General features: G+C 52.9%; 49 protein-coding genes and 2 riboswitches (1 of these 51 running past the window's edge). Of the genes, 37 read left to right on the top strand and 12 right to left on the bottom strand.

From position 1 onward, the window contains the following. Both IEW52_RS11460 and IEW52_RS11455 read left to right on the top strand, forming a co-directional pair. Positions 1 to 352 carry the final stretch of a metal ABC transporter permease gene (locus tag IEW52_RS11460; RefSeq protein ID WP_188630214.1) on the top strand. Its footprint begins 506 nt before the window's first position, so 352 of the gene's 858 nt are visible here — the last part of the coding sequence; its start codon lies beyond the left edge, outside the window; the stop codon is at positions 350 to 352. Further along, positions 349 to 1,182 carry a metal ABC transporter permease gene (locus IEW52_RS11455; RefSeq protein WP_188630213.1) on the top strand — a complete coding sequence of 278 codons (834 nt, stop codon included), beginning with the start codon at positions 349 to 351 and terminating at the stop codon, positions 1,180 to 1,182. Before IEW52_RS11460 ends, IEW52_RS11455 begins: the two co-directional genes overlap by 4 nt. 313 nt (positions 1,183 to 1,495) lie before the next feature. Here IEW52_RS11455 and IEW52_RS11450 read toward each other — a convergent pair whose 3' ends face one another. Next, on the bottom strand, positions 1,496 to 2,455 hold the full coding sequence (locus IEW52_RS11450) for a TDT family transporter (RefSeq protein ID WP_188630212.1): 960 nt from the start codon (positions 2,453 to 2,455) through the stop codon (positions 1,496 to 1,498). A gap of 92 nt (positions 2,456 to 2,547) precedes the next feature. Here IEW52_RS11450 and IEW52_RS11445 point away from each other — a divergent pair, with 92 nt between their 5' ends. Continuing rightward, the gene (locus tag IEW52_RS11445; RefSeq protein ID WP_188630211.1) at positions 2,548 to 3,447 is read left to right on the top strand and encodes a LysR substrate-binding domain-containing protein; all 900 of its coding nucleotides are present in this window, start codon (positions 2,548 to 2,550) and stop codon (positions 3,445 to 3,447) included. A gap of 557 nt (positions 3,448 to 4,004) precedes the next feature. Here IEW52_RS11445 and sstT read toward each other — a convergent pair. Beyond that, positions 4,005 to 5,225 (bottom strand): serine/threonine transporter SstT, encoded by a 1,221-nt coding sequence (gene sstT / locus IEW52_RS11440; protein WP_188630210.1) that lies wholly within the window; start codon positions 5,223 to 5,225, stop codon positions 4,005 to 4,007. 342 nt (positions 5,226 to 5,567) lie between these two features. Between sstT and IEW52_RS11435 the strand changes: the two genes are divergently transcribed. The 5 genes from IEW52_RS11435 (at position 5,568) to IEW52_RS11415 (ending at position 13,806) form a co-directional block, all read left to right on the top strand. Continuing rightward, a complete protein-coding gene (locus tag IEW52_RS11435; protein WP_188630209.1) occupies positions 5,568 to 9,743 on the top strand; it encodes a hypothetical protein in 4,176 nt (1,391 codons plus the stop codon). 106 nt (positions 9,744 to 9,849) lie between these two features. Continuing rightward, positions 9,850 to 10,767, top strand: a complete 918-nt coding sequence (gene osmF, locus IEW52_RS11430; protein ID WP_188630208.1) for a glycine betaine ABC transporter substrate-binding protein OsmF — start codon at positions 9,850 to 9,852, stop codon at positions 10,765 to 10,767. Positions 10,768 to 10,961: 194 nt separating this feature from the next. Next, positions 10,962 to 12,113, top strand: a complete 1,152-nt coding sequence (locus tag IEW52_RS11425) for an ABC transporter permease (RefSeq protein ID WP_188630207.1) — start codon at positions 10,962 to 10,964, stop codon at positions 12,111 to 12,113. Then, positions 12,110 to 13,069, top strand: a complete 960-nt coding sequence (locus IEW52_RS11420) for an ABC transporter ATP-binding protein (protein WP_188630206.1) — start codon at positions 12,110 to 12,112, stop codon at positions 13,067 to 13,069. Before IEW52_RS11425 ends, IEW52_RS11420 begins: the two co-directional genes overlap by 4 nt. Then, positions 13,066 to 13,806 (top strand): ABC transporter permease, encoded by a 741-nt coding sequence (locus IEW52_RS11415; protein ID WP_229667914.1) that lies wholly within the window; start codon positions 13,066 to 13,068, stop codon positions 13,804 to 13,806. Before IEW52_RS11420 ends, IEW52_RS11415 begins: the two co-directional genes overlap by 4 nt. Before the next feature lie 207 nt (positions 13,807 to 14,013). Here IEW52_RS11415 and IEW52_RS11410 read toward each other — a convergent pair whose 3' ends face one another. The 3 genes from IEW52_RS11410 to IEW52_RS11400 form a co-directional block, all read right to left on the bottom strand. Next, a complete protein-coding gene (locus tag IEW52_RS11410) occupies positions 14,014 to 14,703 on the bottom strand; it encodes a type 1 glutamine amidotransferase domain-containing protein (RefSeq protein WP_188630205.1) in 690 nt (229 codons plus the stop codon). A gap of 168 nt (positions 14,704 to 14,871) precedes the next feature. Further along, complete coding sequence (locus IEW52_RS11405) at positions 14,872 to 16,182, bottom strand: LLM class flavin-dependent oxidoreductase (RefSeq protein ID WP_229667913.1); 1,311 nt, start codon at positions 16,180 to 16,182, stop codon at positions 14,872 to 14,874. Continuing rightward, positions 16,182 to 16,955, bottom strand: a complete 774-nt coding sequence (locus IEW52_RS11400; protein ID WP_188630204.1) for a 3-oxoacyl-ACP reductase — start codon at positions 16,953 to 16,955, stop codon at positions 16,182 to 16,184. The genes IEW52_RS11405 and IEW52_RS11400 overlap by 1 nt, the downstream gene beginning before the upstream one ends. Before the next feature lie 52 nt (positions 16,956 to 17,007). Further along, positions 17,008 to 17,110, bottom strand: a riboswitch (TPP riboswitch). 252 nt (positions 17,111 to 17,362) lie between these two features. Here IEW52_RS11400 and pyrC point away from each other — a divergent pair. The 4 genes from pyrC to IEW52_RS11380 all read left to right on the top strand — a co-directional run bounded on the left by pyrC (position 17,363) and on the right by IEW52_RS11380 (position 21,353). Beyond that, positions 17,363 to 18,406, top strand: coding sequence for a dihydroorotase (pyrC, locus tag IEW52_RS11395; RefSeq protein WP_188630203.1), 1,044 nt, complete (start codon positions 17,363 to 17,365; stop codon positions 18,404 to 18,406). Positions 18,407 to 18,712: 306 nt separating this feature from the next. Continuing rightward, positions 18,713 to 18,840: riboswitch (TPP riboswitch) on the top strand. Between the two features lie 98 nt (positions 18,841 to 18,938). Next, positions 18,939 to 20,372: a sodium:solute symporter family transporter gene (locus IEW52_RS11390; protein ID WP_188630202.1), complete on the top strand. Its 1,434-nt coding sequence runs from the start codon at positions 18,939 to 18,941 to the stop codon at positions 20,370 to 20,372. Positions 20,373 to 20,581: 209 nt separating this feature from the next. Continuing rightward, positions 20,582 to 20,863 (top strand): RNA recognition motif domain-containing protein, encoded by a 282-nt coding sequence (locus tag IEW52_RS11385; RefSeq protein ID WP_188630201.1) that lies wholly within the window; start codon positions 20,582 to 20,584, stop codon positions 20,861 to 20,863. After that, positions 20,856 to 21,353, top strand: a complete 498-nt coding sequence (locus tag IEW52_RS11380; RefSeq protein ID WP_188630200.1) for a YehS family protein — start codon at positions 20,856 to 20,858, stop codon at positions 21,351 to 21,353. Before IEW52_RS11385 ends, IEW52_RS11380 begins: the two co-directional genes overlap by 8 nt. A gap of 41 nt (positions 21,354 to 21,394) precedes the next feature. Here IEW52_RS11380 and IEW52_RS11375 read toward each other — a convergent pair whose 3' ends face one another. Continuing rightward, positions 21,395 to 22,291, bottom strand: coding sequence for a LysR family transcriptional regulator (locus IEW52_RS11375; protein WP_188630199.1), 897 nt, complete (start codon positions 22,289 to 22,291; stop codon positions 21,395 to 21,397). A gap of 170 nt (positions 22,292 to 22,461) precedes the next feature. Here IEW52_RS11375 and IEW52_RS11370 point away from each other — a divergent pair, with 170 nt between their 5' ends. Continuing rightward, positions 22,462 to 23,502 (top strand): YeiH family protein, encoded by a 1,041-nt coding sequence (locus IEW52_RS11370; RefSeq protein WP_188630198.1) that lies wholly within the window; start codon positions 22,462 to 22,464, stop codon positions 23,500 to 23,502. Positions 23,503 to 23,583: 81 nt separating this feature from the next. Here the strand turns inward: IEW52_RS11370 and IEW52_RS11365 are convergent, their stop codons facing one another. Together IEW52_RS11365 and IEW52_RS11360 are read right to left on the bottom strand one after the other, a co-directional pair. After that, positions 23,584 to 24,621, bottom strand: coding sequence for a Gfo/Idh/MocA family oxidoreductase (locus tag IEW52_RS11365; RefSeq protein WP_188630197.1), 1,038 nt, complete (start codon positions 24,619 to 24,621; stop codon positions 23,584 to 23,586). Positions 24,622 to 24,632: 11 nt separating this feature from the next. Next, positions 24,633 to 25,538 carry a LysR family transcriptional regulator gene (locus IEW52_RS11360; RefSeq protein ID WP_188630196.1) on the bottom strand — a complete coding sequence of 302 codons (906 nt, stop codon included), beginning with the start codon at positions 25,536 to 25,538 and terminating at the stop codon, positions 24,633 to 24,635. Positions 25,539 to 25,692: 154 nt separating this feature from the next. Here IEW52_RS11360 and IEW52_RS11355 point away from each other — a divergent pair, with 154 nt between their 5' ends. The 5 genes from IEW52_RS11355 (at position 25,693) to IEW52_RS11335 (ending at position 33,216) form a co-directional block, all read left to right on the top strand. After that, entirely contained in the window at positions 25,693 to 27,393 is a 1,701-nt protein-coding gene (locus IEW52_RS11355; RefSeq protein WP_188630195.1) for an L-lactate permease, read from the top strand. 106 nt (positions 27,394 to 27,499) lie between these two features. After that, complete coding sequence (locus IEW52_RS11350) at positions 27,500 to 28,273, top strand: (Fe-S)-binding protein (protein ID WP_188630194.1); 774 nt, start codon at positions 27,500 to 27,502, stop codon at positions 28,271 to 28,273. Further along, on the top strand, positions 28,263 to 29,681 hold the full coding sequence (locus IEW52_RS11345) for a LutB/LldF family L-lactate oxidation iron-sulfur protein (RefSeq protein ID WP_188630193.1): 1,419 nt from the start codon (positions 28,263 to 28,265) through the stop codon (positions 29,679 to 29,681). The genes IEW52_RS11350 and IEW52_RS11345 overlap by 11 nt, the downstream gene beginning before the upstream one ends. After that, positions 29,681 to 30,334: a LutC/YkgG family protein gene (locus IEW52_RS11340; RefSeq protein WP_188630192.1), complete on the top strand. Its 654-nt coding sequence runs from the start codon at positions 29,681 to 29,683 to the stop codon at positions 30,332 to 30,334. The genes IEW52_RS11345 and IEW52_RS11340 overlap by 1 nt, the downstream gene beginning before the upstream one ends. A gap of 80 nt (positions 30,335 to 30,414) precedes the next feature. Continuing rightward, positions 30,415 to 33,216: an FAD-binding and (Fe-S)-binding domain-containing protein gene (locus tag IEW52_RS11335; protein WP_188630191.1), complete on the top strand. Its 2,802-nt coding sequence runs from the start codon at positions 30,415 to 30,417 to the stop codon at positions 33,214 to 33,216. Positions 33,217 to 33,260: 44 nt separating this feature from the next. Here IEW52_RS11335 and IEW52_RS11330 read toward each other — a convergent pair whose 3' ends face one another. After that, a complete protein-coding gene (locus IEW52_RS11330; protein ID WP_188630190.1) occupies positions 33,261 to 35,060 on the bottom strand; it encodes an MOSC domain-containing protein in 1,800 nt (599 codons plus the stop codon). A 108-nt stretch (positions 35,061 to 35,168) separates the two neighbouring features. Here IEW52_RS11330 and IEW52_RS11325 point away from each other — a divergent pair, with 108 nt between their 5' ends. After that, positions 35,169 to 35,525, top strand: coding sequence for a RidA family protein (locus tag IEW52_RS11325; RefSeq protein ID WP_188630189.1), 357 nt, complete (start codon positions 35,169 to 35,171; stop codon positions 35,523 to 35,525). A 133-nt stretch (positions 35,526 to 35,658) separates the two neighbouring features. Here the strand turns inward: IEW52_RS11325 and gdhA are convergent, their stop codons facing one another. Continuing rightward, on the bottom strand, positions 35,659 to 37,011 hold the full coding sequence (gdhA, locus tag IEW52_RS11320) for an NADP-specific glutamate dehydrogenase (protein WP_188630188.1): 1,353 nt from the start codon (positions 37,009 to 37,011) through the stop codon (positions 35,659 to 35,661). Positions 37,012 to 37,287: 276 nt separating this feature from the next. Between gdhA and mioC the strand changes: the two genes are divergently transcribed. The 17 genes from mioC to glmS all read left to right on the top strand — a co-directional run bounded on the left by mioC (position 37,288) and on the right by glmS (position 53,907). Then, on the top strand, positions 37,288 to 37,734 hold the full coding sequence (mioC, locus tag IEW52_RS11315; RefSeq protein ID WP_188630187.1) for an FMN-binding protein MioC: 447 nt from the start codon (positions 37,288 to 37,290) through the stop codon (positions 37,732 to 37,734). 489 nt (positions 37,735 to 38,223) lie between these two features. Then, on the top strand, positions 38,224 to 40,113 hold the full coding sequence (gene mnmG, locus IEW52_RS11310; protein ID WP_188630186.1) for a tRNA uridine-5-carboxymethylaminomethyl(34) synthesis enzyme MnmG: 1,890 nt from the start codon (positions 38,224 to 38,226) through the stop codon (positions 40,111 to 40,113). A gap of 9 nt (positions 40,114 to 40,122) precedes the next feature. Beyond that, entirely contained in the window at positions 40,123 to 40,755 is a 633-nt protein-coding gene (rsmG, locus tag IEW52_RS11305; protein ID WP_188630185.1) for a 16S rRNA (guanine(527)-N(7))-methyltransferase RsmG, read from the top strand. Positions 40,756 to 40,779: 24 nt separating this feature from the next. Continuing rightward, positions 40,780 to 41,583, top strand: coding sequence for a ParA family protein (locus IEW52_RS11300; RefSeq protein WP_188630184.1), 804 nt, complete (start codon positions 40,780 to 40,782; stop codon positions 41,581 to 41,583). After that, positions 41,580 to 42,485 (top strand): ParB/RepB/Spo0J family partition protein, encoded by a 906-nt coding sequence (locus tag IEW52_RS11295; RefSeq protein WP_188630183.1) that lies wholly within the window; start codon positions 41,580 to 41,582, stop codon positions 42,483 to 42,485. Before IEW52_RS11300 ends, IEW52_RS11295 begins: the two co-directional genes overlap by 4 nt. Positions 42,486 to 42,686: 201 nt before the next feature. After that, complete coding sequence (locus IEW52_RS11290) at positions 42,687 to 43,070, top strand: ATP synthase subunit I (RefSeq protein ID WP_229667917.1); 384 nt, start codon at positions 42,687 to 42,689, stop codon at positions 43,068 to 43,070. An 8-nt stretch (positions 43,071 to 43,078) separates the two neighbouring features. Beyond that, entirely contained in the window at positions 43,079 to 43,858 is a 780-nt protein-coding gene (atpB, locus tag IEW52_RS11285) for a F0F1 ATP synthase subunit A (RefSeq protein ID WP_188630181.1), read from the top strand. A gap of 64 nt (positions 43,859 to 43,922) precedes the next feature. Continuing rightward, positions 43,923 to 44,150 carry a F0F1 ATP synthase subunit C gene (gene atpE, locus IEW52_RS11280; RefSeq protein ID WP_086964335.1) on the top strand — a complete coding sequence of 76 codons (228 nt, stop codon included), beginning with the start codon at positions 43,923 to 43,925 and terminating at the stop codon, positions 44,148 to 44,150. Between the two features lie 49 nt (positions 44,151 to 44,199). Further along, entirely contained in the window at positions 44,200 to 44,670 is a 471-nt protein-coding gene (atpF, locus tag IEW52_RS11275; protein ID WP_188630180.1) for a F0F1 ATP synthase subunit B, read from the top strand. A 13-nt stretch (positions 44,671 to 44,683) separates the two neighbouring features. Beyond that, positions 44,684 to 45,214, top strand: coding sequence for a F0F1 ATP synthase subunit delta (gene atpH / locus IEW52_RS11270; RefSeq protein WP_188630179.1), 531 nt, complete (start codon positions 44,684 to 44,686; stop codon positions 45,212 to 45,214). Between the two features lie 14 nt (positions 45,215 to 45,228). Beyond that, positions 45,229 to 46,770 (top strand): F0F1 ATP synthase subunit alpha, encoded by a 1,542-nt coding sequence (atpA, locus tag IEW52_RS11265; protein ID WP_188630178.1) that lies wholly within the window; start codon positions 45,229 to 45,231, stop codon positions 46,768 to 46,770. A gap of 42 nt (positions 46,771 to 46,812) precedes the next feature. After that, the gene (atpG, locus tag IEW52_RS11260; RefSeq protein WP_188630177.1) at positions 46,813 to 47,673 is read left to right on the top strand and encodes a F0F1 ATP synthase subunit gamma; all 861 of its coding nucleotides are present in this window, start codon (positions 46,813 to 46,815) and stop codon (positions 47,671 to 47,673) included. A gap of 33 nt (positions 47,674 to 47,706) precedes the next feature. Further along, positions 47,707 to 49,095, top strand: coding sequence for a F0F1 ATP synthase subunit beta (gene atpD, locus IEW52_RS11255; RefSeq protein ID WP_188630176.1), 1,389 nt, complete (start codon positions 47,707 to 47,709; stop codon positions 49,093 to 49,095). A gap of 18 nt (positions 49,096 to 49,113) precedes the next feature. Continuing rightward, positions 49,114 to 49,530 carry a F0F1 ATP synthase subunit epsilon gene (locus IEW52_RS11250; protein WP_188630175.1) on the top strand — a complete coding sequence of 139 codons (417 nt, stop codon included), beginning with the start codon at positions 49,114 to 49,116 and terminating at the stop codon, positions 49,528 to 49,530. Between the two features lie 156 nt (positions 49,531 to 49,686). Then, the gene (glmU, locus tag IEW52_RS11245; RefSeq protein ID WP_188630174.1) at positions 49,687 to 51,051 is read left to right on the top strand and encodes a bifunctional UDP-N-acetylglucosamine diphosphorylase/glucosamine-1-phosphate N-acetyltransferase GlmU; all 1,365 of its coding nucleotides are present in this window, start codon (positions 49,687 to 49,689) and stop codon (positions 51,049 to 51,051) included. 242 nt (positions 51,052 to 51,293) lie between these two features. Further along, positions 51,294 to 52,064 carry a DeoR/GlpR family DNA-binding transcription regulator gene (locus tag IEW52_RS11240; protein ID WP_188630173.1) on the top strand — a complete coding sequence of 257 codons (771 nt, stop codon included), beginning with the start codon at positions 51,294 to 51,296 and terminating at the stop codon, positions 52,062 to 52,064. 10 nt (positions 52,065 to 52,074) lie between these two features. Continuing rightward, positions 52,075 to 53,907: a glutamine--fructose-6-phosphate transaminase (isomerizing) gene (gene glmS, locus IEW52_RS11235; RefSeq protein WP_188630172.1), complete on the top strand. Its 1,833-nt coding sequence runs from the start codon at positions 52,075 to 52,077 to the stop codon at positions 53,905 to 53,907. A 15-nt stretch (positions 53,908 to 53,922) separates the two neighbouring features. On the opposite strand, the gene IEW52_RS11230 is transcribed toward glmS, so the two are convergent. Both IEW52_RS11230 and IEW52_RS11225 read right to left on the bottom strand, forming a co-directional pair. Further along, positions 53,923 to 54,861: a LuxQ periplasmic sensor domain-containing protein gene (locus tag IEW52_RS11230; RefSeq protein ID WP_188630171.1), complete on the bottom strand. Its 939-nt coding sequence runs from the start codon at positions 54,859 to 54,861 to the stop codon at positions 53,923 to 53,925. After that, positions 54,839 to 55,942 (bottom strand): substrate-binding domain-containing protein, encoded by a 1,104-nt coding sequence (locus IEW52_RS11225; RefSeq protein WP_188630170.1) that lies wholly within the window; start codon positions 55,940 to 55,942, stop codon positions 54,839 to 54,841. Before IEW52_RS11225 ends, IEW52_RS11230 begins: the two co-directional genes overlap by 23 nt. A 251-nt stretch (positions 55,943 to 56,193) precedes the next feature. Between IEW52_RS11225 and paeA the strand changes: the two genes are divergently transcribed. After that, positions 56,194 to 57,510, top strand: a complete 1,317-nt coding sequence (gene paeA, locus IEW52_RS11220) for a polyamine export protein PaeA (RefSeq protein ID WP_188630169.1) — start codon at positions 56,194 to 56,196, stop codon at positions 57,508 to 57,510. Positions 57,511 to 57,671 lie beyond the last annotated feature (161 nt).

Below are 57,671 nucleotides of genomic sequence, written 5' to 3'. Positions count from 1 at the left end.
CATCAGCCCCATCAAGATCAAGCTGCTGTTTTTCACCCTGCTGGCCGCCTCCACCGTGGCCGCGCTGCAAACCGTGGGCGCGTTTCTGGTGATTTGCATGGTAGTCACCCCGGGCGCGACCGCCTATTTATTGACCGACCGTTTTCCCCGGTTGTTGATCATGGCCGTCACCATAGGCGCCCTCACCAGCTTCGTCGGTGCCTATGCCAGCTACTTTCTCGATGGTGCCACCGGCGGCATTATCGTGGTGCTGCAAACCCTGCTGTTTTTGCTGGCTTTTTTTCTGGCTCCTAAACACGGTTATTTTGCCGCACGCAAACGCGCGGCCCAGGCACTGGAGGTCAGCTCATGATAGAGACCTTGCTGGCGCCCTTTCAGTTCGAGTTTATGGTGAACGCACTGCTGATTTCGGTACTGATTGCCGTACCCACCGCCCTGTTATCCTGCTTTCTGGTACTCAAAGGCTGGGCCCTGATGGGCGATGCCATGAGCCATGCGGTATTTCCCGGGGTGGTCATCGCCTATATCGTCGGTGCCCCCTTTACTCTGGGAGCCTTTATCGCCGGCATGCTGTGCGCGCTATCGATTGGTTTTTTAAAGAATAACAGCCGCATCAAGCAGGATACCGTTATGGGTATCGTGTTTTCGGGCATGTTCGGTCTGGGGCTGCTGCTGTATGTCAAAATTCATTCCGATGTGCATCTGGATCATATTCTGTTTGGCGACATGCTGGGCGTGGGCTGGCCGGATATTGCAGAAACCGGCGTTATTGCGCTGCTCACCCTGCTGGTGCTGGGCAGTAAGTGGCGGGATTTTTTACTGCACGCCTTCGACCCCGCTCACGCTCAGGCCATCGGCCTAAGGGTGAATCTGCTGCACTACAGTTTGCTGTGTTTGATTGCGCTGACCATAGTGGCGGCCTTGAAATCGGTGGGCTTGATTCTGGCTATTTCATTGCTGATTGCCCCCGGCGCCATCGCCTTCCTGCTCACCAATAAATTCAGCACCATGTTGATATTATCGATGGTGATTGCCGTGATTGGTGCCTTTTTTGGCGTATATGGGTCGTTTTTTATCGACAGCGCGCCGGCGCCCACCATAGTGCTGCTGCTCACCCTGTTCTTTATCGCCGCCTTTATCCGCGCCACCCGCAAGCAAGCCAATGTTGGAAGTGAAGAGTGAAGAGGCCAACATGAGATCAAAACACTAAAACCTAGAGCTATTTTTGCCACGGAATCCACGGAAAAAGAAAAGTAAGATCGGTGATTTGGGAGTGTTCTTTGTAGCCTGACGCTCTAGCTGTCAGTCTCGCTTGGCGAGATTTAAAAATTACTCTGCTGGCACAACCTCAATAGCGAAACTCCGGCTACAAGAGAGTCGGAGTTTCGCCCTTACTATTGGTATAAACATCCTGTTCAGATCTTATCTCTATTTTTCCGTGTTCTTCCGTGGCGAAAAGATCTTGAAGCTTGCGGCGCTTGGCGCTGCTAAGTCATTAAGCCAGTTCAGCCAAGGCTTTGCGCAGTGGGTTAAAGTGTTGCGCGAAGCGCAGTGCCACATAGCTGACCACCAGAGTGGCGATCACCAGCTCGCCTTCGGCCAACCAACGTAACTGGGCAACAGAGGCCATATCCAGGCCCTGCGTTTCAGCCAGGGTAGCAACCTTGAACAAGGCAGTGGCACCGATCACCAGCGGAAAGGTAAAAGCAGCGTAGCCCGGGCTGAAGGGTAAACGTAACAACTTGATAAACGCCAGGTAAATAAGGGCCGTCATCAGCACGGCGATGCCCAGCAATACGGCGACTAACACGGGTGCCGGCTCGGCGGTTACGGTCAGGTAACCGGCTAACGACAGGCTGGCCGGTGCCGCCATAATGGCGATGGTCGGCTTGGCCGCATCAGGTACCTCGGCACAGAAAATAAGCCGATACAGCATCATGGGTAACATCACCGCGTAACAAGCAATACCAAACCACAGCAACACCTGGGCCAAGGGAGCGAATGCGCCGCCCGGGCTGGCCACGTCGGCCACTATGATACCAATGGGCGGAACAAACCAGCTGGGCACCATATGATGCAATTGAAAATCTTTCAGGCGATGCCAGGCGAACATCACCAAGAATACCAGGTGCAGTGCCACGGCAAACAACCACAGGCCAGTGCCCAAATTGCCAGCTACCGCCTTGGACACCACCATGGTGGCCATGGCAAAGGTCGGTACCACACTGCCCACCACAGGGTGCGCCAGATCTTTTACCAGCAATCCAGGATGCAGTACAAACTTGCCGGTTAATATCAGCAGCAATGCGGCAGCCACAATGGCGCCCAGCAGTTGCGCCCCACCGGCAAACAGCCCCACATTTTCCCAGGCCCAGCCCAGGCTGGCGATGCCCAGTGCCAGCCCGGCCATGGGAGTGGGTACATTGGCAAAGCGATGTCGAGAAATATTCAGCATGGTGGGCCTCCTTGGTAACTGGCTCCCATCATAAAAAAACCTTAATATTCATGATATCTAAATGATTTAAACAAAGTGTTCAGGATTTCTAAATGATAAGTCTGAAACAGTTACAGGTGTTCAGCAGCATTGCACGGCACGGCAACTTAGGGCTGGCGGCAGAGGAGCTGTTTTTAAGCAAAGGGGCCCTGTCTCAAGCGCTGGCCGAGCTGGAGCGCCAGCTCGGCCAGCCGGTATTCGACCGCGTACACCCTCGTTTAAAGCTCAACGATCAGGGCCGCCAATTACAGCCACTGGCCGAAGAGATCTTGAGTCGCATCACGGATATCGAGCATCTGTTTGATGAGCAAGGCGCCCCCAGCGGCACCTTGCGCCTGGGGGCCAGCCAAACCATCGGTAATTACCTGCTGCCCAAACTACTGGCACAACAACCCGAATTACAGGCCAAGGTGTGTATCACCAACACCCATAATCTGTGTGACATGCTGCTGCGTTTTGAGCTGGATATGGCATTGATTGAAGGGGAAAACTTTCACCCAGCGTTAATCACCCAGGATTGGTTAGCCGATGAAATGCTGGTTGTTGCCCACCCCGATCACCCTCTGGCCGATAAAAAAACGCTCAGCCTGGTGCAATTGGCACACCACGACTGGGTATTGCGTGAGCCGCAATCGGGGAATCGCGAACAGTTTGATCGCGAGCTTGCCCCCCAGATAGGAGCCTTGGGTCAACGGCTAGAGCTCAACACCCTGGAGTCGGTCATGCTGGCGGTGGAACAAGGATTGGGGCTGGCATTTGTGTCGAGGCGTGCCGTGAACGACCGGCTGCTCTCGGGCCGCCTGGTTATCATCAATGTAAATACTCACTTATCCCGCATCCTCAAATTGGTGTGGCATAAGCAAAAATATCACTCCGCCTTGCTACGCCGCTTTATCGCACTTTGTCAGCAACAAGAGGAAGACAAAGGCCCCTTCGGGAAGTCGAAAGCTTGAAGCTGTAAGCCCTGTCACTTAGTCACAAGTCGCTAGCAAGTAAATAGTGCACAGAGCCAGCTCGGTAGCCTCCTCCTACACGCTTCAAGCACTTCCATGTGACGCTCAGCACATGACTTCCCTGGCATGTGATGGTCGGCTGAGGCTATCCCAGCAACCTCTTCTTAACCTCTGAGCTGTCGGCCGGTAATATTGACAGACCACTGTGCTGCCAATAGGAAGGCAGAGGGTGTCTGCTCCGTCGACCCTCCGCGCCAGGGAAGGCGCGGCGGAGCCCCCATGGATGGGTTTACGGCGAGTCGAACGGAGTAGTACGCTCTGCCTGATTACACCATTAAGTGCAATAAAAACTTGTGACTGAGTGACAGGCTGTAAGACTTTCAGTTAAAGACATGAAGCCAGGCGCTATCTTTACCATTAAAAATATTTTTCAGGTTTGATCACTATTGTTCCGTGTTCTTCCGTGAATTCCGTTGCAGAAGCCCAGCTCTTTAAAGAAAAAAGCCCCGAACCTAAAGGCTCGGGGCTGTTATTTTCTGACAGCTGAAAGCTTACCGCTATCGTTTGTTTTGCTCGGCCTGACAGGCGGCAGCGGTGAACAGCACATCCGTCGAGCTGTTCAGGCCGGTTTCTGCCGAGTCTTGCAGCACGCCGATAATAAAGCCCACTGCCACTACCTGCATCGCCACTTCATTGGAAATACCGAACAGGCTGCACGCCAGCGGGATCAGCAACAAGGAGCCTCCCGCCACGCCAGAAGCACCACAGGCAGACACGGCGGCAATGATGCTTAACAGCAAGGCGGTAGCCATGTCCACTTCAATGCCCAGAGTATGCACGGCAGCCAGGGTGAGCACGGTAATGGTAATGGCCGCGCCGCCCATGTTGATGGTGGCGCCCAGCGGAATGGAGACCGAATAGGTGTCTTCATGCAGATCAAGACGCTTGCACAAGTCCATGTTAACCGGAATGTTGGCCGCCGAGCTGCGGGTAAAGAAGGCGGTCACGCCACTTTCACGCAGGCACTTGAATACCAGCGGATAGGGGTTGCGACGGATCTTGAAATAGACGATCAGCGGGTTCATCACCAGCGCAATCACCAGCATGGAACCGATCAATACCGCCAGCAAACGGGCATACCCCCACAAGGCATCAAAACCGGTGGCGGCTATGGTGCTGGCCACTAGGCCAAAAATACCGATAGGGGCCAGTCGGATCACGACTTTTACGATACTGGAAACACCATCGGCGATGTCTTTGAACAGATGCTTGCTGGAGTCGGCACCGTGGCGCATCGCCAGGCCCAAACCAATGGCCCAGGCCAATACCCCGATAAAGTTACCGGTCATCAAGGCATGAACGGGGTTATCGACCACCTGAAACAACAAGGTTTGCAATACTTCGCCAATACCTTCGGGTGGAGTAGCTTCAGAGCCGTTGGTGGCCAGTACCAGTTCGGTAGGAAAGGCAAAACTCATCACCACCGCCGTTAGCGCCGCCACAAAGGTACCCACCAGATACAGGGTCAATACCGGCTTGATACTGGTTTGGCTGCCTTTACGGTGATTGGCAATCGACGAGGCCACCAGTACAAACACCAGTACCGGAGCCACCGCCTTGAGCGCGCTCACAAACAGGTTACCCAAAAGACCAACGGAGTTGGCAGCCTCTGGCGCAACAACGGCCAGCAGGGTACCGGCAATAATACCAATCAAAATCTGCGTGACTAAGCTTACGCGGTTAGTCAGGCGCAATAACAGGGGTTGTGTGGGGTTCATAGTCATCCTTTGATGGGAGAAAATCCATCTCATACACTGAAGTTGATGCGACTTTATAGCAGAACCCACTATAAAAAAACCAAAAATGCAGCATTTTGCAACAAACGCTACACCCAAGCCCTTTTTTATGCTGCTTTTGTTATATGAAAAACGTGAACGCTCAGGTTTAGCAATAAAAAGCAGACAATACAGCAAATACAGTCATAAGCTTTAAGCGATCAGCTAAACATCACACCATCTTTCATAAAAACCTGCTTCTAACCTGGTCACGAGTTGTGTTTTGCCGTTGACCTTGACTGACAGCTTAAAGCTGACGGCTTACCGCTATGTTTTCAGGCCTTCATGCTAGGCTTACACCTCAATACCCGTTATCGACCCAGCAAAGAAGGGAATCTTATGCGCCGTGCCACCCTCGTATTACTGATGATGCTTACTCTGGTGCCTTTCTCTGCTCGCGCCATCAGCCCAGAGCAGGTACCGGCACCATTACAGCCCTGGATTGACTGGGTACTGGAGGGAGAAGAACAGCGCCAATGCCCCTTCATCTACAACCAGGCCACTGGCTATCAATGTGCCTGGCCAACAACACTGACGCTGGATTTAACCGATAATGGCGGCCGTTTTAGCCAGCAATGGCAGCTATATGCAGATAGCTGGGTACAACTGCCCGGCAACCAACAACACTGGCCACAGCAGGTCACCGTGAATGGTGAAGCAAAACCGGTTTCGGTGGATAACGGCCGCCCGCGCCTCAAGCTGCCCGCCGGCCAACATGTGATTACCGGCCAATGGCAATGGGCCAAATTGCCTAACAATCTGATGCTCAACCCCGCCACCGGCTTGTTAGCACTTACCATCAACAACAAACCCATAACATCGGTAGCGCTGGATGAAAAAGGCCGTCTCTGGCTCGGCCAAAACGATGACGACAAACCGGCTGGCGCACTGCAAGGCGATGCCCTGTCGCTACAGGTGTATCGCAAGATAACGGACGATATTCCCCTGCAAGTGACCACCCTGCTTAACCTGGAGGTGGCCGGTGAACAACGCGAGCTGTTGCTGGGCCCGCTATTGCTCGATCAGCAACTTCCACTGCAATTGGATAGCCCACTCCCCGCCAGACTGGAACCCGATGGCCGACTGAGAGTACAGGTTCGCCCCGGCCGCTGGAGCATCAGCCTGATTAGCCGCCATCCTGCCAATATCAACAGCCTTACCCTGCCCGAGGCCGTCGAGCCCTGGCCAAAACAAGAAGTCTGGGTGTTTCAGGCAGCCCCTTCGCTGCGCCTGGTGGAGGTAGAAAAGCTGACCGCCATCGATCCGCAACAAACCAACTTGCCCGCAGACTGGCAGCGGTTACCGGCTTATCAAGTCGCTCAGGGCGAGAGTATGGGGCTGCGTGAAATTCGCCGCGGCAATCAAGAAGAGCAGTCCGACCAGCTTACCCTGCGCCGCCAGCTCTGGCTGGACTTTGATGGCGGCGGTTACAGCGTGCAGGACACCCTGACCGGCCGCATCAATCAGGGCTGGCGGCTGGAACCCCGTCCCGATCTACAGTTGGGTCGGGTAGCCATTGATGGCCAAGACCAGTTTATTACTCGCATGCCAGAGTCGGAGCAAGTGGGGGTGGAAGTGCGTCGCGGGCAGCTGAATGTAACCGCCGACAGCCGCTATCAAGGCACCATTTCAACTCTGCCCGCCGTGGGCTGGGATCTGGACCTGCAGTCTTTGCATACCCGATTAAACCTGCCGCCCGGCTGGAGCTTACTGTCCGCCTCAGGCATGGACACTGCGCCCAATACCTGGTTGCAGCGCTGGACCTTGCTGGACTTGTTTCTGGTGTTAATCGCCGCCGTAGCCGCTTACCGCCTGTGGGGGTGGCAGTGGGGCTTGATTACCCTGCTGACGCTGGCGCTGATCTGGCATCAGGCGGCAGGATTTGGCCCACCGCGCTGGGTGTGGTTACATCTATTGGCCGCCACCGCACTGCTTAGGGTGTTGCCCCTGGGTCGATTAAAAAAAGCGGTGATCGGTTATCGTAACCTCGGCCTGCTGGTACTACTACTGATTGCCATTCCTTTTATGGTGGATCAACTGCGCACGGCCATGTATCCGCAGTTAGCACACACTACGCCTAATCATCCTTTTCCCATGATGAATGAGGCGCCCATGGACACGATAAGCAGCGAGCAGATGGAACCAGGGGCGCCGCTGGCAAAACAGCAAGACCAGGCAGGCATACGACTCTCGTCGGCCCCCGATAAGGCGTCGCCGCTCACGCAAATCGATCCCGATGCCAAAGTACAAACCGGCCCCGGTCTGCCTGATTGGCAATGGCATAGTACGGAACTGAGCTGGAATGGCCCGGTACAGCGGGATCAGCAAATACAGTTAGTCTTGCTGTCGCCCATGATGAACCTGCTGTTAAACCTGCTGCGCGTATTACTGCTCAGCCTGCTGATATTACGCATGGCAGGCCTGAGCATCAGTCGCCGCCGGGGCCTATATCAGCAACATCGCCTGTGGGCGCTGTTGCTACCTATGACCTTGCTGATGCCGATACTGATGGCCGTGAGTGCGCCAGCACAGGCAGCCATGCCTGATGATCAGCGGTTAACCCAACTTAAAACCCGGCTGCTGGCGCCCCCCGACTGCCTGCCGCACTGCGCGCAAATCGCCAACATGCAGATCGAGATCGATACACAACAGCTGGTGGCCGAGCTGGAAGTTCATACCCAGCAGGATGTTGCCGTGCCCTTGCCCGCCAATGCCCAACACTGGCTACCCAGTCAGATACAGCTGGATGGCAGCGCCAGCACCGCCCTGCTGCGCCATCAAGACGGTACCTTGTATATGCGCCTGCCCGCCGGCATTCACAAGGTGCTCCTGATGGGCCCGGTGCCCGAACAAGGCAATATACAGCTGCCGCTATCGCTGCGCCCTCATAGAGTAACAGCACAAACCCTGGGCTGGACGCTGCACGGGGTAGATGAAAATGGTGTGCCCAGTGCGCAACTGCAGTTAAACCGAGATCAGGCAGCTGGCTCAGCCGCCCCATCCCACCGGCTTGAGCCAGGGCCAACACCGGGCTTTGTGCAGATAGAGCGGCGGTTACGGCTGGACCTGGACTGGACGGTAACAACCCGGGTGCGCCGTCAGTCGCCACTGGGGCAGCCCATCAGGTTGGCAATCCCCCTGCTCAAGGGTGAGTCGGTACTCACGGACGGTCTTCGCGTACAAGATGGCAAGGCGATCGTTAATCTGACGGCCAATCAGCATGAGGCAAGTTGGCAGTCGCGACTGGAAAAATCAGCCCAGCTGACCCTGACCGCCCCAGAGACCGAGCGTTGGACGGAAAGCTGGCAGTTGGATGCCAGCACCATCTGGCACATAGCAACCAAAGACCTGCCGGTGATCCATCATCAAGATGCCGGCGGCAACTGGTTACCGCAATGGCGCCCCTGGCCCGGGGAGTCATTAACTCTGCACATCAGCCGCCCCGCAGGGGTTACCGGGCAAACCCTGACCATAGACAGCACCAGGCTGACCATGGCGCCCGGTCACAGAGCAACCGATGCCAGCCTGATACTGCAAATGCGCAGCAGCCAGGGCGGTCAGCACCAGCTGCAAATGCCAGATAACATCAGCCTGCAGTCGGTATTGATTAACGGTAACAGCCAGCCGATTGACCTGCAGCCGGACAACCGCCTGACCATTCCGCTCACTCCAGGCGCGCACACCCTGAACATCAGCTGGCGCCATCACCAGGGTATTCAGCCGCTGCTGGTCACGCCGGTTATCGGCCTGAACAGCGCCAGCGTCAATAACGAGATCGAACTCACGCTGGGCGAGGATCGCTGGGTGTTATTCACCATGGGGCCCGATATGGGTCCGGCGGTATTATTCTGGAGCTTGCTGGCCATGGTGGTGCTGTTGGCGTTTGGCTTAAGTCGCGTGCCCGTTACCCCACTGCGTTTCCATCATTGGTTGCTGTTAGGCATAGGACTGACGCAAATTCCGCTATGGATGGCCTTTATCGTGGTGGCCTGGTTGCTGGCATTGGGCTGGCGCGGCCGCTGGCAGCATGAGACGGCGGGAAACTGGTTCAACCTGGCACAAATCGGCCTGGTCATACTGACCTTGCTGGCGCTGAGTTATCTGTTCTTTGCCATACAGCAGGGCTTGCTGGGGCTGCCCAATATGCAGATCGGTGGCAACCAGTCTTATGCCAATACCCTGCGCTGGTATCAGGACAGAAGTACCGCCGACCTGCCCCAGGCACGGGTGTTATCGACTCCCTTGTGGGTATATCGTGGGCTGATGCTCGGCTGGGCATTGTGGCTGGCCTTTGCTTTGCTCGGCTGGCTGCGCTGGGGCTGGGAATGCTTCTCGCAGCAGGGCTTCTGGCGACCGTTTAATCTGCGCCTCCTTGGTAACAAAGAGAAAGGTCATCATAAAAAACATCCCCCTGCTAACGAGGGTGATAACGAGACATCAGCCAAAAACCGAGCCAAATGAGCATCAAGCGTGGTTAGCGGTTTACCGGGAGATGAGCTTTGCATAGAGTACCCTTATGCATTTTCGGGCGTTTTCGGAACCTATTCTTGAGACAAGGACAAACAACATGAAAAAGTCACTGGCTGCGGCCATGTTTACCCTTTCCCTGGTCGCGGCTCAGCCCGCCCTGGCCGCCGCTCCCATAGTGGTGTCTTCCAAGATAGATACCGAAGGCGGCCTGCTGGGTAATGTTATTTATCTGGCGCTGGAGAATGCGGGGCTCAAGGTAGAGAACCGCTCTCAGCTGGGCGGCACTCCCATCGTACGCAAAGGCATTATCTCGGGCGAAATCGATATCTACCCGGAATACACGGGCAACGCCGCCTTCTTCCACAACCAGGAAGCAAACCCGGCATGGCGAAATTTTCAGCAAGGTTACGATCTCGCCAAGCAGCTGGATGACGACCAGCACAAGCTGGTCTGGCTGACACCGGCCAACGCCAACAACACCTGGGCCATAGCGCTGCGCCAGGACATTGCCGAGAGTAACCAGTTACACACCATGTCCGATTTCGGTCGCTACGTGAGCCAGGGCGGTGAGATAAAGCTGGCCGCTTCGGCCGAGTTTGTATCCAGCCCGGCGGTCTTGCCCGCCTTTCAGCAGACCTATGATTTCACCCTGAGCGATAAGCAGCTGCTGGTACTGGCCGGGGGCAACACGGCGGCCACCATCAAGGCGGCGGCGCTGCAGACCGACAACACCAATGCGGCCATGGTATACGGCACCGACGGTGCCATCGCCTCGGTCGGCCTGGTAGTGATGGAAGACGACAAGGGCGTGCAACCGGTTTATGCCCCGGCCCCCATAGTGCGCGAGCAAATCCTGGAAGCCCATCCGGAGATCGCCACCATTCTGGAACCCATTTTTCAGTCGCTGGACGTGAAAACCCTGCAACAGCTGAACAGTCGCATCGCCATCGGTGGCGAAAGTGCCCAGGCCGTCGCCAGAAGTTACCTGTCCGAGAAAGGATTTTTGCAGGACTGACTGTTTTCGGCGTAATACCGGACGGCTGAAGGAAGGATAAGGAGCTCCCTAAGCCAACCCTCGATGGCATGGATGCCATCGCCGAGCTTACAGGTAGGTAGGTAGTTGCTGCGTGTTGGCGTGGGAGACCTTATCCTGACTTACACCTAAGCCCCCAGCGAGGGGAATTACACTGGCATGTTTCAGGAGTATTTTTGACGTTTTCCAATCTCGACAAGGTCGGCTGCACACTTGGGATCGCTCTGCTGCTGTCGTTGTTTACCCTGCCCCTGGTCAGCCTGCAACCCAACCGCATCATGCCCGGCCAAAGCATGGACCTGCTGCATGCAGCCAGCCTTGATTCGCTGATACCGCTGCTGGTGATGTTAGCGCTTACCAGCCTGCTATCACTTTTCAAATATGCCATCCCGCTGCGATTATTGATGCTTCTGACCACCCTGTTCCTGCTGATGTATACGGTCGGCGTCAGCGCCTCACAATTACTGGCCGAGGCCAGCCCCCTGGCTCGCGTATCACTTAATGGCGGTTTCTGGCTGGCAATATTCTGGCTGGCGCTGTTGATCACAGATGCCGCCATCAAGCTGGCATTAAGCCCTCTGTATCGACTGGCGCTGGTTACTCTGATGGTGGCGGCCGTGATGGCATTGCTGGCCAGTGGTCAATGGGATTCACTGTCACTGCTGCGCGAATATCACAACCAGAGCGACTTCTGGCGTCAGGCGATTCGTCATCTGCAACTGTCGCTGGGCAGCATCATACCCGCAGTATTGGTCGGCATTCCGCTGGGGGTGCGCTGCCACCGCTCGGCCAGGCTGAAAGCCATGGTTTTTCCGGTGCTCAATATCTTGCAGACCATTCCCAGTCTGGCCATGTTCGGCCTGCTGATGATCCCCCTGAGCCTGCTGGCCACCGGCTACCCATTGCTGGCCGAGCTCGGCATTCGCGGCATAGGTGCCGCACCGGCGGTAATCGCGCTGTTCTTCTACTCATTGCTGCCCATAGTCAGCAATACCGCCCTCGGCTTCGATCAGATTGATGCCAGTGTGCGAGATGCCGCTACAGGTATGGGCATGAGCCACCGCCAACTATTATGGCAACTGGAGTTTCCACTGGCGTTGCCGGTGATCCTGACCGGCCTGCGGGTAGTGGTGACCATGAATATCGGTCTGGTGGCGGTGGCGGCCCTGGTGGGGGGCGGCGGTTTTGGTACCTATATCTTTCAGGGGTTGGGCCAGACCGCTACCGATCTGGTGATTCTGGGCGCGGTGCCGACGCTGGTCCTGGCCTTTTTATTCGCCATTGTTATCGACACCCTGATAGCCCTGCAGCGAGGCGATAAAGCATGATTGAAGTAACAGCACTCAGTAAACACTTTGGTACACATATTGCCGTCAATAACCTCTCGTTCAAGGTAGATAGCGGCCAGTTTTGTGTGCTGGTGGGCACATCAGGTTGTGGCAAGTCTACCACGCTGCGCATGATCAACCGGCTGATTGAACCCAGCCAGGGGCAGATCAGGATCAAGGGTCAGGATGTCACCACACTGGCGCCGGAGCAGCTGCGCCGGCGTATCGGCTACGTGATTCAAGGGGTGGGTCTGTTTCCTCATCGCACTATCCACCAGAACATAGCCACAGTACCCAGGCTGCTGGGCTGGAAAAAAACGGACATAGATGCGCGAGTGACCGAGCTGCTGACGCTGTTCAAGCTGGACGCCGCCACTTTTGCCGGCAAATATCCTCATCAACTGTCGGGTGGCGAACAGCAACGGGTAGGCGTGGCTCGCGCACTGGCCGCCAAACCCGAACTACTGCTGATGGACGAGCCCTTCGGCGCCCTGGATCCGCTGACCCGGGAACTGCTGCAGGACGAGTTACTGAAGATCCAGCAACTATTGGGGATCACCATCATCATGGTGACCCACGATCTGGAAGAAGCCATCAAACTGGCCGATGTGATTGCGGTAATGGACAAAGGAAAATTGCTGCAACTGGATACTCCAGAAACTCTGCTACGCCACCCTAACGCCGGCTTCGTGCAGGATTTGGTGGGTGGCAGCGAGCGACCGCTGCGCTTACTCAGCACCAAACAGGTCGGCCAAATCATGACTAAATTGGCAACCCTGCCAGCAGCCCAGCCTGTTGCTCAGTTGCCGACCATAGCCGCCAGTGCCAGCTTGCGTGACGCCATGGCTTTACTGATCTGGGAACAAGCGGAGCAGTTGCAGGTGGTGGATGACACCGGCAAACCCATAGGTCAGCTCGGCTTGCATGAGCTGCTGCAACAGGGGGCACGAGCATGAAGCTGCCTGCTGCCCGCAGCTGGCTGAGCCTGGGCCTTCCTGTGCTGCTGTTGCTGATCATGACCGTTAACATTGAATGGCTGGAGCCGCTGTTTCGCCAATTGGTCGATGAGCGCACACCCGCCATCTATGCTCGCGACAGCGTCTTTAATCTGTTGTTCTGGCATTTGACGGCGGTCTTGCTCGCCATTGCCGCCGCCACCCTGATGGCCCTGCTCGCGGGCATTTGGGTTACCCGCGCCTCCGGTCGGGAATTTCTCCCCCTGGCTCGCGCCATCGCCAACCTGGGCCAGACTTTTCCGCCGGTGGCGGTATTGGCACTGGCAGTACCGGCATTGGGTTTTGGACTGACGCCGACGCTGGTGGCGCTGTTTCTCTATGGCATGTTGCCCATCTACGAAAATACCGTGACCGGTTTGCAGCAGGTACCCGACCGGGTACGTGAAGCCGCTCGCGGCATGGGCATGAATGCGCGCCAGCAATTATGGTCGGTAGAGCTGCCGCTGGCCTTGCCTTTGATAGTGGCCGGCATTCGCATTTCACTGGTGATCAGCATAGGGACCGCCACCATAGGATCGACGGTGGCGGCGAAAGGCTTTGGCGAGGTGATCATTGCCGGTTTGCTCACCGACAATATGGCCTACGTGCTGCAAGGGGGCATCATGGTGGCGCTAATGGCCATCGTCATTGATGCGCTGTTGCAGAGACTGGAACGACGACTGTCGCCGCCACAATAAATAGTAAATAAAACCTATTTTTGCCACGGAATCCACGGAAGAAAACGGAAAATTATATTTGTAAGATCCTGACTAAATCAGTAACTAGAGGTAGCCATATTTTACTATTAATAATCATACACTTGCGATCTTACCTTTCGCTCTTATCTTAGTTTAATTTTTCCGTGCGTTCCGTGTTCTTCCGTGGCAAAGAAGTCTTTAAACCTGTTAATGAAGCGATCGCTGCAGCAGCGCCAGCAAGGCCTCGGCGGTGGCGGCGGATGACGCCGGATTTTGCCCCGTGATGAACAAGCCGTCGGTTTCAACATGAACCTGCCAGTCATCCGCCTTGCGATAGTCACCGCCATTGGCCTTGAGCATGTCTTCGACCAGAAACGGCACTATATTAGTCAATTGTACGGCTGCTTCTTCGCTGTTACTAAAACCGGTGACCCGTTTACCGCTCACCAAGGGCTGGCCATCCGACGTTTTAGCATGGCGCAGCACGCCCGGTGCATGGCATACGGCGGCCACCGGTTTATTGGTCGCGATCATGTCTTCAATCAAACGGATGGAATCCGAGTCTTCGGCCAGATCCCACAGTGGTCCGTGCCCACCGGGATAAAACACCGCATCAAATTCAAGGGCTGAAAAGTTTTTCAGCTCGTGGGTATTGGCAAACTGGGTCTGGGCATCCGTATCGCCCGAGAACCGCTCGGTGGCCGGAGTAAGCGCATCAGGATCGACGCTATTGGGATCTATCGGCGGTTTGCCGCCCTGAGGGCTCGCCAGCGTGATAGTGGCACCGGCGTCTTTCAGTACGTAATACGGCGCGGCAAACTCCTCTAGCCACAGGCCGGTTTTTTTGCCGCTATCGCCCAGTTGATCGTGAGAAGTCATGACCATCAAGATATGCATTTTAGCTCCTAGGTTTAAACAATCACGCTTATCAGCCTAGCTTGTTTTTTAGAAAAAAAACAAGCGGTCCACTTTACGCCATAAGCCAAAGAAAAAAGGGACACACGACGTTTCGTGGTGTCCCTTTAGGCAGATTATGAGTCGCTTATCGCTATCCGCAGTCTGGTGTTACTTCGGCTTGGCCAGTCCCAGGTGACCGCGCAGGGTATCGCTCTGATATTCGGTGCGAAACAGGCCGCGCTTTTGCAGCTCGGGCACCACCTGATCGACGAAGTCTTCTATGCCGGCGGGCAACGAAGGGGGCATCAGGTTAAAGCCATCGGCACCTTCGTTACGAAACCACAGTTCCATCTTGTCGGCGATCTGTTCCGGCGTGCCTACCATGGTGCAGTGACCCCCGCCGGCCGCCAGTCGGCCCAGCAACTGGCGCACCGTGGGCTGCTCGGTTTCTATGATCCGTAAAATGGTGCTGTAGCGGCCCTTGGGGCCGGTAAAGGCCTCCAGCGACGGCAAGCCAGGCACGGGCGCATCCAGCTCCCAGTTCATGCAATCCTGTTCGGTATAAAGACCCAGCTGGCGCAATGATGCCTCAACCGGCAATAACTCATCCAGCTCGCGTTGCTTGGCCTTCGCCTCGGCTTCGGTCGCCGCCACATAGGTGACCAGACCCGGCATGATAGGGACGTCAACACCACGACCGGCGGCAGCCACACGGCGCTTGATATCACGATAATAATCCTGGGCGGCGGGCAAGTCGTAAGCTACCGCATAAATGGCTTCGGCGCGGCGTGCAGCCAGCTCACGGCCCTGCTCCGAAGCGCCAGCCTGAAACAACACCGGATGTCCCTGGGGTGGGCGCGGTACATTCAATGGCCCATCAACCAGGAAAAACTCGCCTTTGTGATGAATGGGCTGCACTTTTTCCGGATCGGCATAATGGCCGAAACGATCGAAGCTCAGCGCATCGGACTGCCAGGAATCCCATAGTTTAAGCACCGCATCCACAAATTCGTCGGCTCGACGATAGCGATCTGCATGCACCGGCATAGATTCGTAGTTGTGATTACGTGCCTCCACATCAAACATGGAGGTCACCACGTTCCAGCCCATGCGCCCACCGGAGATATGATCCAGGGAGGCCATCATTCTGGCCGCATGAAAGGGCGTGTAAAAGGTGCTGGAAACGGTACTGATCAGCCCGATGCTGTCTGTGGCGCGACTCATGGCAGCCATGGCGGTCAGCGGCTCCAGGAACCACCAGCTGCCATCGGAGACATTGCCTGCCGACTGACCATCGGCAAAAAATACCGCATCCAGCTTGCCGCGTTCGGCGGTTTGCGCCAGCTGCTCGTAATAGCGAATGTCGCCTAGTCGCTCAACCGAGGAATCGGGATGGCGCCAGGCGCCCTTGTGATGACCACAGCCAAATAAAAATAAATTAAGGTGCATCATGCGTTGCTTGTCGTTGGTAGAAGCCATTAGTTTTTCACCAAACCGCCGTCCACCACCAGATTCTGACCGGTAACAGAACGAGACCAGGGGGAGGCAAAGAACAAGGTGGCATCGGCAAACTCGGCCGGCGTGGTCACACGGCGCAGTGGCGTAGCGGCGGCAATATAATCGAACACCGCTTCGGGAGTGGCCGCCGAGGCATCAGTGGTACGCAGCAGGCCGCCGGACACCATGTTCACCGTGATTTGATCAGGGCCCAGATCTTGCGACAGAGTACGGGTCAGCGATAACAAGGCCGCCTTGGCAGCGGTGTAATCGTGATACGGCACCACCGGATTCTGAAACAGATTGGTACCGATATTGACGATACGGCCAAAACCGGCTTCGCGCATGCCGGGCAACGCAGCCTGAGTGGTATTAAGGGCACCTTTCACTACGCCTTCAAACTGCTGCTGCACATTGCTCCAGCTCAGCTGTTCGGCACTTTCCCGGGCATCGCCATTAAAGGAAAAGGCTGGCAGCGCATTGTTAATAACAGTGGTGATCGGGTGACCAAAATGGGCCTTGGCCTTGGCAAACAAGGCTTGTACGGCGGCGGCATCGGTCACGTCCGCTTGCAGCGCCAGTGCCTGTTCAGGGTAATCCGCCGCCAGCTGGTTGGCCGCTTCGGCGCTGTTCAGATAGTTGATGACCACCCTGGCGCCTTCGCGCAGAAAAGCCCGTACCAGATGCTCGCCCAGACCGCGGCCACCACCGGTAACCAGTACCAATTGTTCGTTGAGATGAATGGAAGTGTGCATTGCTACCTCTAAAAAGTCAGAGGCGAAGGCATGGATGGGCAATCATTGCCGCGAGCCGCAAGGCTGACATCCCTTCGCCAGTATGAACTGGATCAGGTTCGACGGGTGTTATCTCAGCCAAGCAGCTTTGCTGCCAGACACCCCGTGTCACGACCCAGACCATAACATACCCTATCCCCTTCGGGGAGCTGTCAGCTGAAAGCTGTCAGCCAGAAGATAAATCAAAACATAAGTAATACAGAACCTGACTAAAGCGAGATACCGGATTAAGTCCGGTAAGACTGCAAAAACGGTGTTTATTCTTTAGCTGAAAGCTGACGGCTGATCGCTTAAAGCTCCAGAGGGTTTGGTTAAAACCGCCTGGCAGTGGATAATGCAGGTCTGGACGTAATGGAGAACCCGCCGAGATGACCTCACAACAGACCACCCTGACCATCACCCGCCCCGACGACTGGCACTTGCACCTGCGCGATGGCGACCAGCTTAAAGACACGGTTCGCGATGCCAGCCGTTATCTGGGCCGTGCCCTGGTCATGCCCAACTTGCTGCCGCCGGCCACCACCACAGAGCTGGCGCTGGCCTATTACGACCGTATTACGGCCGTACGCCCCCAGGGCAGCCAATTTGAACCGCTGATGAGCCTGTATTTAACCGACAAGACGGACCCGGAAGAGATCCGTCGTGCCAAGGCCAGTGGCAAAATCGTGGCCTGCAAGCTGTATCCAGCCGGTGCCACCACCAACTCGGACTCGGGCGTTACCGACGTCAAGAAAATCTATCCGGTACTGGACGTGATGCAGGAAACGGGTGTTCTGTTGCTGGTTCATGGCGAAGTCACCGACGCCAGCATTGATATTTTCGACCGCGAAAAGGTGTTTCTCGAGACCATACTGCCCGATGTAGTGCGTGATTTCCCCAAGCTGAAAATCGTGCTCGAGCACATCACCACAGAACATGCAGTCAACTTCGTCGAACAGGCCGGCGACAACGTCGCGGCGACCATCACCGCTCACCACCTGCTGTTCAACCGTAACCACATGCTGGTAGGCGGTATACGCCCACACTTCTATTGCCTGCCCATTCTCAAGCGCAACACTCATCAGCAAGCGCTGGTGCGTGCCGCCATCAGTGGCAACAAAAAGTTTTTTATGGGGACCGATTCGGCGCCGCATTTTCAGCACCGTAAAGAAGCCGCCTGTGGCTGTGCCGGTGCCTATACCTCGCACGCCGCCGTGGAGCTGTATGCCGAAGCCTTTGAAGAAGCCGGTGCGCTGGACAAGCTGGAAGCCTTTACCAGCCACCATGGCCCGGACTTCTACGGCCAGCCGCGCAATGCCGATACCATCACTCTGGTAAAAGAATCCTGGACGGTACCCGACACCCTGGAGTTGGCAGGTGACAAACTGGTACCCATTCGCGCCGGAGAAACCATCAGCTGGATGGTGAAGTAATTATTGTGAAGGGTGAAGTGTAAGGAGTGAAGCGGACAAGCAACCCCTAGCGCCGAGCGAAAGAACAAGCCCCGAGCCAAAACTTGGGGCTTTTTTATAGCTTTGGTTTCTATCATTAAGAGTCATTTCAGATCACTATTTTTCCGTTGATTCCGTGTTCTTTCGTGGCAAAAGTAGGTTTTGGTGTGATGTGTTAAGCCGTCGTGCCTGCGGCACTGGTTTATCTCGTCCTCCTCACTATTTACTCTCCACCCTTCACCGCACCGCCAGAAGTTTGACAAGCATCCGGATTCTTCTTACTCTCTTCGCAATTCCTGGGGGAGCCTGGGGTGTTGTTCTAACACCCGAATTGGCTGAGATTCCGCAATTTGCTGCGGTAACCCTTCGAACCTGATCCGGATAATGCCGGCGAAGGGAAGGAAATGACTTACCCTCACTCTCCCTCCTGTATGGCCCGCTGTTACCCGGCATTCTGTAGCCAATGACTGGCTATTATCACTATGCTTGCCTGTGATAGGCAAAGGGAGAACCCATGCTAAGTACTACCGATGCCATTCTCTGGCTCTGTTTATTTGCCGCCGTTTTTGCCATACCCGGGCTGATTTACGCCCGCCGCCAGCAAGATCACCTCGAAGACTTCATTGTGGCTCGCAACAGTCAAAATGGGACCGCCACCATGCTGACGCTGCTGGCCACCACCCTGGGTACCTGGATTCTGTTTGGCCCGGCCGAAGCCGCTACCTGGGGCGGTATTGGCGCCGTTACCGGCTATGCTCTGGGTGCCCTGGTGCCCCGCTTTATGATGATTCCACTGGGCAAGCGCCTGCGTGAGCTGATCCCGCAAGGCCATACCCTGACCGAATTTGTACTGCATCGTTACGGTAAAACCATGTACCTGTTCGTGATGGTAATCATGATGTTTTACATGTTTATTTCGCTCACCGCCGGGCTGACGGCTATCGCCAAAATGGTTGAACTGCTGGCGCCGGTCCCCTTATGGGTAACGGCCACCATAGTAATGGTAGCCACCCTGCTCTACACCCTGTATGGCGGGCTTAAGGTCACCATTTTTACCGACCGGGTACAGATGCTGGTGATCTTGCCGTTTCTGGCATTGCTGATCATGTTTGGCTGGCAAGCCGTAGGCGGACTGGCCCCCACCATCGCCGGACTGAAAGAAAAAGCGCCCCAGTTGCTTAACCCCTTTGATATGGCCGGCTTTAAATCCGGCCTGACCTTTTTTATTGCCGTGGTACTGACCGGCCTTTTCTATCAGGGGACCTGGCAGCGCATTTTTGCCGCTCAGGACAACAAGGCGATTCGCAACGGCTTTATCGTCAGCGGCCTGTTCAGCTTTGTCGCCATTTTTATCATGGGCCTGTTTGGTTTGGCCTTTGTCGGGCTGGCCTTGCCGGGTGACGGCTCTGTGGCCTTATTCAACGTCTTGCTGTCGAATATTCCGCTGTGGTTTGCCATAGGCTTGCTGCCCTTTGGTCTGGCGCTGATCATGAGCAGCGCCGATTCCACCATCAGCGGAATTTCCAGCATGATGGTGGTAGATTTACGTCGCCTGTTGCCCGAGTTAAGCGCCAACAGACTGCTGGGGCTGTCACGCTGGTTGATTGTGTTGCTGTCCATTCCCGTATTGATAGTGGCCTCACAGGGCTTCAGTGTTCTCTATCTGTTCCTGCTGGCCGATCTGTTGTGCTGTGCCGCCGCCTTTCCGGTGTTCTTCGGCTTTTACAATGCGCGCTACCAAAGCTATAACGCCGTGATCAGTACCTTCTCGGGACTGGTAGCCGGACTCTGGTTGTTCCCGGCTCCGGGTGCAGAGATCAACTACCTGCTGGAGTCCTTCCTGCTGGCCACGCTGGTACCGGTTGTGATCTCGGCTCTGCTACTACTCGTCCCCCATCGCCAACCGTTCGACTTCTCGGTGCTGGCCCAGCGAGTTCGCAGTTTGTAACGCTTATCAACCCTGTAGCCGACCCTCTGTGGTCGGCTTTTTTATCCATTCCCTCTCCCCGCTCTCGCCCACAAGCAGGCAGACGTCAGCCACACAAACTGCTACACTCGCGACCCCCTTGAGTTAAGCAGCGTCTATGCTGTTAACACCAAGTCCATTCTTATTATTTATCACTTTGTATTACGCAGCGGCGTCATATTGGAGACACCATGAAAATCATGATCAGGGGCCTGTCCCGTCTAACTACCGAAGAACAAGTACTGGCGCTGCTGGCTCCTTATGGCTTAGTACATTATTTCCATCTGGTGATGGATCCCAACACCAAGAACTCCAAGGGTTTTGGTTTTGCCTTTATGCCTAATCCGGCACAAGCCAAGGCGGCCATCAAAAGCCTGAACGGTATCGAGGTGGACGGTCAAAAAATTCGGGTGAAAAAAGCGGAAGAAAAACCAGAAGATAATCAAAAAACGGAGCAAAGCAGCAATGACTAATAACGATATTTTGCGCCGTATCCGCTATGCCCTGGATATAAAAGACCAAGAAGCGATCACCCTGTTTGGTTTGGGTGAGATCAGCATCGACGAGCCTCAGCTGCTGGCCTTGCTGGCAAAAGAAGAAGATGCCAACTATCACAGCTGCAGCAATGAGCAAATTCTGGGCTTTTTGGACGGCCTGATCCTGAAAAATCGCGGCCCGCGCGAAGGTGGCCCGGCTCCCAAGCCGGAACAGGCCGAACCGATGAATAATCAGATATTCAAGAAGCTGCGTGTGGCTCTGCAGTTAAAGGAAGAAGACATTCTTGGTCTGCTGTCGCTGGCAGGATTTGAAGTCAGAAAGCCCGAGCTGACCTCACTGTTTCGCAAGCCCGGTCACAAGCATTATCAACCCTGTGGCGATCAGTTCTTGCGTAACTTTTTGCAAGGCCTGGCACTGCAGCGTCGCCACGGCGGCGAAAATACGCCAGCTGAAACTGAGTCATAATCGCCAGTTGGTCGGCGGCGCCTGCCGCCGACCGAATACCGTCAGCTAGCCATGGTGTTACGGATCCGTTGCCAGTTAAGTCCGACCTGCTCCGAGCTGAAACAAGGCCGACAGCAAAGTTCGATATCCAGTCCTACCCATACCGATAACGGCAACTCCACCAGTTTTCCCTCGGCCAGCTCTTCTCTGACCAGACTCGCCGGTAAAATGCTCGCCCCCTCTCCTTGTAACGCCAATGCTTTCAACCCTTCGCCCAGCGCATTTTCACACACCGGCAAACACGGTTGCTCACTCAAGGCGGGCAAATATTTTCGTTGAATAAGCGCCCCCAGAAAAGACGTTGGCGGGTAGAGTAACAAGCGCAGCGGAATCTCGGCAGACAACGAATGCAACGGAAGACCAGCAGCATCAACCCCGGTGACCAGCACCAAGCGGTCTTGCCCCACCACCAGGCGCTCTACATCCGGACGATCAAGCTCCGAACTTTTGTCGTCACTGGAGAAACACAACAAAAAATCCGCCGCGCCAGACATGAGCTGCTCGATGGCATCATGGTAATGGCAGGTATTCAAACGGATAAAACTGTCTTCTAACTGGGGCCGTAGCGAATGGATCCAGGCGGGAAAAAAGGTGACCGCCAACGAAGGTTGCGCCACAAAATTGAGGCTGCGGTGTTCATTCAGGCTCTGGCGTAACTGCCCACGAATACCGTAAATATGGGATAATAACAGCCGGGCCTGCTCCAGAAAGTTTTCTCCGGCTTCGGTCAGCACCATAGGGTAGCGATCTCGGCATACCAGCGGCACGCCCAGCCAGTTTTCCAGTGAACGAATACGCCGACTAAAGGCAGGCTGCGTTACAAAGCGAGTTTCCGCAGCCTTGGAAAAATTTCCCTGCTCGGCCAGAGCAACGAAATCATGTAACCATTCGCTTTTCATTTTTCGCTCGTTAACTGAATGATGCAGCATTGTATGCATAAAAGTAACAGCACAGCTATAAAAAGGCATTAGATACACCCAGGCCTAGCTCTTACTATGAAAATATACCAAGGTCGCCATTGTTCGGATGACCCGCCTGGCGTCGTGATTAATCAACAAGGACAACTCTCATGCCTGCAGACACCGATAGCCCTGTGATGGGCATGTTGCAAAAAATTGAACATACCAGAAAACGCTATTTTCCAGGCATTTGTGTAGCCGTGACCATCGGCATCGCTGCCAGCTTCCTGTCGCAACAATATGGCGCCCCCGCCATGCTGATGGCGTTACTGCTTGGCCTGGCATTCAACTTTCTCAGCCAGGAGTCCGTTTGCCTGCCCGGGTTGGAATTTTCCGCCAAGACGGTGTTACGCATCGGGGTCGCCATGCTGGGGCTGCGTATCACCTTCAGCGACGTGCTTACCCTGGGTTGGTCACCGCTACTGATGGTATGTTCCTCTGTGGTACTGACCATAGGCTTTGGCGTGGTCATGGCCCGCATGCTGGGGTTTTCTTCTTCATTCGGCACCCTTACCGGTGGCTCGGTGGCTATTTGCGGGGCCTCCGCCGCCATGGCCATCAGCAGCGTGCTGGATCAAAGTGAACAGACCAAGCGCAATACGCTATTCACCGTGATCAGCGTTACCACCCTCAGTACGCTGGCCATGATTTTCTACCCCATGATCAGTACCAGTCTGGCGCTATCACCTCAGGAGGCCGGACTGTTTATCGGCGCCACCATTCACGACGTCGCCCAGGTTGTGGGAGCCGGTTACAGCATGTCGAACGAAGTGGGCGATTTGAGTACCTTTGTTAAACTGCTGCGCGTGGCCATGCTGGTCCCCATCGTGATGACCATAGGTATTTTGATCCAGCGGGCGGCGCGGCAACGTGGTGAAAACAGCAGTGGTAAAGGGGTGGCGATTCCCGGTTTTCTGCTCGGTTTTGTGGCGCTGTTTATCCTCAACAGTCTGGGGTGGATTCCCACCGCCGTCAGCCAGCCGCTGGCAGGCAGTTCCTCCTGGCTGCTGCTCACCGCCATCGCCGCACTGGGTGTGCGTACGCAGCTCAAGGACATTCTCTCGGTCGGCTGGAAGCCGGTACTGCTGGTGGTGCTGGAAACCCTGTTTATCGCCGGATTGATCATCGCCTATATTCTGCTTAGCAGATAACACACAGCCTGCATCACCCACCATGCAAAACGGCGACCTAAAGGTCGCCGTTTTTATGTAAACTGTTGGTTAGGCCAGCTATTAGATGTCTCTGAAGGTAGTGGCACTCAATGACATTGTTTTGCCTTCCAGCGAGCTTTGTTCTGCCAGATTAATGATATTGAGCCCATCCAGGGCGTCTTGCATGGTCACCGGCAAGGGACCTTCTCCACGAATAGCCTGTGCCGTGGCCTGATAGAAATAACGGTAACCACCAATTTCCGATTCGATAACCTGGGGTTCGTCATCGGAATAAAACACCCCGTAATCGGCTTCTGCTTCTTTCGCCAGATACGGTGAATCCGGCACTATGCCGTTTTGCAGACGTTCTTCCTGAGGATCGAAGCCACGTTTGATATAACAGCCCCGCTCTCCCTGCAGCTTGAAACGTAGCGTAGGGCCCGGATGATATGGGCTGGAATGCAACAAGACTTCTTTATCGCTGTAATGCAGCTGCACATGAAAATAATCGGTTACCTCGGATCCCGGTCGCATCGACAAGCAACGCGCCGTCACCGACTGCGGCTTGCCGAACAAGACCAGGGTCTGGTCAACCAGGTGTCCGCCAAGATCAAACCAGACACCCGCGCCCACCCCCGGCTGCTCGGCTCTGACTCGAGGACGAAAGCGATCGAAATGGGACTCAAATCCATGAATCGGCCCCAGGGTGTCATCGGCCAGCAATTTGCGCAAGGTAACGAAATCACTATCCCAGCGGCGGTTATGAAACGGAATCAAACACAGCTTGTTGCTGTCTGCCAGGCGCATCAGCTCGGCCCCCTGGTGCAACTGGGTCACGGTGGGGTTTTCCATCACTACATGCAGCCCCAGATTCAGCGCCTTGCGCCCCAATTCATAGTGCACTTCATTGGGTGCGGTAATCACCACCAGTTGCGCGCCAGATTCCGCCAGCATTTGATCTACATCGGTATATACCGTTACGTCTGGCCAATCCTGTGCCGCCCGCTCAGGTTTGGAGGTGTTGATGGCGACCAGCTCAAAATCCGACAGGCTATCAATAAACGGCAAATGAAAAATACTGGCTGACTGGCCGTAGCCAATAATGGCGGTTTTAATCATGGTTAACCTCGTTAAAAGTAATGCTTTATATCCATATAGCGAGATCGGATATGCTCGATCAGTAGCTTTATTTTACGTGGTGGCTGACGGCTATAAGGGTAAACAGCATAAATACCCAACACCTTGCCAACCTGATGAGGTAACAGCTCTACTAAACTGCCTGCCTGAAGATCCGGATACACCAAACAACGTGGCACATAGGCTACTCCATGGCCCGCTAGAGCAGCCTTGCGTAAAGCTGCGGCGTTATCGGTGGAAAAATTACCGCTAACTCGTAACGGATAAATTTTACCATGCTGAGTAAATAGCCAATCCCGGGCTCCACTTTCCTGATAGCTGTATATAAGACAGTTATGTTGTAATAAATCCTCTGGAGTCTGTGGCTTACCATGACGGCTAATATAATTAGGCGCAGCACATATGGTCCAACGCGAATCGAGCAGACGACGAGCAATCAGATTAGAGTCCTCTAGATGCCCCGTACGGATCACCAGATCATATCCTTCTTTAATCTGATCTACGAAACGATTATCCAATGACATATCGACCGAGATAATCGGGTGTAGCTCACAAAACTCAGCTATCGCCTCAGCCAAGATTAACTCACCAGAAATAGTGGGTACTGATATCCGAATATGCCCCTGAAGAGATTGACTAAAGCCGCTAACTGCTTCAAATGCATCCTTTGATGCCTGTGCGACCAACTGAGCCTGTTGATACAACACTCGACCAGCCTCACTGAGCGTCAAACGCCGTGTAGTACGGTAAATAAGCGTAGTACCAAGCACTTTTTCCAATCGTGCAATGCGCTTGCTCACCACAGAATTAGTCAGCCCGTTGACTTCAGCCGCCTTGCTGAAGGATCCAAGTTCAATAACTTGGGCAAATAGCACCAGATCATCTGTTTTTGGCATCATTCATCCAGTTTTGGAAACAGTGTATATCTTTAAGTCTATATATCCATAAAAAAAAACAGAATAGGTTACATACCGTTAACACATTGTACGTCTCTACTCTAGGACGCAGCACGTTGCTTGATCACCGCTAACATCTTATCAAGGAAAGGACTCTATGCTTAATAATTCTCTGTTGGCACTACTGGCATTCTCGCCTATTGTGCTCGCCGCGGTTCTGCTGGTTGGTCTGCAATGGCCAGCCAAACGAGCCATGCCGCTGGCATTTATCTTAACTGTACTGGTTGCCCTGTTTGCTTGGGATATGACGGCGACACGAGTAATCGCCTCCAGCTTACAAGGATTAGTGGTATCCGTTTCTTTATTGTGGATTATATTTGGCGCTATCTTACTCCTCAATACGTTAAAACATACCGGTGCCATCACCAGCATCCGTAATGGCTTCACCGCCATCTCGCCGGATCGGCGTATTCAAGCCATTATTGTGGCTTGGTGCTTTGGTTGCTTCATCGAAGGTGCTTCAGGATTCGGTACTCCCGCAGCCGTTGCAGCACCATTAATGGTTGCTTTAGGATTTCCTGCCTTGGCCGCGGTCTTGATGGGCATGATGATTCAAAGTACACCAGTCTCCTTTGGTGCCGTGGGCACGCCTATTGTCGTTGGTGTGACCTCAGGTGTGGACAGTAATGCGATTGGTACTACCTTGGCCGCTTCAGGTTCGAGCTGGGAAGCCTATCTGCAAACCGTGACGAGCTATGTATCAGTCACTCATGCCATCATCGGCATCCTGATGCCCTTGTTCATGTCCATGATGCTTACCCGATTCTTCGGCCAGAAGAAGAGCTGGCTGGAAGGTCTGGATATTCTGCCATTCGCTATTTTTGCCGGCCTGGCGTTTACCATCCCTTATGCCATTACCGGTATTGTGCTTGGTCCTGAGTTTCCCTCTTTAATCGGTGGTTTGGTCTCACTGGCTATTGTGGTACCCGCAGCACGTAAAGGCTTTTTGGTACCCAAGAGTGTCTTCGACTTTCCAGAAGAAAAAAACTGGCCTAAGGAATGGTTAGGATCTCTGGTTATTAGCAAAGAAGATCTGAAGAAAAAACCTATCGGCCTGGCCTTGGCTTGGTTCCCCTATTTGCTATTACCAATATTGTTGGTGCTGAGTCGTACCAGTGACAGCTTCAAAGGTTTACTCACCAGCTGGAGCATGGCGTTTAGCGATATTCTTGGTGAGGCCGGTGTGAGCGCCAGCATTCAGCCTTTATACCTGCCGGGTGGCATTCTGATCATGGTTTCTCTGGTGGCGGTACTAACACAGACCCGTTCACTCAAAGACATGGTACCCGCAATAACCGAGTCATCCCGCACCCTGATTGGTGCCGGTTTCGTACTCATGTTTACCGTGCCCATGGTCCGTATCTTTATCAACTCCGGCGTTAACGAAGCTGATATTGTCAGTATGCCGGTGATGACCGCCAGGGTTGCAGCAGACTTGGTCGGTGACTTTTTCCCTGCGATCAGTGGCGTCATTGGTGCTTTGGGGGCCTTCATTGCCGGCTCAAACACAGTATCCAATATGATGTTCTCTCAGTTTCAGTTTGAGGTTGCCCAAACGCTCAGCGTATCCACTGCCATGATGGTCGCATTGCAAGCAGTCGGTGCTGCCGCCGGTAACATGATTGCCATTCATAACGTGGTTGCCGCTTCTGCCACCGTTGGTTTACTCGGTCGCGAAGGTATGACCTTACGCAAGACGGCATTACCTACCCTCTATTATCTGGTATTCACTGCCATCATCGGCATGCTTGCCATTTATTGGCTGGGTATATCGGATCCCTTGCTGGAGCTATCTTGAGTCATATCCTCTATCGGTAAGTAAATAGTACAAAAGCGAGGAGCCAATACACAGGCCCTCGCTTTTAACCAACTAATTAAGTCGCATTATTGAAAGGAATGACCCTATGTCGTCAGCTATTCGCATTTATCCCGCTAAGCCCAAAAAGGTATATGTCTATGCCACCTGCTTGATAGACATGTTCTCGCCCCAAAGTGGATTGGATGCCATGAAGCTGCTGGAGCGGGCTGGCGTTGAGATTGTTTATGTCCCCGAACAAACTTGCTGCGGTCAGCCAGCCTACTCTTCCGGTTATGAAGATGACGCCAAAACCATCGCTCTAAGCCAGATGGCCCTCTTTCCTGAATCTTGGCCTGTTGTTGTACTGTCCGGTTCTTGTGGTGGCATGATGCACCATCACTACCGTCGGCTATTTGCTGGTAGTGAGCATGAACAATCGGTCAACCAATTTTGTGATCGAGTATTTGAATTGACCGAATTTCTGGTGCAGGTATGTCGCATAAAACTAGATGACCAAGGTCCTGCTACTTCGGTCGTGTTGCATACCTCATGTGCCGCCCGCCGTGAAATGAAGGTACACATCACCGGTCGTCAACTGCTGGGCCAGCTGAGCCAAGTAGAACTCCGCGAGCAGCCCTACGAAAGTGAGTGCTGTGGTTTTGGCGGCACCTTTTCGGTCAGGCACCCTGCGATTAGCGAAGCCATGGTACAAGACAAGACTCAACACCTGTCCGAGACCAAAGCCGATCAATTAATTAGTGCTGACTGGGGCTGTTTACTCAATATCAATGGTGCACTGGAATATCAGGGAAAAAGCCTGCAAGGCACACATTTAGCAACGTTCCTGTTGAACCGGTTGGAGAGTTCAGATGCACAATAAACCGCAACTATTTCATCCACAAGCTGAGGCTGCTCTCGCCGATCCTGAGCTGCGAGCCAACTTCCGTGGCGCCATGGATTATCTACGAGATAAACGCCAAAGCGCCTTCGCCGATCCACATGAAGAAAGCACGATTCGTGATCGAGCCGAGGCTATTCGCCAGCGCTGCCTGAGTAAGTTACCGTCTTTACTGGAACAGCTAGAAGCCAAGTGTATCGCCAACGGCATTCAGGTGCACTGGGCTGAAAATGCCGAGCAAGCCAACGCCCTCTTTGCCGATATTATTCAATCCCATGGCGGTACGCTGGCGGTCAAGGGCAAGTCGATGGTGAGCGAAGAGATAGAGCTGAACCACGCCATGGCGAAGGAAGGCATCGACTGCCTGGAAAGCGACATGGGAGAATATATAGTCCAGTTAGGTAACGAAACGCCATCGCACATCATCATGCCCGCCATTCACAAAAACAAAAAGCAGGTGGCGGACCTGTTTGCCGAGCACGTGCCCGGCTTCAAGCACACTCTGGACGTAGACTCGTTAATTCAAACCGGACGCAATGTATTGCGTGAGAAGTTTCGTAGCGCTCACATCGGAATATCTGGAGTTAACTTCGCGGTCGCCGAAACCGGCACCTTGTGCTTGGTAGAAAACGAAGGAAATGGCCGCATGTGCACCACTGTGCCCGACGTGCATATCGCCATTACCGGTATCGAAAAAGTGGTTGAATTTCTGGCCGATGTACCACCTTTGTTCAGCGCGCTCACCCGCTCCGCGACCGGTCAGACTATTACGACCTATTTCAACATGATCAGCGGACCACGTAAGAACGGTGAACTGGACGGCCCCAAAGAGGTGCATCTGGTGCTGCTGGACAATGGTCGCAGCCAGGCTTTCGTCGACGAAGAAATACGCAAGACATTACAGTGCATTCGTTGCGGTGCCTGTATGAACCATTGCCCGGTTTATACTCGGGTTGGCGGCCATGCTTACGGTACGGTTTATCCGGGCCCCATTGGCAAGATTATTTCGCCTCACATGATGGGATTGGAAGCCACCCAGGATCTTCCCACAGCCTCTAGTCTTTGCGGTGCCTGCGGCGAGGTATGCCCAGTACGGATTCCCATTCCTGAAATGTTACTGCGACTACGTCGGGAAGCCAAACAAGACCCTCGCCCGGGGGTGCCGGCACTACGTGGTCAAGGTGCAGCCAAAACCAATCTGGAAGCCTTTGCCTGGCGCAGTTTTGGCATAGTGGCCAGTCATCCGGCCTTATACCGAATGACAAGCTGGTTTGCCACCCGCCTGCGGGGTCTGATACCCAGCAAGCTTGGACCATGGACTCGTTGTCGTACCGCCCCACAGCCCGCAGCCAATACCTTGCGCGAGCTGATGGCCAAGAGGAACAAATAATGACGACCGCTCGTAACGCTATTCTCAATCGTCTGCGTCAGGCAGAAGTTCAACCGCTGCCCGTCAATGACCCGGATTATCCTGTCTGGGATGAAACCGACCAAGATACTATGCTCGCCAGACTGGTCGACTTGCTGCAACAAAATCATGCCGAGGTATACACACTGAGACATGCCGAGTTGATTACCACACTACAAGCTCAGATCAACAAGCGGGGACTAAAGCGAATTACTACCGGTACCGGCGGAGACTTCCATTCCGAGATTACTCAAGCCTTGGCCGGCCATGCCGAACAACTGCTTTTCGATACACCGCTGGAACAATGGAAAGATGAGCTATTCAACCAGGTAGACGCCGGCATCACCGGATGCCATGGCGCGATTGCTGCCACTGGCACCTTGGTGCTTTGGCCCAACGTGGCAGAGCCTCGAACCCTGTCCTTGGTGCCTCCTTGTCATATTGCTATCCTCAAGGCTTCGACACTGCATACTAATTTGCCGGCCATGATGAAGGAACAAGGCTGGGCTAATGGTATGCCCACTAATCTGCTGCTGATTTCAGGCCCTTCCAAGACGGCCGACATCCAACAAACCTTAGCCTATGGCGCCCACGGCCCCAGGCAGCTACTGGTTCTAATTCTGGAGGATATCTAATGACAGCAACCCCGTTCTATTATCAGGTGACTGTTCCCCTGCCCCTCAATCACCTTCAGCACTAGCATAAAGGATCTTTAATGGCTTCCCAGTATCACCGGCTGATTGCTGAACTACAGCAGTTTTTACCGGATAACCGTATCATCACCGATTCAGCTCTTTGTCTTGCTTACGGCACCGATGCCAGTTTTTATCGTTTGGTACCTAAAATGGTATTGCGACTGGCCAATACCGCTGAAGTGATACGGGTACTGCAATTATGTAGCCAGCACGCGATACACTGCACCTTTCGTGCTGCAGGCACCAGCTTATCGGGGCAAGCCATTTCGGATTCGGTGTTGATCACTCTGACCGATGATTGGCGCCAGCATGACATCAGTGAACAAGGTAAAAAAATATGCCTGCAACCGGGTGTTCTTGGAGCCGATGCCAACAAATACCTGGCACCCTTTGGCCGCAAGATAGGCCCGGATCCGGCTTCCATCAATAGCTGCAAAATCGGCGGTATTGCCGCAAATAATGCCTCTGGCATGTGCTGCGGTACGGCGCAAAATTCTTATCGAACCCTGGCAGGCATGAGTGTGGTGCTGGCCGATGGTACCCTGCTGGACACGCAGGATGCACAAAGCCGCACTCGTTTCGCCGAGCAACAGCCGCAATTACTGGCTGGTTTGCGGCAGCTGCATCAAGAAGTGACAACGAATCCGAGTCTGGCTGACTTGATTCAGCATAAGTATCGACTGAAAAACACCACGGGTTACAGCCTGAACGCCCTGCTCGATTTTGCCGATCCCTTCGATATGCTCGCTCACCTGATGATTGGCTCGGAAGGCACCCTGGGGTTTATTAATGACATCACCTATCACACGGTACCCGATCATCAGTTCAAGGCGTCTTGCCTGCTGGTGTATTCCGATATAGAAACCACCTGTCTGGCGGTAACCGAACTGGCCAACACCCCGGTTGCCGCCGTGGAGCTGATGGATGGCCGAGCCTTGCGTTCCATCGCCAACAACGCCGGTATGCCAGATTTTATCAAGACTCTGGATGATGAGGCCGCCGCCCTGCTGATTGAAGTTCACGGAGAAAGTGCAGCCCAGTTACAGCATAGCTGTGAGCAAGCCATGGCGGCCATCACCGCATTTGTTCCACTAAACCAGGTACCCTTTACTCAAGATCCAACAGTCTGCGCCACCTTGTGGGCCATGAGAAAAGGCATGTTCCCCGCGGTGGGTGCGGTGCGAGAAACCGGCACCACAGTGGTGATTGAAGATATAGCGTTTCACGTGGAACATCTCGCCGCAGCGGTGCGTAAACTGACCAGCTTGTTCGAGCGCTTTGGTTATCATGAAGCCATTATCTTTGGCCATGCCCTGGCGGGTAACCTGCACTTCGTCTTTACCCAGGGGTTCGACAATCAGGAAGAGCGAGATCGATACGGCCACTTTATGGATGCGGTCACCCAGTTGGTCGCGGTGGAGTATCAAGGGTCATTAAAAGCAGAACACGGTACCGGACGTAATATGGCACCCTATGTTGAGCTGGAATGGGGGCACGAAGGGTATCGGCTAATTCAGCGCATCAAGGCGCTGTTTGATCCCAATGGCATTCTCAACCCCGGTGTGATCGTTAACGCCGACCCTAAGGCTCACCTTAACAACCTGAAACCATTACCGGCCGCCGATCCATTAGTGGATAAGTGCATAGAATGTGGCTTTTGTGAGGCAGTCTGTCCATCAAAAAACTTAAGCCTGACGCCGCGTCAACGTATAGTACTATATCGAGAGCTGCAGCGACGACAGGCCAACAACGAAGTCATAGACGACAACCTACAGCAGGTATTTGACTATCAGGGTATCGATACCTGTGCCGCAACCGGCCTGTGTGAGCAGCGTTGTCCGGTAGGCATTAACACCGGTGATCTGATACGTAAACTGCGCAGTGCGCGATATCAGAGGTTTCAATCTATCGCCAGATGGAGTGCCGGACATTTCGCAGGTACTACCCAGGCCGTCGCCATCGGGCTAAATACCGCCGGCATGGCTCGCAAGCTGCTGGGTAGCCAGACCATGACCCACCTTAATCAGGGATTGCGCAAACTAAGCAAAAACACGGTCCCGCTGTGGCTGCCCACGACTCCAATCGCCAACCGGCATCGGCCACAAGGTGTGGATCAAGGTCGCTCCAAAGTCGTGTATTTTCCCTCTTGCGCCAGCCGTACCCTGGGACAATCACCGAATGCCCAAGACCCCCGCTCACTGACCAAAGTCACCCTGGCGGTGCTGGAAAAGGCCGGCTTCGATGTCATAGTGCCTCGGGATTTAAATAGCCTCTGTTGTGGTATGCCCTATCAAAGCAAAGGCATGCCTGATCTCGCCGATGATAAATCTCGGGAGCTGGAAACCCATTTATGGCAAGCCTCGGAGCAAGGCCGTTGGCCGGTGCTAATGGATACCAGCCCCTGTGCCAAGCTCAGCCAGGACAACTTCACCCGCCTGCTAACCGTTTATGAGCCGGTCGCTTTTATCCTGGACCATGCATTGGCACGGCTGCAACTCACGCCGGTACCTGACACCGTCATGCTGCACATTACCTGCAGTAGCCAACGCATGGGGCTGGCAGACAAAATGCTGCAGCTGGCGCAACGCTGTGCCAGCAAAGTGGTGGTGCCGGAGCACATCGGCTGCTGTGGCTTTGCCGGTGACAAAGGCTTTACCCTGCCCGAGCTTAACGCTTCGGCACTGGCTACCCTCAAACAGCAAGTACCGAATGGTTGTACTCGAGGCATAAGCAATAGCCGCACCTGCGAGCTGGGGCTCAGCCATCACAGTGGCATCAATTACGAGTCCATTCTCTACTTGGTAGATGAAGCGAGTCAGTAATGTGTGAAAGGGGTAAGGGTATCGTCCCCTTTCCGCTTTACTCATTACGACAAGACCACATCCGACAGCGGTACGCAGCAGCAGGTCAATACCATGCCCGCTTCGCGCTCTGATGCCGACAAGGCCGGTGCGTCAGGTTGATCCACTTCACCTGCAATCAGCTGCTGTTTACAGCTACCACAAATTCCGGCTCGGCAAGACCAGGGCAAAGAGATCCCCTGATTTTCGCCTTGAGTCAGCAGATCTTGTTGGTTATTACCCGTAAAGGATTTTTCGCCTATGCGTATGGTCACGGCTTGTGTTTCACGTGAAACAGTGACGCTTTGCGGACTGGCAAAATACTCTTGCTGCAGGCGGGACGCAGGTAAACCCAGCGCCAATAGCCAACTACGCGTTTGCTGCATAAAACCGGCGGGGCCACAGAGATAGGTTTGTCGTTCCTGCAACGCTGTAATGCCAGCCAGGTGGCCCAGAGTCAGACGCCCGCCCTCGCCTGTTGTGGGCTGGGTCAATACAAACTCCAGTCGCATACCAGTATGGCGATCAGCCAATTGTTGCAACTCTTCAACGGCGGGTATGTCAGCCTCGGTACGACAGACATGAATAAACACCACATCCTTCAGCTGCTGATGATCAGCCAAGGCTCGGATCATCGACAGCATGGGTGTAATGCCCGAGCCAGCCGACAGTAAAAGATAGCGTTCGGCAGCTTGCAGCACAAACTCCCCTGCGGGGGCATGAGCCAGCAGCGTCTTGCCGGGCAGCAGATGTTCGGCCAACCAGGAGGATATCAGGCCGTCAGGCTGGCGTTTCACACTGATGCCATAACGACCCGGTCGAGTCGGGCTGGAACTCAGGGTGTAATAACGCAGATAGCGCTTGCCTGCTATATCCAGCGCAATCGGCAAATGTTGCCCCGCTTTGTAATCGGCCAGTGATTTACCGTCAGTTGGCTCCAGCCAATAAGTGGTCATATCGGGTGTGAGCAACTCACGCGCTACACATTTCAAAGAGCGCCGTTTTGGGGCTGTGTCCGCATAAATGGGGGCCGAGGCGTATTCCAATACCTCCACCTCATCACCTTTCTTGATGATACCTTCATTGAGTGCAATCAGGTTTTGTCCAAAATACACCTCGCCGTCTTCTCCGCGCCGATAGCGCAGCAAGGTTGCCAGTGGTTCTTTTATGGCATTAAAACCTTCAGTCCCCGGCTCTATGGTGGTCATCACACATCGGCTGCAGGGTTTGGCCACTAAAAATTCAACCTCACCAATACGAATATGTCGCCAACCATCTTCTTCAAAGGCTCTGTTGCCCGCCACCACGATATTGGGGCGAAATTGAGACATCAGCAATTGCGCATCCGCCCTTAGATTAAGATCGTTCAACGAAGCTTCAGATATCAGCAACAAAGGATAACCATCGGCAAAGCTCACCCGGGTTCCCAGCTTGTCGCGATAGCGTTGCGAGCACTCCCCCAGCCATAACAGCTGCAGCGGTTCTCCCAGGATCTGGCTAAACCAGGCATCGTAATCCGGATGGGTGCTTAGCGCGATAAAGTCATCATCCCACACAGTCGTGGTCATGGGCTGCTGTAAAAAAGCGGAGTGACGTACCTCGAGCAGCTGATCGCCATAGCGCACAGCCAATCCCCCCGCTACAAGCTTGACCTGAATGCTTTGCAGCCGAGGATGAGTCCGAGCCGTTACAAAGCAACCATCGGGCTTGGCCAGCATATAACGCCGATCATTCAGAATGCCTTCATGTGTCACAAAGGCTTCATTTGAGGATACAAAAGCTGCCGATTTAAGCGGATAGATATTCAGCTCCGTGATCGCCGCCATATATTTCATCCTTTTATTCATTAAACGTTTACAACGTCAGTCCAAAGGTTAAGGTTTGCATCATATAACCGCTTTTATGCCTACTTTTATACCTAATCCGGAGTACAAATGACTATAGAACGCCAGCAGGTTGCGCAACGTATGAGCCGTATCGTCAAGCACAACGGCACCATTTATCTGTGTGGTCAGGTCTGTAAAGATGCCAGCAAGGATATTACCGAACAAACGGTCACCATGCTGGATAAAGTTGATGAGTTGCTGCTGGCTGCAGGTTCAAGCCGCGAGCATATGCTGTCTGCCACTATCTATTTAAAAACCATGGCGGATTTTGCCGACATGAATGCGGTATGGGATGCCTGGGTGCCCGAAGGCCATGCACCGGCTCGCGCGTGCGTAGAAGCAGCCATGGCTCGTCCCGAACTGCTGGTGGAAATTTCAGTGATTGCCGTTGAACGTGCAGCCTAAATAACGCATTACGCCATACGCTATCCGTTAAAAACGAACTGAACGTAAGCGTGAAGCAAAAAGAAAAGCCCCGAGCAGTGAGGCCCGGGGCTTTTTTTCTTACAGCTTAAAACTTAAAGCTGATGGCTGTCGCTTAAACGACGCCCTGCTCTATCATGGCATCGGCTACTTTGCGGAAACCGGCAATGTTAGCGCCCAGCACCAGGTTGTGCGGTTCGCCAAACTCGGCAGCGGTTTCGCTGGCATTCAGATAGATGTTCTTCATGATCACTTTCAGCTTCTCGTCTACTTCCTCGAAGCTCCAGCGTTGCATGCTCGCATTCTGCGCCATTTCCAGCTGACTGGTGGCAACGCCACCGGCATTGGCTGCTTTACCCGGGCCATAATGAATCTTGGCGGCCAGGAACACTTCCACGGCATCCTGAGTTGAAGGCATGTTTGCACCTTCAGATACCCCGATACAACCATTGGCAACCAGCACCTTGGCATCGGCTTCGCTCAACTCGTTTTGAGTTGCACAAGGGAAAGCCAAATCGGCTGGCTGACGCCATACTGCATTACCGTCTTCAGGATATTCAGCAATCGGGATGAACTTGGCATCTGGATGCGCAGTCAGGTACTCGTTCAAACGAACCTTGCGTACTTCTTTCAGATCTTTCAGGGTATCGAGGTTCACACCCGCTTCGTGGTATATAGTACCACTTGAGTCTGAACAGCTTACTGGAATAGCACCCAGCTGGTACAGCTTCTCGATGGTATAAATGGCCACGTTACCGGCACCGGATACCAGACAACGTTTGCCAACCAGAGAATCACCCTTGTCTTCCAGCATATACTGGGCAAAGTAAACGCAGCCATAGCCGGTCGCTTCTTTACGAACCAGTGAACCGCCCCACAGCAGGCTCTTGCCGGTGAATACACCGTCATAGTTGCCAGTCAGACGCTTGTACTGGCCAAACATATAGCCGATTTCACGTGCACCTACGCCGATATCACCGGCAGGTACGTCGGTCGTCGGGCCTATGTGGCGATACAGCTCATTGATGAAAGACTGGCAGAAACGCATGATTTCGCCGTCTGACTTGCCCTTGGGATCGAAGTTGGCACCCCCTTTACCGCCGCCAATTGGCAGACCGGTCAGGGCGTTTTTAAAGATTTGTTCGAAACCGAGGAATTTGATGATGCTGGCGTTTACGCTGGGATGGAATCTGAGGCCGCCCTTATAAGGACCGAGGGCCGAGTTGAACTCGATGCGATAACCCTTGTTGACCTGAACCTTGCCTTGGTCATCAACCCAGGGAACCCGGAACATGATTTGACGCTCTGGCTCAACAATGCGTTCGATAATAGAGTTCAGCTGATACTGTTCGTTGGTTTCAAGGATGGGCTGTAACGAGTCCAGCACCTCCTCTACAGCCTGATAGAACTCAGCTTGAGCAGGGCTGGTCTTCTTGAGTTTGGTGATGGTGTTATGAATATACGTCACGATATCTTCCTTGTTATTTTGTAAAACTCTTATCGGGATACAGATTGAGACCCGCTTCTATTGAAATATGGATTGCGGTATCTGGTCAATGCCATTACACAATTAAAAATGGAATATTTATGCATTATTAGCACTAAATACTCAGAAATACATCTTTAACCGCACTAGAGCATGCCCGTTCAACTAAGGCTAACCTGCCTTGTCGGCCCCTATCTTACACCGACTATCGCCGCAGACGATGCTAAAATCACCACTTTTATTACATTAAGGGAATGTATGAGTCATTTCACCCTCTTGGTGGGTTCAACATTGGGCTCGGCCGAAGATCTTGCCGACGAGCTCTCCGAGATCCTGAAAAACCACGGTCATCAAACGGTTATTCACACTTCTCCCCAGCTTGATCACATCTTGATCAAGCCCGATCACTATCTGTTATTGATCTGTTCTACCCACGGGGCTGGCGATCTGCCCGATAACATTCACCCCCTGTTTCAGCAGCTGACTCAACAGCAGCCAAATCTGGCGGGACTTCAATATCTTGCCGTGGGTTTGGGAGATTCTTCTTATGATACTTTCTGTCATGCCATACAAACACTGGATGCTCAGCTCACCCAGTTGGGTGGAACACGCGTGGCCGAGTTACTTGCCATCGATGTCAGCCTGGCGGATCCTCCAGAGGTGATCGCCAAAAAATGGCTCGATCACTGGATATATCACCACTAGATCCTGCTTTTATTGCTGCTGTTACGGATCCGACTCAGGTTGGATCCCGACGTCTAAAAAATTCTTTCCACCAAGTTATCAACAGATCCGGCCTTCCGATCCCGCTCTCAGACTGAAACCTGAAAAGCCGGCACTGTGCATAACAATGGACAAATCCGGTGTTAAACCTATAGTTATCCTCTTAATTAAATAAATCACCCTGAGCCTATGTGGATAACCATGCTAGTTACCCACCGGATCAAGGGAGCCTGTCTCAAGGTTGTACACAGCAAGCGATCATACTTAAGCTCATGATCTTAAAGATCAAAAAGTGCTTATTAACAGAAAAGGATCTCCTTAATAATAGATCTAACAGAAGATCTCTCTAGAGATCTAAGATCTATTAAGCACAGCAAAGATCCTCTCGATCGCATTTCCATCCCATCGATAAAACAGCTAAAATGATCGACCTTCGGGATCCTTACACCGCTTGTCTCAAGAGTATCTGTTATGCACTATGAAGAATCATTTGACGTAATCGTTGTTGGTGGTGGCCATGCTGGCACAGAAGCCGCTGCCGCTGCCGCTCGTATGGGGGCAAACACCCTGTTGTTAACCCATAACATCGATACTCTGGGACAAATGTCATGCAATCCGGCTATTGGCGGTATTGGTAAAGGCCATCTGGTCAAGGAGATCGATGCGCTTGGCGGGATCATGGGCATGGCTGCCGACAACGCGGGGATTCAGTTCAGAACCCTGAATGCATCAAAAGGACCGGCAGTCAGAGCCACTCGTGCCCAGGCGGATCGTCAACTATATCGCCAGGCAGTCAGAACCCGACTCGAAAATCAGCCTAATTTAAAGATCTTTCAGCAAGCCTGTGATGATCTGATCCTTGAAGGCGACGTTGTGGTCGGGGTCGTCACTCAAACGGGGCTTAGGTTTCGTGCCAAGACAGTGGTATTGACGGTAGGAACTTTCCTCAATGGCTTGATCCACATCGGTATGGATAATTACAAAGGCGGTCGTGCTGGTGATCCACCGTCCATCGCCCTTGCTCAACGGTTACGTGAATTGCCGTTACGTATCGATCGGCTGAAAACCGGCACCCCGCCCAGAATTGATGCCAACAGCGTGGATTTTTCGGTTATGCAGGCACAGCCTGGTGATAACCCAACGCCGGTGTTTTCGTTTATCGGTAGCCGTGAGGATCAACCCAGACAGATCCCCTGTTACATCACGCATACCAATGAAAAAACCCACGATGTGATCCGTGAAAACCTGGATCGAAGCCCCATGTACGCGGGTGTGATCGAAGGGATCGGCCCTCGCTATTGTCCTTCGATCGAAGACAAGATCATGCGCTTTGCCGACAAGACTTCTCATCAGATCTTTGTTGAGCCAGAAGGCCTGACCAGCACGGAGCTATATCCCAACGGCATCTCCACCAGCCTGCCGTTCGATGTGCAGCTGAAGATCGTGCGTTCAATCAAAGGCTTTGAACAGGCACACATCATGCGTCCTGGTTATGCCATCGAATATGATTATTTTGATCCTCGTGACCTGAAGATCAACATGGAAAACAAATGCTTGCATAACCTGTTTTTTGCCGGCCAGATCAACGGCACCACAGGTTATGAAGAAGCTGCGGCTCAAGGCATGCTCGCGGGTTTGAATGCCGCCCAGCGTGCCTTTGGCAAAGAGGCCTGGTCTCCACGACGTGATCAGGCTTATCTGGGCGTGATGATGGACGATCTTTCTACCCTGGGTACTCAAGAGCCCTATCGCATGTTTACCAGCCGAGCCGAATATCGTTTGTTGCTGCGTGAAGACAATGCCGATATCCGCTTGACCGAAGAAGGACGCAAGCTGGGATTGGTCGACGATCATCGCTGGGCACTGTTTTGCGACAAAATGGAGCAGATCACTCAAGAGACACAACGGCTACGCGATAACTGGGTAAGCCCTGCTCACGACGTAGCCCCGACGTTGAACGCCTTGTTGAAATCGCCGCTAAGCAAAGAACATACTTTTGAAGAATTATTACGCCGCCCTGAGCTGGATTACCACAAGCTGATGTCGGTAGAGGGTATTGGTCCGGCCATCGCGCACGAACAAGCGGCCGAACAGGTAGAAATTCAGATTAAATATGCCGGGTACATAGAGCGCCAGAAAGGCGAAATAGAAAAGCATTTGCGTAATGAGCATACTCGTTTGCCACTGGATCTGGACTATAACGAAGTACCAGGGCTGTCTCATGAGGTGATCATCAAGCTCAACCAGGCCAAGCCGGAAACCCTGGGCATGGCATCGCGTATTTCCGGTGTCACTCCGGCTGCCATTTCCATCTTGTTGGTTCACCTGAAAAAGCGCGGTTTGCTGCGCAAGTCGGCGTAAAGAGTAAACATGAAAGAACAGCTAAAGAACACATTAGAGCGCTTGCTGGCTCAAACCGAACTGACCGTTAGCGAAGAGCAAATCGATCAGCTGGTTACATTGGTTACCTTGCTCGATAAGTGGAATAAAGCCTTTAATCTGACCTCGGTACGGGATCCACAAAACATGATCGGCCGGCACATGGTCGACAGCCTGGTAGTGAGTCCTTACCTGCAGGGGCAGCGTTTTATCGATGTGGGCACCGGCCCGGGGTTACCCGGTTTGCCGCTGGCCATTGTCAATCCTGACAAACAGTTCGTATTGCTCGACAGTCTGGGCAAGCGTATTCGTTTTATCCGCATGGTCATCCATCAACTCGGGCTCACCAACGTGATTGCAGTACAAAGTCGCGTCGAGAATTATGTGCCCGAGCAAAAGTTTGATGCCGTGCTCAGTCGGGCCTTTGCTTCGCTGGATGACATGGTAAGCTGGTGCGCACATCTGCCCGGACCGGATGGCCAGTTTTTGGCCTTGAAAGGACAATATCCGGAGCAGGAGTTACAATCATTGCCTGCTCATCTCGCTCTGGACCGGGTATATCCCCTGAGCGTGCCGGAGCAGGACGGAGATCGCCATCTGGTGGTCATTAAATTAGCTAGGTAGCTAGCCAGTCAGTAGAGGTATTCGGTGGGAAAAGTCATTGCCATTGCCAATCAGAAAGGGGGCGTGGGTAAAACCACAACCTGTGTCAACTTGGCGGCATCCATGGCCGCAACCAAGCGCAAGGTATTGGTAATCGACTTGGATCCCCAGGGCAATGCCACCATGGCCAGCGGTATCGATAAATATCAGGTGGCCAATACCGCCTATGAGCTGCTGGTGGATGAAGTGCCGATCGATCAGGTGGTTGAGCGTGAAACCAGCGGTGGCTATCATCTGGTGGCCGGCAACGGCGATGTGACTGCCGCCGAAATCAAGCTGATGGAAGTGTTTGCCCGCGAAGTTCGACTACGCAATGCTCTGGCTCCGGTTCGTGATTATTACGATTATATTTTTATCGACTGCCCCCCTTCCCTGAACCTGCTGACCGTGAATGCCATGTCGGCGGCCGATTCGGTATTGGTGCCCATGCAGTGCGAGTATTTTGCTCTCGAAGGGCTGACCGCCCTGGTCGACACCATCAGCAAGCTGGCGGCGGTGGTGAATCCAGATTTAAAAATCGAAGGAATATTGCGAACCATGTTCGATCATCGAAATCGACTGTCGAATGAGGTGTCCGATCAGCTTAAATCCCACTTTGGTGACAAAGTCTATCGCACCGTTATCCCCCGCAATGTGCGCCTTGCCGAAGCCCCGAGCTTTGGTCAGCCTGCCATGTATTACGATAAATCTTCTCTGGGTGCCAAAGCCTACCTGGCGCTGGCCGGTGAAATACTGCGCCGAGAAGAGCTGGCTGTAGACTCTAACGAATCTTCGGAACAAATAGCATGACGATAAAACGACGTGGTTTGGGTAAAGGACTCGATGCTTTACTCAGTACCAGCTCGGCCGCGAATCTGCGTCAGCATCAGGCTGACACTCATTCTCAGCCTGCAGCCAATGGTGATTTGCAAACTCTGGCATTAAACGAATTGCAGCCTGGCAAATATCAGCCCCGCCGCGATATGTCACAGGTGGCACTGGAAGAACTGGCCACCTCTATCCGCCAGCAAGGCATTATTCAGCCTATAGTGGTACGCCCCCTGGCGGAGGGAAACTATGAAATTCTGGCCGGCGAGCGGCGCTGGCGAGCGGCACGCATCGCCGGTTTGAGCCAGGTGCCCTGCCTGATCAAGGACGTGGCCGATAAAGAAGCCATGGCCATCGGGCTTATCGAAAATATCCAGCGTGAAGATCTCAATGTCATCGAAGAGTCGCGCGCCCTGTCGCGATTGATCGAAGAGTTTGGCTTTACCCATCTGTCGGTAGCCGAAGCGGTAGGTAAGAGTCGCAGCACCGTTTCCAACCTGTTGCGCCTTGCTCAACTCAACGATGAAGTGAAGCAATTGGTTGAGCACGGTTCGCTGGAAATGGGCCATGCCCGTGCCCTGTTGGCCATTAGCGGCGAACAGCAGACCGAACTGGCTCGCTTGGTGGCACAAAAAGGTCTGACGGTTCGTGAAACCGAAAAGTTGGTAAAACAGGCACTCACACCTAAAAAAGAGACGATTACCCAGCCAAGATCCTTGCTGATGAGCCAGCTTGAGCAGGAAATGGGGGCGAAACTGGGAGCAAAAGTAGAAATCAAGTCGACTCACAAAGACAAAGGCAAGCTGGTCATTTCATATAACTCATTGAATGAACTTGACAAAATAAGCCATTTTTTTGGCATCAACGACGAGCCGGAAATGTAACTGATAAAAAATGTTCAATTAGTTTAACTCGTGGTAAATGGTCGGAAAAACCGTAGTTAGCCAGCGAAAATAAGGGCTTACTGCAATTGCATTTACGCGGGGCACGGGTATAATTTGACCTGCTTTTTTGGGGCTTAGCTGACAACACCTTTGTGTGTGGCCAATAAGCCCCTAACTGTATCAGGAGTGATTGTGGACCAAATGAAGCGGCACCTGAGCGACAAGCAAATGGCGCTGGTGATCTTGTGTTGTCAATTACTCCTGGTGGTGGCAGTCGCTACCTTGTTTTTTTATCAGCAAGGTGAGGCTGTCGCTCGTTCCGCCCTTATTGGGGGTGGAATCTACTGGGTTCCCCAATGTCTGTTCAGCATACGCGTGTTGGCCTTTAGTACCAAAGGCGCTACGTCGAGCAGTGTTGTGGCGGACTTTTACAGCGGGGCTGGGATTAAGTTTGGCAGTACTATCTTGTTGTTTGTGATAGTGCTCAAGTACATGGAGGTGCTTCATGCTCCTTTGTTTACGGCTTACGCCCTTGCATTGCTGATGCAGTGGATTGTTTCGTTCACTCTCAACAACCGTTACTAGGAAAACACATGGCTGCAACAGGAGATGTCTTAACTTCCCAGGGTTATATTTCTCACCATCTGACTCATTTACAGATTGGTTCGGGATTTTGGGCGTTAAATATCGATTCTTTGCTTGTTTCCGTTGTCCTGGGAATACTGTTCTTGTGGCTGTTCCACAAGGTTGCCACTCGTGCAACCAGTGGTGTGCCAGGCAAGTTGCAATGTGCCGTTGAGCTGTTAGTAGGCTTTGTAGATACCGCCGTTAAAGACGTCTTCCATGGTAAAAGTGCGTTGATTGCGCCTATGGCGCTGACCATTTTTGTCTGGGTGTTCCTGATGAACTTGATGGATTTACTACCAGTCGACTATCTGCCTTATGGCGCACAATTGCTCGGTGTTCCTTACCTGAGGGTTGTTCCTTCCGCCGATGTTAACATCACCATGTCCCTGGCGTTCTCCGTGTTTATCTTGATTATTGTTTACAGTATCAAGATGAAAGGCGTGTCCGGCTTTGTTAAAGAGCTGACCATGCAACCGTTGAACCATTGGTCCATGATCCCTGTTAACTTGGTGCTTGAGACTGTATCACTGGTCGCCAAGCCTATTTCATTGGGTTTGCGATTGTTCGGTAACATGTATGCCGGTGAGATGATTTTCATCTTGATCGCTGGTTTACTGCCGTGGTGGTCTCAATGGGCCCTTAATGTGCCTTGGGCGATTTTCCACATTTTGATTATCACCCTGCAGGCTTTCATCTTCATGATCTTGTCCGTCGTCTACCTATCGATGGCATCTGAAGAGCATTAATAAAAAAAAGATAACAATACTTTAACAAGCAGTCGTTTAAACCGCTAATAATTGGAGAATAAAAATGGAAATCATCTACATCGCTGCCGCCGTCATGCTGGGCTTTGCTGCTATCGCTGCGTCTATCGGTATTTCTATGCTGGGTGGCAAGTTCATGGAAAGTGCTGCTCGCCAGCCTGACATGCTGCCAGCTCTGCGTACTAACTTCTTTATCGTAGTAGGTCTGGTTGATGCTATTCCTATGATTACCGTTGGTATGGCTCTGTACCTGATTTTCGCCGTTGCTGCTTAATGCCACGGTTTATCAATCAGTCTGCTAACTATTTTAAAGGAGAGTTGCGATGAACATGAACGCAACAATCCTCGGTCAAACGATCGCCTTTATCGTCTTCGTTTGGTTTTGCATGAAGTTTGTATGGCCCCCAATTATGGGTGCCATTGAAGCTCGTCAGAAAGAAATCGCCGAAGGTTTATCTTCAGCGGAGCGCGCCAAGAAAGACCTGGCCCTGGCACAAGATCATGCAACCGAACAGTTGAAAGAAGCCAAGCTGCAGTCAGCTCAAATTGTTGAGCTGGCAAATAAGCGCAAGGCCCAGATCGTCGAGGATGCTACACGTGAAGCTCAGGCTGAGCGTGAAAAAATTCTGGCACAGGCCCAGGCTGAAGTTGAAGCCGAACGCAATCGTGTCAAAGAGGAACTGCGTAAGCAGGTTGCTGCTCTTGCCTTGGTAGGTGCAGAAAGAATCCTCGAGCGTCAAATTGATGCCGCTGCTAATAGCGACATTGTTGAGAAAGTAGTAGCTGAACTGTAAGGGACATAGAGCTATGGACATGATTACCATTGCTCGCCCCTATGCCAAAGCAGCTTTCGATTTTGCCGTTGAGAATAAAGCGGTTGATAACTGGTTATCCATGCTGAGTTTTGCCGCCGTTGTGGCGCAAAATGAAGAGATGGGCGAGGTTATCAACGGCAATCTGAACGCGGAAAAGATGGCCGACGTGTTTTTGGCTGTCTGTGGCGAACAGCTCGATGAGCAAGGCCAGAACCTGATAAAGGCAATGGCCGTAAACGGACGCTTGAGTGTGTTGCCAGCAGTGGTTCAGGAATTCGTCGCAATGAAGGCGGAGCTGGACCGGGAAGTAGAGGCCGAAGTGGTGTCTGCTGCCAAACTGACCAAGCAACAAATGGCCAAGATTCAAGCCTCACTTGAAAAGCGCCTAGATCGCAAAGTGAAGCTGAATTGCAGTGTCGATAAAAAACTGATGGCCGGCATTATTATCAAAGCCGGTGACATGGTCATCGACGGAAGTGTTCGGGGCAGGCTGTCCCGCTTGGCTGAAACGCTGCAATCTTGATTGGGGAATAGAGCATGCAACTGAATTCAACTGAAATTGCCGAGCTGATAAAACAGCGTATCGAGCAATTCAACGTTGTCAGTGAAGCACGAAACGAAGGTACTATCGTCTCTGTAAGTGACGGTATCATCCGTGTTCACGGCCTTGCTGATATCATGCAAGGTGAAATGATCGAACTGCCAGGCGGCCTGTACGCTCTGGCATTGAACCTGGAGCGTGACTCCGTCGGTGCCGTGGTAATGGGTCCGTATACGGATCTGGCCGAAGGCATGAAGGTGCGTTCTACCGGCCGTATCCTGGAAGTTCCAGTAGGTCGTAACCTGCTGGGTCGTGTGGTTAACACCTTGGGTGAACCTATCGATGGTAAAGGCGCAATTGAAGCCGATACTTTTTCACCGGTAGAAATGATTGCACCGGGCGTTATCGACCGTCAATCGGTAGATGAGCCACTGCAAACTGGCTATAAAGCCGTTGATGCCATGATCCCTGTGGGTCGTGGTCAGCGTGAGCTGATCATCGGTGACCGTCAGGTAGGTAAAACGGCTCTGGCCGTTGATGCCATCATCAACCAGAAAAATTCTGGTGTTAAGTGTGTGTACGTGGCCATCGGCCAGAAAGCGTCCACCATTTCTAACGTAGTGCGCAAGCTGGAAGAGCATGGCGCCCTGGCAAACACTATCGTAGTAGTGGCTTCGGCCTCTGAGTCGGCTGCTCTGCAGTACCTGGCTCCCTACTCCGGTTGTGCCATGGGTGAATTCTTCCGTGACCGCGGTGAAGATGCACTGATCGTATACGATGACCTGTCCAAGCAGGCTGTTGCTTATCGTCAGATTTCTCTGCTGCTGCGTCGTCCGCCGGGTCGTGAAGCTTATCCTGGTGACGTTTTCTATCTGCACTCCCGTCTGCTGGAACGCGCATCTCGCGTGTCTGTCGACTATGTAGAAAGATTCACCAAGGGTGAAGTGAAAGGCAAGACCGGTTCTTTGACCGCACTGCCAATCATCGAAACCCAGGCTGGTGACGTGTCAGCTTTCGTACCAACCAACGTGATTTCAATCACCGATGGTCAGATCTTCCTGACTACCGAACTGTTCAACTCAGGCATTCGCCCAGCAGTTGATCCGGGTATCTCCGTATCCCGTGTTGGTGGTGCTGCACAGACCAAGCTTATCAAGAAAGTGTCTGGTGGTATTCGTACCGCTCTGGCCCAGTATCGCGAACTGGCTGCCTTTGCTCAGTTCTCTTCCGACCTGGACGAAGCCACGCGCAAGCAGCTGAATCACGGTCAGAAAGTAACCGAGTTGATGAAGCAGAAGCAATACCGCCCTATGTCTGTTGCTGAACAGGGTCTGGTACTGTTTGCCGCCGAAAATGGCTATCTGGACGATGTTGAGTTGAACCTCATCACTACGTTCGAAGCTGCCCTGCTCGCTTATGCCAGTTCAGAACATGCTGCCACCATGGCAGAGATCAACGAGAAAGCCGACTACAACAAAGATGTTGTTGCTCAGCTGTCTGCGTTGCTGGATAGCTTTAAAGCTACCCAGTCCTGGTAACCATGTGGCAGCGTTTGCTGCCACCTGAATTGGAGAAGCGACATGGCCGGCGCAAAAGAAATACGTAGCAAGATCGGGAGTGTTAAAAACACTCAGAAGATCACCAGCGCTATGGAGATGGTGGCCGCCTCGAAAATGCGCAGAGCGCAGGATCGAATGGACCACAGCCGCCCATACGCTGAAACCATACGCAAGGTGATCGGTCACATCGCGCAAGGGAACTTGGAATACAAGCATCCCTATATGGAAGACCGTGAGGTTAAGCGCGTTGGGTTTATTATTATCTCAACCGACCGTGGCCTGTGTGGTGGCTTGAACATTAACCTGTTCAAAAAGGCCATTACCGACATGAAAGCATGGACCGATCAAGGCGTAAGCATTGATTTGGGTCTGATCGGTAGCAAGGCGGTAAGCTTTTTCAACCGCTATGGCGGCAAGGTCATCGCACAGAAGAGCGGCCTGGGTGATAACCCATCGCTGTCTGAGTTGATTGGCTCCGTTACCGTGATGCTTGAGGCGTACAATACGGGTGAGATAGACAGGCTGTATCTGGTGTACAACAAGTTTGAAAACACCATGGTGCAGGCCCCCAAGATCGATCAACTGTTGCCCTTACCCGCATCGGAAGAAACGGTTGCCACCCACAGCTGGGATTATCTCTATGAGCCGGATCCCAAGTCATTATTAGACAAGCTGCTGGTTCGCTTTGTGGAAGCACAGGTGTATCAGGGTGTGGTAGAAAACCTGGCCAGTGAGCAGGCTGCACGGATGGTGGCAATGAAAGCTGCTACCGATAACGCCGGCGACCTGATCGACGATCTGCAATTGGTGTATAACAAAGCCCGTCAGGCGGCGATTACCCAAGAGCTGAGTGAGATTGTTGCCGGGGCCGGTGCCGTATAAGGCAAGGGTATTCAAAGGTTTAGAGGATTTGACATGAGTAAGGGTATCATAGTCCAAATCATCGGCGCCGTAGTAGACGTGGAATTTCCGCAAGATGCGGTTCCTCGCGTGTATGAAGCGCTGAAGATCACGACTGAAGGTCAGAGCCAGGGCATCGTTCTGGAAGTTCAGCAGCAAATTGGCGGTGGCGTTGTACGCTGTATCGTCATGGGTTCCTCCGACGGCCTGCGCCGTGGTCTGGAAATCGAGCGCACCAACAACCCAATCAAGGTACCGGTAGGTACTCAGACCCTGGGTCGTATCATGGATGTGCTGGGTAACCCAATCGATGAGAAAGGTCCTATCGGTGAAGAAGAGCGTTGGTCTATCCACCGTTCTGCACCTAGCTACGAAGAGCAGTCAAACAGCTCCGAGTTGCTGGAAACCGGTATCAAGGTTATCGATCTGGTTTGTCCGTTCGCCAAAGGCGGTAAAGTCGGTCTGTTCGGTGGTGCCGGTGTTGGTAAAACCGTAAACATGATGGAGCTTATCCGTAACATCGCTATCGAGCACAGTGGTTACTCTGTATTCGCCGGTGTAGGTGAGCGTACTCGTGAAGGTAACGATTTCTATCACGAAATGACCGATTCCAACGTTATCGACAAGGTATCGCTGGTATACGGCCAGATGAACGAGCCACCAGGCAACCGTCTGCGCGTCGCACTGACCGGCCTGACCATGGCCGAGAAGTTCCGTGACGAAGGTCGTGACGTACTGTTCTTCGTAGATAACATCTATCGTTATACCTTGGCAGGTACTGAAGTATCTGCACTGCTGGGCCGTATGCCTTCAGCAGTAGGTTATCAGCCAACACTGGCTGAAGAGATGGGTGTACTGCAAGAGCGTATTACCTCGACCAAGACCGGCTCAATCACTTCCGTACAGGCCGTATACGTGCCCGCGGATGACTTGACCGATCCGTCACCAGCGACCACGTTTGCTCACTTGGATGCAACCGTAGTACTGAGCCGTCAGATCGCTGCTCTGGGTATTTACCCAGCCGTTGATCCGCTGGACTCAACCAGCCGTCAGCTGGATCCACAGGTAGTAGGTGAAGAACACTACGCCGTTGCCCGTGGTGTACAGACTGTACTGCAGCGCTATAAAGAGCTGAAAGACATCATCGCCATCCTGGGTATGGACGAGCTGTCTGAAGACGACAAGCAAACGGTATCTCGTGCTCGTAAAATCGAGCGTTTCCTGTCCCAGCCTTTCTTCGTGGCCGAAGTATTCACCGGTGCTCCTGGTAAGTACGTGTCACTGAAAGATACCATTAGTGGTTTTAAAGGTATTCTGGACGGTGACTACGACTCTATGCCTGAGCAGGCGTTCTACATGGTTGGTTCTATCGACGAAGCTGTCGAGAAAGCCAAGAAACTGTAAGCCTCGAAGGAGAACCTGATGGCCGATTTTAACTTTCATCTGGACATTGTCAGTGCCGAAGAGCGTTTGTACTCTGGCTCTGTCAGTGCGGTGACGGTTTCCGGCTCTGAGGGTGAATTGGGGATCCGTTACGGACACGCCCCCTTGTTGACGGCAATCCGTCCTGGCCTGGTACAGTATCTTACCAAGGCTGGTGAACAAGAAGTTCTGTATATTTCCGGCGGTATGCTGGAAGTACAGGGCAGCAGTGTCACGGTATTAGCCGACACTGCTATTCGCGCCGAAGATCTGGATAAAGCCAAGGCCGAAGAAGCCAAACGAGCGGCGGAAGCCAAATTGCAGAATTCCTCACACGATGTGGATTATGCAGAAGCGGCCGCCGATCTGGCCCGAGCTGTGGCGAAACTGCGCGTGTTGCAGTTGCTTAAAAGATAACGTGCGTTACTCATGCGCGTAAAAAGCGACCTTAGGGTCGCTTTTTTTTTATAAAATGCGCTAAAGAGTGAAGTGTAAAGGGTGAAGAGGTACACAATACCGATAGGTCTCCCCTTCACTCTTTACTCTTCACTCTTAACATAAGGGAAAAACCGAATGACTACACAGGCCGTAATACTGGCAGCGGGTAAAGGTACCCGCATGCGTTCTTCTTTACCCAAGGTACTGCATCCAGTGGCAAACCGGCCTATGGTGAGCCATGTGATAGCAGCGGCACAGGCCTGTGATGTGGACGGTATTCATCTGGTCTATGGCCATGGGGCCGAGCAACTGAAAGCGCGCATTACCGACGCCGGCTTGTGTTGGGTGCATCAGGCCGAGCAACTGGGCACCGGCCATGCGGTGGCGGTGGCCCTGCCCGAAATAACGGATACCGATGACGTACTGGTGCTGTATGGTGATACCCCGTTATTACAGCCGGATACCCTCAAGGCGTTACTGGCCGCCAAGCCTGCGGGCGGTGTGGGCTTGTTAACCGTGAAGCTGGACAACCCAACCGGTTATGGCCGTATCGTGCGGGAAAACGGCAAGGTGGTGGGCATCGTCGAACAGAAGGACGCCAACCCCGAGCAGCTCACCATTAATGAAGTGAATACCGGCGTACTGGTGGCCGAAGCCGGTCTGCTCAAGCGCTGGCTGGGCGCCCTGAACAACAACAATGCCCAGGGCGAATACTACCTGACCGATATCTTCGCCATGGCCCACGCCGACGGCTGTGACATTGCCACCGTGCATCCCGCCAGCACCGCCGAAGTGGAAGGCGCCAACGATCGGGTACAGCTGGCCGGATTGGAGCGGGCTTACCAGAAAATGCAGGCCGAGCGACTGATGCGCGAGGGAGTCACCTTGCTGGATCCGGCGCGGTTCGATCTGCGTGGCACACTGACCGCAGGCGAAGAGGTTACTATCGATGTGAATGTGATCATCGAAGGCAAGGTAGTCCTGGGTAACCGCGTACATATAGGTGCCGGCGCCATACTCAAAGATTGCGTGATTGGCGACGATGCCGTGATCAAGCCGTATTCCCTTATCGAGCAAGCCGAATTGGGAACAGCCAGCAGTGCTGGCCCTTTCGCCCGTTTACGCCCGGGGGCCGTACTGGCAGAAGACGCCCATGTGGGTAACTTCGTGGAAATGAAAAAAGCGCGTCTGGGCAAGGGCTCCAAGGCCGGTCACCTGAGTTATCTGGGCGATGCGGAAATCGGCGAGGGCGTCAACATAGGTGCCGGCACCATCACCTGTAATTATGATGGCGTGAACAAGTTCCAGACCATCATTGAAGATGGCGTTTTCGTTGGCTCCGACACCCAGCTGGTGGCCCCGGTACGCATTGGTAAAAATGCGACTCTGGGCGCCGGTAGTACCGTTACCAAAGACGTGGCCGAAGCCGAACTGGTGATCACGCGGGTGCGCCAGCGTCATATCAAAAATTGGCCACGACCAACCAAGAAAAAGCTGTAAGCGATAAGCTGTCAGCTGTAAGTCAAACCAGCGTGGCTGCGGAATTTGCAGCTGCGTTGGTGGCATTCGTGAGCTTTAATAGCTGAAGTCCCAAGTCCCAAGTCCCAAGTCCCAAGTCCCAAGTCTGAAAAATTCTCTCAAACTCGCCAGCCCCTCGGGATACTGATCGCTGACAGCTTAAAGCTTCCAGCTGTTCTTTTGATCTGCTAGCATTAAGTTTCAAACCGAAACTTAGATGCATCATGTCGAAACGGAATACCCAACAACGTCGTCATACTATTATCACGCTGCTTAATGAGCAGGGTGAAGTCACGGTGGACGAATTAGCCCAGCGTTTTGAAACCTCCGAAGTCACCATTCGCAAGGATCTGACCGCCCTGGAGAAAAACGGTCTGTTGCTGCGCCGTTATGGTGGTGCCGTGCCTGTGCCTAACGAAATGGTGGCCGAGCGAATAGACGAGCCGGTCTCCCAACTGAAACAGGCATTGGCCAAGGCTGCCGCCGAGCGCATTCGTGACCATAATCGCATTATTATCGACAGTGGCAGCACCACGGCCGCCTTGTTGGGGGAGTTGGGCCAGAAACATGGACTGGTCGTGATGACCAACTCTCTGGCGGTAGCCAATGCCTTGCGCGAGCTGGAACCCGAGCCGACCTTGCTGATGACCGGCGGCACCTGGGATGCATCTTCCGAATCTTTTCAGGGCCAGGTTGCCGAGCAGGTATTACGCTCTTACGACTTCGACCAGCTGTTTATTGGCGCCGACAGTATCGATCTGGAGCGGGGTACGACTACCTTTAATGAGCTCACCGCGTTATCACGCGTGATGGCCGACGTGGCGCGCGAGGTGGTGGTGATGGTCGAATCGGATAAAATTGGCCGCAAAATTCCCAATCTTGAACTGCCCTGGCAGGCCATTCACACCTTGGTCACCGATAGTGGCATTACGGCTGAGCAGCAACAACAACTAGAACAAAAGGGCATTAACCTGGTTATTGCTTCCAACTCCTGAGGAATGATTTATGTGCGGAATTGTAGGGGCAGTTGCCCAGCGTGATGTAGCGGAAATCTTGGTGGAAGGGCTGCGTCGTCTTGAGTATCGAGGCTACGACTCGGCGGGGGTGGCCATCGCCGAAGCGCCGGGTCAGTTGGGGCGTTTGCGCCGTTTGGGCAAGGTGCAGGCATTGGCTGACGCACTGCACGAGCAGCCGCTGGCCGGCGGCACCGGTATTGCCCATACCCGTTGGGCGACCCATGGTGAACCTTCTGAGCGTAACGCTCATCCTCATGTCTCTGGTGATATTGTGGTGGTGCATAACGGTATCATCGAAAACCATGAACAGTTGCGGGCTGAGCTGCAGGACAGAGGTTACGAGTTCAGCTCAGACACAGATACCGAAGTGATTGCTCACCTGGTGCATTATCATCGTCAGCAGTGCAACTCACTGCTGGAAGCCCTGCAAACTACAGTAAAAGAATTACGGGGTGCCTATGGCACCGTCCTGATGGATGTACGCGATCCTTCCCGTGTCGTAGTGGCGCGCTCCGGTTCGCCCTTGGTGATTGGTCTGGGGTTGGGCGAGAACTTCATTGCCTCGGATCAGCTGGCGCTGTTGCCGGTGACCCGTCGCTTTATGTTCCTGGAAGAGGGGGACGTTGCAGAGGTAACCCGCCGCGACATCCATGTATTTGATGCCGACGGCAAGCCCGTGGTGCGTGAAGAGCTGGAGTCCGACGTGACCCACGATGCGGGCGACAAGGGCGAATATCGTCATCATATGCTGAAGGAAATCTTTGAGCAGCCCAAAGCCATCACGGATACCCTGGAAGGGCGTATCACCGAGTCGGCGGTGGTGGTCGAGTCGTTCGGCAATGGCGCCCGTGAAATATTTGAAAAGGTCGAGCATATCCAGCTGATTGCCTGCGGCACTTCCTATCATGCGGGTATGGTGGCTCGTTACTGGTTTGAAGCCCTGGCCGGAGTGTCCTGCGATATCGAAATCGCTTCCGAATTTCGCTATCGCAAATCGGTGGTACGGCCTAACAGCCTGCTGATTACCCTGTCCCAGAGCGGTGAAACTGCCGATACCCTGGCGGCGCTGCGCCTGGCCAAGGAGTCGGGTTTCATGAGTAGCCTGGCGATCTGTAATGTGCCCGGTTCTTCCTTGGTACGAGAGTCTGACTTGGCTTTTATGACTCGTGCCGGTGCCGAAATTGGTGTGGCCTCTACCAAGGCGTTTACCACTCAACTGGCCGGATTGTTGATGCTGGTGACGGCTGTGGGGCGTTGTCGTGGCAACATGAGCACAGCAACCGAAAGCGAACTGGTAGCAGGGCTGCGTGCCTTGCCGGGTCATATTGTTGATACCCTGGCATTGGCCGGCGATATCGAAGTGATGGCGGAAGAGTTTGCCGACAAGTACCACAGTTTGTTCCTTGGCCGGGGCGAGCAGTATCCCATCGCCATGGAAGGGGCACTCAAGCTCAAGGAAATCTCTTATATCCATGCCGAAGCTTATGCCGCAGGCGAGCTCAAGCACGGCCCGCTGGCGCTGATCGACGCCGATATGCCGATTATCGTGGTGGCCCCCAATAATGATTTGCTGGAAAAGCTGAAGTCCAACGTCGAAGAAGTGCGTGCCCGAGGCGGTATTCTCTATGTGTTTGCGGACAAGCAGGCGGGCTTCAAAGGTGACGCGACCATGAAGGTGATGCAGGTCAACCATGTGGAAGAGGCCATAGCGCCCATCGTTTATACGATACCACTGCAGTTACTGTCTTATTATGTGGCGCTGATAAAAGGCACCGACGTGGATCAACCAAGAAACCTGGCTAAATCGGTGACTGTTGAGTAACTCCATGATTGAAGGTCAATACCGAGCGTTCGCTTTCAGCCGGTAAAGAGGCACTACAGAAAGTGCCACAAGCACCAACACCAAGGCCAATAACATATGATAGATATTGGCCTTTTTTAATTGCTGAAATGCAGTGTTATCTGTTAGCAGCAGTAATGACAGTTCGCTTGGTTCGCCATTGATAAGCAGCGGCTGTTGGCTGAAATAGTGCCCCTTGATTTGCCCCTGATGCTGTTTACTGGACAGAACCTGGTCAAACACGCTGGAAGGTATATCGGTATTAATCAGGGCCGGCCCTACAGGTTTGCCCTGTAACAGCAGCTGCAGGTTGGTATCTTTAATCCCTTTGCCCAATAAACTTAACAGGGTTAAATTGTCATTCAGTATCAGTCCACCAAATATACTGCCCGTTATCTGTCCTGAATTGGCAGATAGAATAGGATAACGTTGTATCACTGCAATTAGCGGTGAAGGTGAGGGGTCCAGCTCCATACTGGTCCATTTATTATAATAGGGCGTATTGGTGATCAGCGGCTTCAAGCTGTGTTCCAGTAAGTAAAGTGGCGAATTCATATTGGTCCAATATTGATCCTGGCGTGTCAGAATCAGTAAATCCAGATATTCACCATAGCTGTGATCCAAGGTCTTTTCTAACTGCTGCTTGGCGGCCTGTCGATCATTTTGCAATAGTATATTGGCCAGCTCAGGGTTCTCCGCTGTGGAGGATAAGAGGTTATCGAGCCCGCTCAGGTAACTGTCGAGGCGACTTTGTGAACGATCGTTAATCTCCTGTAGTTGATGGCTGATACTGTCATTGACCATGGCTGAAGTACTGCGATATATCAGTAACAATAACGTCATCGCCAGCAATAGCAACAAAGGGAATAACAGGGTTGTCGCAATACCGATCAGGCGGTTGGCGCGTAAGCTATTACTTCGAATAACGGAAAGCATAGTCTTTCAGGCGCTCCAGTTCTTGGGGTGAGGTATATTTATCAACTACGGCAAAATTCCCACTGTAAACCAGCGGAATCAGATGTGCTTTTCCTGTTTGATCCAAACGAATAGCTTCTGCCATGGCAACGCCGCTATCGTCGTTCATGCGCATGACGGTAACATCCAAATGGCCATTGGCCAGAGCCTCAAGCTCGGCGCTGCCACCCCCCCATCCATTGAGAATAATATGCTCTTCCTTGTTCAGTGTTTTCAAGGCATCCATGGCACCAAGGGCAATATCCGTGGTGCAAGCATAAATGAGGTTGATATTATGCTTGGAAGCCAGAGTTTGTAAAACCGCCTGGCGGGCTTTCTCCCGGTTTATATCGGTATAAAAGGCCTGATTCATGGCAAAGCCGGGCTGCTCTGCAGTCAGGCGAATAAATTCATCCCCTCGGGCATGACTGACATAGCCCCGTATCCCGTACAACATCAGATAATTGACTTGTTTTCCTGTCATCTTGTTAATGGCACGGGTCAAGAGTCGGGTGCCTTCTTTATGATCAAAGCCGACATAGAAGAAAGGCTGCCTTGTCCCTAAATGTTTTAGTGGTGTCGTAATATTCATCAAAATGACTTTGGGACGACCACGAGTCATTATTTTGTCTATTAACACTCGATGGCGCAAAGAGTTTAGTGTTAAAACAAGATAATCGGGATCAGTTTTTAATGCGTCAGCTAATTGTTGTTCCTGTTCTCTGTGGGTACTTGTTGGTTGAGAAGAGTAACTTGTTAAATTAAATGGTATGCCTATTTCTTTTAAGCGATGAGTAAAGCTTTTTTTATTCCGATACCAATAATCGGAAACCTGTTGATCTGGAACCAGCATGGCCACCCGTATCGGCGTTGTTGTCGGTATCGTACTGGGTTGAGGTGCTTGTCGTACTCGAGTGGAAAAGTCTTCGAATAATTGACGTTGTTCTGGATATCTATCCAGATATTCCTGAAAGGACCAATAGTCTGAGTTGTCTCCCTGTGCCCAGGCCGGTGTTAGTGCCGCTGAAAGCACCACTATAAACAATAATTTTTTTATGATCATGAGCACAATCCGGGCACTGAGAAAGAAAAATAATGAAACCATATCGATAGGTCTTGAGTCCTGCTTTTTGCGTCATAGCAAGGCAGACTAAACTTGGATTATCCTAACACTTTTCTTGTTTCAGTTCCTTTTGCCGTCCTGATAAATCCTTGCCAAAACCGGTATTCAACGTCTGTCAAACAAGAGATATCGTGATATCCTGAGCTCGTTTTCCCCGGTTTTTTACCTTCTTTTTATCGGTATACATCACTATGACTGTTTTTGAGAATCTACTGGTACTTGTGCTGCTGGTCGCGATTAGCTCGTTTTTTTCGGTATCAGAAATTGCACTGGCCGCATCACGCAAGATGAAGCTGAGGTTGATGGCCAGTGATGGCGATCCCAACGCGGAAAAAGTACTGCTGCTACAAGATCAACCGGGTAACTTCTTTACTGTGGTGCAAATTGGTCTCAATGCGGTAGCGATTCTTGGTGGTATTTTGGGCGAGGCGGCTTTTACTCCTTTTCTTACCGACATTTTACGGATGTTTTTTGAGGGAGCCTGGATAGAAAAAACGGGGTTTATTATGTCCTTTTTTCTGGTGACTTCACTCTTTATCCTGTTTGCCGACCTGATACCCAAGCGGCTGGCCATGATAGCGCCAGAACGGATTGCCGTATCTGTGGTGCGACCGATGGCGTTCTTTATCGTTTTTCTCAAGCCGCTGGTGTGGTTTTTCAATGGCCTTGCCAACCTGTTCTTTCGTCTGTTCAAAGTGCCGACCATGCGCAAGGATGAAATTACGCCGGAAGATATCATTGCCATGATGGATGCTGGCGCGCAGGCCGGGGTGCTGCAAGAGCAAGAACATCATCTGATTGAAAACGTGTTTGATATGGAATCGCGTACCGTTACCTCGGCAATGACGACGCGAGAAAGCCTTATCTATTTTACCTTGATTGAAAGTCAGGACAGCATCAGAGATAAAATCGCCGAGCACCCTCATGCCAAGTTCCTGGTGTGTGAGGACAGTCTGGACAAGGTGATTGGCTACGTAGACTCACGAGATATTCTGATGCAGGTGTTACATCAGCAACCCATCTCGTTGCAAAAAGAAGGCATTATCCGTAATCCGCTGATCATTCCCGATACCTTATCCATGTATGAGGTACTTGAGCACTTCAAAACGGCGGGTGAAGATTTTGCCATCATCATGAATGAGTACGCTATGGTCGTTGGCATCATTACCCTTAAGGATGTCATGAGTATCGTGATGGGAGAATTGGTGCAGTCTCAGGAAGACCATATAGTGTCGCGTGATGCCAACTCCTGGCTGGTAGAAGGCTCTACTCCACTTGAAGACGTGATGCGCGTGCTGGATATAGATGAGTTCCCCAATGATGAGAACTACGAGACCATTGCCGGCTTCATGATGTACATGCTGCGCAAGATACCCAAGCGCACCGATTTTGTTCTGCACGCCAAATACAAGTTTGAAGTGGTGGACATAGACAATTACAAGATAGATCAGTTGCTGGTCACTCGTATTGGTGCGTCAGAACCGGTAATCGAAGATAAATCGAGCTGAAAATAACCGTATTGATGTAACTTTGCGCAATCGATAAAAAAGGTTCGGTTTTTAGCGAAAAGCCCTTGCGCTAAATCTCTCGCTCCCTATAATGCGCATCCACTGACACGGGGCAACACGCCAACGGTCACAAGGGTTTGAAACGAACGAAACAAAGTTTG

This window comes from Oceanisphaera marina, assembly GCF_014643915.1.
Classification (GTDB): domain Bacteria; phylum Pseudomonadota; class Gammaproteobacteria; order Enterobacterales; family Aeromonadaceae; genus Oceanimonas; species Oceanimonas marina.
Note: the sequence above shows the minus strand (reverse complement) of the source record. Positions and strands in the feature narration are given on the sequence as shown.

Bases quoted from the DNA above. Each gene is read 5' to 3' on its own strand.
- glmU (WP_188630174.1), top strand. From the start codon at position 49,687: ATGACTACACAGGCCGTAATACTGGCAGCGGGTAAAGGTACCCGCATG.
- IEW52_RS11380 (WP_188630200.1), top strand. From the start codon at position 20,856: ATGACTAATAACGATATTTTGCGCCGTATCCGCTATGCCCTGGATATA.
- IEW52_RS11340 (WP_188630192.1), top strand. From the start codon at position 29,681: ATGACGACCGCTCGTAACGCTATTCTCAATCGTCTGCGTCAGGCAGAA.
- IEW52_RS11455 (WP_188630213.1), top strand. From the start codon at position 349: ATGATAGAGACCTTGCTGGCGCCCTTTCAGTTCGAGTTTATGGTGAAC.
- atpB (WP_188630181.1), top strand. From the start codon at position 43,079: ATGGCTGCAACAGGAGATGTCTTAACTTCCCAGGGTTATATTTCTCAC.
- IEW52_RS11450 (WP_188630212.1), bottom strand. From the start codon at position 2,455: ATGCTGAATATTTCTCGACATCGCTTTGCCAATGTACCCACTCCCATG.
- glmS (WP_188630172.1), top strand. From the start codon at position 52,075: ATGTGCGGAATTGTAGGGGCAGTTGCCCAGCGTGATGTAGCGGAAATC.
- pyrC (WP_188630203.1), top strand. From the start codon at position 17,363: ATGACCTCACAACAGACCACCCTGACCATCACCCGCCCCGACGACTGG.
- IEW52_RS11325 (WP_188630189.1), top strand. From the start codon at position 35,169: ATGACTATAGAACGCCAGCAGGTTGCGCAACGTATGAGCCGTATCGTC.
- IEW52_RS11330 (WP_188630190.1), bottom strand. From the start codon at position 35,060: ATGGCGGCGATCACGGAGCTGAATATCTATCCGCTTAAATCGGCAGCT.
- IEW52_RS11420 (WP_188630206.1), top strand. From the start codon at position 12,110: ATGATTGAAGTAACAGCACTCAGTAAACACTTTGGTACACATATTGCC.
- IEW52_RS11390 (WP_188630202.1), top strand. From the start codon at position 18,939: ATGCTAAGTACTACCGATGCCATTCTCTGGCTCTGTTTATTTGCCGCC.
- IEW52_RS11250 (WP_188630175.1), top strand. From the start codon at position 49,114: ATGGCCGATTTTAACTTTCATCTGGACATTGTCAGTGCCGAAGAGCGT.
- atpD (WP_188630176.1), top strand. From the start codon at position 47,707: ATGAGTAAGGGTATCATAGTCCAAATCATCGGCGCCGTAGTAGACGTG.
- IEW52_RS11365 (WP_188630197.1), bottom strand. From the start codon at position 24,621: ATGATTAAAACCGCCATTATTGGCTACGGCCAGTCAGCCAGTATTTTT.
- atpA (WP_188630178.1), top strand. From the start codon at position 45,229: ATGCAACTGAATTCAACTGAAATTGCCGAGCTGATAAAACAGCGTATC.
- IEW52_RS11435 (WP_188630209.1), top strand. From the start codon at position 5,568: ATGCTAGGCTTACACCTCAATACCCGTTATCGACCCAGCAAAGAAGGG.
- IEW52_RS11405 (WP_229667913.1), bottom strand. From the start codon at position 16,182: ATGGCTTCTACCAACGACAAGCAACGCATGATGCACCTTAATTTATTT.
- IEW52_RS11240 (WP_188630173.1), top strand. From the start codon at position 51,294: ATGTCGAAACGGAATACCCAACAACGTCGTCATACTATTATCACGCTG.
- mnmG (WP_188630186.1), top strand. From the start codon at position 38,224: ATGCACTATGAAGAATCATTTGACGTAATCGTTGTTGGTGGTGGCCAT.
- IEW52_RS11410 (WP_188630205.1), bottom strand. From the start codon at position 14,703: ATGCATATCTTGATGGTCATGACTTCTCACGATCAACTGGGCGATAGC.
- IEW52_RS11335 (WP_188630191.1), top strand. From the start codon at position 30,415: ATGGCTTCCCAGTATCACCGGCTGATTGCTGAACTACAGCAGTTTTTA.
- IEW52_RS11360 (WP_188630196.1), bottom strand. From the start codon at position 25,538: ATGATGCCAAAAACAGATGATCTGGTGCTATTTGCCCAAGTTATTGAA.
- atpE (WP_086964335.1), top strand. From the start codon at position 43,923: ATGGAAATCATCTACATCGCTGCCGCCGTCATGCTGGGCTTTGCTGCT.
- IEW52_RS11295 (WP_188630183.1), top strand. From the start codon at position 41,580: ATGACGATAAAACGACGTGGTTTGGGTAAAGGACTCGATGCTTTACTC.
- IEW52_RS11355 (WP_188630195.1), top strand. From the start codon at position 25,693: ATGCTTAATAATTCTCTGTTGGCACTACTGGCATTCTCGCCTATTGTG.
- IEW52_RS11415 (WP_229667914.1), top strand. From the start codon at position 13,066: ATGAAGCTGCCTGCTGCCCGCAGCTGGCTGAGCCTGGGCCTTCCTGTG.
- IEW52_RS11345 (WP_188630193.1), top strand. From the start codon at position 28,263: ATGCACAATAAACCGCAACTATTTCATCCACAAGCTGAGGCTGCTCTC.
- IEW52_RS11370 (WP_188630198.1), top strand. From the start codon at position 22,462: ATGCCTGCAGACACCGATAGCCCTGTGATGGGCATGTTGCAAAAAATT.
- atpG (WP_188630177.1), top strand. From the start codon at position 46,813: ATGGCCGGCGCAAAAGAAATACGTAGCAAGATCGGGAGTGTTAAAAAC.
- atpH (WP_188630179.1), top strand. From the start codon at position 44,684: ATGGACATGATTACCATTGCTCGCCCCTATGCCAAAGCAGCTTTCGAT.
- IEW52_RS11350 (WP_188630194.1), top strand. From the start codon at position 27,500: ATGTCGTCAGCTATTCGCATTTATCCCGCTAAGCCCAAAAAGGTATAT.
- atpF (WP_188630180.1), top strand. From the start codon at position 44,200: ATGAACATGAACGCAACAATCCTCGGTCAAACGATCGCCTTTATCGTC.
- sstT (WP_188630210.1), bottom strand. From the start codon at position 5,225: ATGAACCCCACACAACCCCTGTTATTGCGCCTGACTAACCGCGTAAGC.
- paeA (WP_188630169.1), top strand. From the start codon at position 56,194: ATGACTGTTTTTGAGAATCTACTGGTACTTGTGCTGCTGGTCGCGATT.
- IEW52_RS11290 (WP_229667917.1), top strand. From the start codon at position 42,687: ATGAAGCGGCACCTGAGCGACAAGCAAATGGCGCTGGTGATCTTGTGT.
- rsmG (WP_188630185.1), top strand. From the start codon at position 40,123: ATGAAAGAACAGCTAAAGAACACATTAGAGCGCTTGCTGGCTCAAACC.
- IEW52_RS11225 (WP_188630170.1), bottom strand. From the start codon at position 55,942: ATGATCATAAAAAAATTATTGTTTATAGTGGTGCTTTCAGCGGCACTA.
- IEW52_RS11385 (WP_188630201.1), top strand. From the start codon at position 20,582: ATGAAAATCATGATCAGGGGCCTGTCCCGTCTAACTACCGAAGAACAA.
- osmF (WP_188630208.1), top strand. From the start codon at position 9,850: ATGAAAAAGTCACTGGCTGCGGCCATGTTTACCCTTTCCCTGGTCGCG.
- IEW52_RS11400 (WP_188630204.1), bottom strand. From the start codon at position 16,955: ATGCACACTTCCATTCATCTCAACGAACAATTGGTACTGGTTACCGGT.
- mioC (WP_188630187.1), top strand. From the start codon at position 37,288: ATGAGTCATTTCACCCTCTTGGTGGGTTCAACATTGGGCTCGGCCGAA.
- IEW52_RS11445 (WP_188630211.1), top strand. From the start codon at position 2,548: ATGATAAGTCTGAAACAGTTACAGGTGTTCAGCAGCATTGCACGGCAC.
- IEW52_RS11375 (WP_188630199.1), bottom strand. From the start codon at position 22,291: ATGAAAAGCGAATGGTTACATGATTTCGTTGCTCTGGCCGAGCAGGGA.
- IEW52_RS11230 (WP_188630171.1), bottom strand. From the start codon at position 54,861: ATGCTTTCCGTTATTCGAAGTAATAGCTTACGCGCCAACCGCCTGATC.